This is a genomic window from Niastella vici, from assembly GCF_002077945.1.
GTDB lineage: Bacteria > Bacteroidota > Bacteroidia > Chitinophagales > Chitinophagaceae > Niastella > Niastella vici.
The window spans coordinates 1-57671 of record NZ_LVYD01000046.1 but is presented as its reverse complement, the minus strand read 5'-3'; the positions used below and the strand labels follow the sequence as shown (position 1 = coordinate 57671).

The 57671-nt window shown below is 45.3% G+C and carries 50 protein-coding genes; 19 read left to right on the top strand and 31 right to left on the bottom strand.

Annotation, left to right across the window (positions count from 1 at the left end; genetic code table 11):
• Positions 1 to 118: 118 nt before the first annotated feature.
• On the bottom strand, positions 119 to 1276 hold the full coding sequence (locus A3860_RS16750) for a homogentisate 1,2-dioxygenase (protein ID WP_081147884.1): 1158 nt from the start codon (positions 1274 to 1276) through the stop codon (positions 119 to 121).
• A gap of 300 nt (positions 1277 to 1576) precedes the next feature.
• On the opposite strand from A3860_RS16750, the gene A3860_RS16745 reads away from it, so the two are divergent.
• Positions 1577 to 2032: an SRPBCC domain-containing protein gene (locus tag A3860_RS16745; RefSeq protein WP_081147883.1), complete on the top strand. Its 456-nt coding sequence runs from the start codon at positions 1577 to 1579 to the stop codon at positions 2030 to 2032.
• Positions 2033 to 2066: 34 nt separating this feature from the next.
• Positions 2067 to 2564, top strand: coding sequence for a metallophosphoesterase family protein (locus A3860_RS16740; RefSeq protein WP_081147882.1), 498 nt, complete (start codon positions 2067 to 2069; stop codon positions 2562 to 2564).
• A gap of 149 nt (positions 2565 to 2713) precedes the next feature.
• Here the strand turns inward: A3860_RS16740 and A3860_RS16735 are convergent, their stop codons facing one another.
• The 6 genes from A3860_RS16735 to A3860_RS16710 all read right to left on the bottom strand — a co-directional run bounded on the left by A3860_RS16735 (position 2714) and on the right by A3860_RS16710 (position 13910).
• The gene (locus tag A3860_RS16735; RefSeq protein WP_081147881.1) at positions 2714 to 3835 is read right to left on the bottom strand and encodes a glycoside hydrolase family 18 protein; all 1122 of its coding nucleotides are present in this window, start codon (positions 3833 to 3835) and stop codon (positions 2714 to 2716) included.
• A 117-nt stretch (positions 3836 to 3952) separates the two neighbouring features.
• Positions 3953 to 4984 carry a PorP/SprF family type IX secretion system membrane protein gene (locus tag A3860_RS16730; RefSeq protein ID WP_081147880.1) on the bottom strand — a complete coding sequence of 344 codons (1032 nt, stop codon included), beginning with the start codon at positions 4982 to 4984 and terminating at the stop codon, positions 3953 to 3955.
• 50 nt (positions 4985 to 5034) lie between these two features.
• Positions 5035 to 9828, bottom strand: a complete 4794-nt coding sequence (locus A3860_RS41875) for a PKD domain-containing protein (RefSeq protein WP_158085278.1) — start codon at positions 9826 to 9828, stop codon at positions 5035 to 5037.
• Between the two features lie 233 nt (positions 9829 to 10061).
• The gene (locus A3860_RS16720) at positions 10062 to 10496 is read right to left on the bottom strand and encodes a hypothetical protein (protein ID WP_081147878.1); all 435 of its coding nucleotides are present in this window, start codon (positions 10494 to 10496) and stop codon (positions 10062 to 10064) included.
• Between the two features lie 2 nt (positions 10497 to 10498).
• On the bottom strand, positions 10499 to 11539 hold the full coding sequence (locus tag A3860_RS16715) for an AAA family ATPase (protein ID WP_081147877.1): 1041 nt from the start codon (positions 11537 to 11539) through the stop codon (positions 10499 to 10501).
• 145 nt (positions 11540 to 11684) lie between these two features.
• Complete coding sequence (locus tag A3860_RS16710) at positions 11685 to 13910, bottom strand: aconitate hydratase (RefSeq protein WP_262497311.1); 2226 nt, start codon at positions 13908 to 13910, stop codon at positions 11685 to 11687.
• Between the two features lie 159 nt (positions 13911 to 14069).
• Here A3860_RS16710 and A3860_RS16705 point away from each other — a divergent pair, with 159 nt between their 5' ends.
• The 3 genes from A3860_RS16705 (at position 14070) to A3860_RS16695 (ending at position 16530) form a co-directional block, all read left to right on the top strand.
• Positions 14070 to 14291: a PspC domain-containing protein gene (locus A3860_RS16705; protein ID WP_081147875.1), complete on the top strand. Its 222-nt coding sequence runs from the start codon at positions 14070 to 14072 to the stop codon at positions 14289 to 14291.
• A gap of 73 nt (positions 14292 to 14364) precedes the next feature.
• A complete protein-coding gene (locus A3860_RS16700; protein ID WP_143774140.1) occupies positions 14365 to 15393 on the top strand; it encodes a helix-turn-helix domain-containing protein in 1029 nt (342 codons plus the stop codon).
• A gap of 351 nt (positions 15394 to 15744) precedes the next feature.
• The gene (locus tag A3860_RS16695; RefSeq protein WP_081147873.1) at positions 15745 to 16530 is read left to right on the top strand and encodes a DUF4382 domain-containing protein; all 786 of its coding nucleotides are present in this window, start codon (positions 15745 to 15747) and stop codon (positions 16528 to 16530) included.
• Positions 16531 to 16780: 250 nt separating this feature from the next.
• Here A3860_RS16695 and kdsA read toward each other — a convergent pair whose 3' ends face one another.
• Positions 16781 to 17602 (bottom strand): 3-deoxy-8-phosphooctulonate synthase, encoded by an 822-nt coding sequence (gene kdsA / locus A3860_RS16690; protein WP_173820224.1) that lies wholly within the window; start codon positions 17600 to 17602, stop codon positions 16781 to 16783.
• 203 nt (positions 17603 to 17805) lie between these two features.
• Here kdsA and A3860_RS16685 point away from each other — a divergent pair, with 203 nt between their 5' ends.
• Together A3860_RS16685 and A3860_RS16680 are read left to right on the top strand one after the other, a co-directional pair.
• Positions 17806 to 18753 (top strand): NAD-dependent epimerase/dehydratase family protein, encoded by a 948-nt coding sequence (locus A3860_RS16685; protein ID WP_081147872.1) that lies wholly within the window; start codon positions 17806 to 17808, stop codon positions 18751 to 18753.
• A gap of 383 nt (positions 18754 to 19136) precedes the next feature.
• Positions 19137 to 20372: a peroxiredoxin family protein gene (locus A3860_RS16680; RefSeq protein ID WP_081147871.1), complete on the top strand. Its 1236-nt coding sequence runs from the start codon at positions 19137 to 19139 to the stop codon at positions 20370 to 20372.
• 61 nt (positions 20373 to 20433) lie between these two features.
• On the opposite strand, the gene A3860_RS16675 is transcribed toward A3860_RS16680, so the two are convergent.
• On the bottom strand, positions 20434 to 21183 hold the full coding sequence (locus A3860_RS16675) for a 3-keto-disaccharide hydrolase (RefSeq protein WP_081147870.1): 750 nt from the start codon (positions 21181 to 21183) through the stop codon (positions 20434 to 20436).
• A gap of 62 nt (positions 21184 to 21245) precedes the next feature.
• Positions 21246 to 21518 (bottom strand): acylphosphatase, encoded by a 273-nt coding sequence (locus tag A3860_RS16670; RefSeq protein ID WP_081147869.1) that lies wholly within the window; start codon positions 21516 to 21518, stop codon positions 21246 to 21248.
• A gap of 201 nt (positions 21519 to 21719) precedes the next feature.
• Here A3860_RS16670 and A3860_RS16665 point away from each other — a divergent pair, with 201 nt between their 5' ends.
• A complete protein-coding gene (locus A3860_RS16665; RefSeq protein ID WP_081147868.1) occupies positions 21720 to 22370 on the top strand; it encodes a hypothetical protein in 651 nt (216 codons plus the stop codon).
• Between the two features lie 48 nt (positions 22371 to 22418).
• Here the strand turns inward: A3860_RS16665 and A3860_RS16660 are convergent, their stop codons facing one another.
• Positions 22419 to 22895, bottom strand: coding sequence for an OsmC family protein (locus tag A3860_RS16660; protein ID WP_081147867.1), 477 nt, complete (start codon positions 22893 to 22895; stop codon positions 22419 to 22421).
• A 545-nt stretch (positions 22896 to 23440) separates the two neighbouring features.
• Between A3860_RS16660 and hisG the strand changes: the two genes are divergently transcribed.
• The 6 genes from hisG (at position 23441) to hisB (ending at position 29829) form a co-directional block, all read left to right on the top strand.
• Entirely contained in the window at positions 23441 to 24295 is an 855-nt protein-coding gene (gene hisG, locus A3860_RS16655; protein WP_081148057.1) for an ATP phosphoribosyltransferase, read from the top strand.
• A gap of 19 nt (positions 24296 to 24314) precedes the next feature.
• Positions 24315 to 25586, top strand: coding sequence for a histidinol dehydrogenase (hisD, locus tag A3860_RS16650; protein ID WP_081147866.1), 1272 nt, complete (start codon positions 24315 to 24317; stop codon positions 25584 to 25586).
• Positions 25587 to 25696: 110 nt separating this feature from the next.
• Positions 25697 to 26752 carry a histidinol-phosphate transaminase gene (gene hisC, locus A3860_RS16645; RefSeq protein ID WP_081147865.1) on the top strand — a complete coding sequence of 352 codons (1056 nt, stop codon included), beginning with the start codon at positions 25697 to 25699 and terminating at the stop codon, positions 26750 to 26752.
• Between the two features lie 64 nt (positions 26753 to 26816).
• On the top strand, positions 26817 to 28103 hold the full coding sequence (locus tag A3860_RS16640; protein WP_081147864.1) for a PQQ-dependent sugar dehydrogenase: 1287 nt from the start codon (positions 26817 to 26819) through the stop codon (positions 28101 to 28103).
• Positions 28104 to 28248: 145 nt separating this feature from the next.
• Complete coding sequence (locus A3860_RS16635; protein ID WP_081147863.1) at positions 28249 to 28665, top strand: c-type cytochrome; 417 nt, start codon at positions 28249 to 28251, stop codon at positions 28663 to 28665.
• A 24-nt stretch (positions 28666 to 28689) separates the two neighbouring features.
• Positions 28690 to 29829 (top strand): bifunctional histidinol-phosphatase/imidazoleglycerol-phosphate dehydratase HisB, encoded by a 1140-nt coding sequence (hisB, locus tag A3860_RS16630; RefSeq protein WP_081147862.1) that lies wholly within the window; start codon positions 28690 to 28692, stop codon positions 29827 to 29829.
• Positions 29830 to 29932: 103 nt separating this feature from the next.
• Here the strand turns inward: hisB and A3860_RS16625 are convergent, their stop codons facing one another.
• The 3 genes from A3860_RS16625 to A3860_RS16615 are packed head-to-tail and all read right to left on the bottom strand — an operon-like array spanning position 29933 to position 32764.
• A complete protein-coding gene (locus A3860_RS16625; protein ID WP_081147861.1) occupies positions 29933 to 30553 on the bottom strand; it encodes a hypothetical protein in 621 nt (206 codons plus the stop codon).
• Positions 30554 to 30612: 59 nt separating this feature from the next.
• Complete coding sequence (locus A3860_RS16620) at positions 30613 to 31047, bottom strand: septal ring lytic transglycosylase RlpA family protein (RefSeq protein WP_081147860.1); 435 nt, start codon at positions 31045 to 31047, stop codon at positions 30613 to 30615.
• Positions 31048 to 31060: 13 nt separating this feature from the next.
• Positions 31061 to 32764, bottom strand: a complete 1704-nt coding sequence (locus A3860_RS16615) for a L,D-transpeptidase family protein (protein WP_081147859.1) — start codon at positions 32762 to 32764, stop codon at positions 31061 to 31063.
• A 74-nt stretch (positions 32765 to 32838) separates the two neighbouring features.
• Here A3860_RS16615 and A3860_RS16610 point away from each other — a divergent pair, with 74 nt between their 5' ends.
• Positions 32839 to 33558 (top strand): M15 family metallopeptidase, encoded by a 720-nt coding sequence (locus A3860_RS16610; RefSeq protein ID WP_081147858.1) that lies wholly within the window; start codon positions 32839 to 32841, stop codon positions 33556 to 33558.
• Here A3860_RS16610 and A3860_RS16605 read toward each other — a convergent pair.
• From A3860_RS16605 to A3860_RS16540, 14 genes are all read right to left on the bottom strand, one after another.
• On the bottom strand, positions 33548 to 33847 hold the full coding sequence (locus A3860_RS16605) for a thiamine-binding protein (RefSeq protein WP_081147857.1): 300 nt from the start codon (positions 33845 to 33847) through the stop codon (positions 33548 to 33550). The genes A3860_RS16610 and A3860_RS16605 overlap by 11 nt on opposite strands.
• 15 nt (positions 33848 to 33862) lie before the next feature.
• Positions 33863 to 34882: a chorismate synthase gene (locus A3860_RS16600; RefSeq protein WP_081147856.1), complete on the bottom strand. Its 1020-nt coding sequence runs from the start codon at positions 34880 to 34882 to the stop codon at positions 33863 to 33865.
• Between the two features lie 164 nt (positions 34883 to 35046).
• Positions 35047 to 36339, bottom strand: coding sequence for a 3-phosphoshikimate 1-carboxyvinyltransferase (gene aroA / locus A3860_RS16595; protein WP_081147855.1), 1293 nt, complete (start codon positions 36337 to 36339; stop codon positions 35047 to 35049).
• Between the two features lie 10 nt (positions 36340 to 36349).
• Entirely contained in the window at positions 36350 to 37369 is a 1020-nt protein-coding gene (gene aroB / locus A3860_RS16590) for a 3-dehydroquinate synthase (RefSeq protein ID WP_081147854.1), read from the bottom strand.
• 9 nt (positions 37370 to 37378) lie between these two features.
• The gene (gene tnpA / locus A3860_RS16585; protein WP_081147853.1) at positions 37379 to 37807 is read right to left on the bottom strand and encodes an IS200/IS605 family transposase; all 429 of its coding nucleotides are present in this window, start codon (positions 37805 to 37807) and stop codon (positions 37379 to 37381) included.
• A 151-nt stretch (positions 37808 to 37958) separates the two neighbouring features.
• Positions 37959 to 39047: a chorismate mutase gene (locus A3860_RS16580; RefSeq protein WP_081147852.1), complete on the bottom strand. Its 1089-nt coding sequence runs from the start codon at positions 39045 to 39047 to the stop codon at positions 37959 to 37961.
• 77 nt (positions 39048 to 39124) lie between these two features.
• On the bottom strand, positions 39125 to 40810 hold the full coding sequence (locus tag A3860_RS16575; protein WP_081147851.1) for a DEAD/DEAH box helicase: 1686 nt from the start codon (positions 40808 to 40810) through the stop codon (positions 39125 to 39127).
• A gap of 166 nt (positions 40811 to 40976) precedes the next feature.
• Entirely contained in the window at positions 40977 to 41825 is an 849-nt protein-coding gene (locus tag A3860_RS16570) for a prephenate dehydrogenase (RefSeq protein WP_081147850.1), read from the bottom strand.
• Between the two features lie 11 nt (positions 41826 to 41836).
• Positions 41837 to 43003 carry a pyridoxal phosphate-dependent aminotransferase gene (locus A3860_RS16565; protein WP_081147849.1) on the bottom strand — a complete coding sequence of 389 codons (1167 nt, stop codon included), beginning with the start codon at positions 43001 to 43003 and terminating at the stop codon, positions 41837 to 41839.
• A 52-nt stretch (positions 43004 to 43055) separates the two neighbouring features.
• On the bottom strand, positions 43056 to 43955 hold the full coding sequence (locus A3860_RS16560; protein WP_081147848.1) for a prephenate dehydratase: 900 nt from the start codon (positions 43953 to 43955) through the stop codon (positions 43056 to 43058).
• 388 nt (positions 43956 to 44343) lie between these two features.
• A complete protein-coding gene (locus A3860_RS16555; RefSeq protein WP_081147847.1) occupies positions 44344 to 44907 on the bottom strand; it encodes a hypothetical protein in 564 nt (187 codons plus the stop codon).
• 200 nt (positions 44908 to 45107) lie between these two features.
• Positions 45108 to 46349, bottom strand: coding sequence for a T9SS type A sorting domain-containing protein (locus A3860_RS16550; protein WP_081147846.1), 1242 nt, complete (start codon positions 46347 to 46349; stop codon positions 45108 to 45110).
• 228 nt (positions 46350 to 46577) lie between these two features.
• On the bottom strand, positions 46578 to 47396 hold the full coding sequence (murQ, locus tag A3860_RS16545; RefSeq protein WP_081148056.1) for an N-acetylmuramic acid 6-phosphate etherase: 819 nt from the start codon (positions 47394 to 47396) through the stop codon (positions 46578 to 46580).
• A gap of 46 nt (positions 47397 to 47442) precedes the next feature.
• On the bottom strand, positions 47443 to 48288 hold the full coding sequence (locus A3860_RS16540) for an N-acetylglucosamine kinase (protein ID WP_081147845.1): 846 nt from the start codon (positions 48286 to 48288) through the stop codon (positions 47443 to 47445).
• Between the two features lie 569 nt (positions 48289 to 48857).
• Between A3860_RS16540 and A3860_RS16535 the strand changes: the two genes are divergently transcribed.
• Positions 48858 to 50519, top strand: a complete 1662-nt coding sequence (locus tag A3860_RS16535; protein ID WP_081147844.1) for a S41 family peptidase — start codon at positions 48858 to 48860, stop codon at positions 50517 to 50519.
• Between the two features lie 146 nt (positions 50520 to 50665).
• Here A3860_RS16535 and A3860_RS16530 read toward each other — a convergent pair whose 3' ends face one another.
• Complete coding sequence (locus A3860_RS16530) at positions 50666 to 51037, bottom strand: DUF6249 domain-containing protein (RefSeq protein ID WP_081147843.1); 372 nt, start codon at positions 51035 to 51037, stop codon at positions 50666 to 50668.
• 248 nt (positions 51038 to 51285) lie between these two features.
• Between A3860_RS16530 and A3860_RS16525 the strand changes: the two genes are divergently transcribed.
• Both A3860_RS16525 and A3860_RS16520 read left to right on the top strand, forming a co-directional pair.
• Positions 51286 to 51870, top strand: a complete 585-nt coding sequence (locus A3860_RS16525) for an RNA polymerase sigma factor (protein WP_081147842.1) — start codon at positions 51286 to 51288, stop codon at positions 51868 to 51870.
• Positions 51871 to 51904: 34 nt separating this feature from the next.
• On the top strand, positions 51905 to 52420 hold the full coding sequence (locus tag A3860_RS16520) for a hypothetical protein (protein WP_081147841.1): 516 nt from the start codon (positions 51905 to 51907) through the stop codon (positions 52418 to 52420).
• 166 nt (positions 52421 to 52586) lie between these two features.
• On the opposite strand, the gene A3860_RS16515 is transcribed toward A3860_RS16520, so the two are convergent.
• Both A3860_RS16515 and A3860_RS16510 read right to left on the bottom strand, forming a co-directional pair.
• Positions 52587 to 54863 (bottom strand): Tex family protein, encoded by a 2277-nt coding sequence (locus tag A3860_RS16515; protein WP_081147840.1) that lies wholly within the window; start codon positions 54861 to 54863, stop codon positions 52587 to 52589.
• Between the two features lie 519 nt (positions 54864 to 55382).
• The gene (locus tag A3860_RS16510) at positions 55383 to 56039 is read right to left on the bottom strand and encodes an alpha/beta fold hydrolase (RefSeq protein ID WP_081147839.1); all 657 of its coding nucleotides are present in this window, start codon (positions 56037 to 56039) and stop codon (positions 55383 to 55385) included.
• A 153-nt stretch (positions 56040 to 56192) separates the two neighbouring features.
• On the opposite strand from A3860_RS16510, the gene A3860_RS16505 reads away from it, so the two are divergent.
• Positions 56193 to 57560, top strand: a complete 1368-nt coding sequence (locus tag A3860_RS16505) for a pyridoxal-phosphate dependent enzyme (protein WP_081147838.1) — start codon at positions 56193 to 56195, stop codon at positions 57558 to 57560.
• The last annotated feature ends 111 nt before the right edge of the window (positions 57561 to 57671 follow it).

Sequence of the window (57671 nt, the reverse complement as noted above, 5' to 3'; positions counted from 1 at the left end):
CTAAATAAGATTCCACTTAAAAGCAAATTCCGCCGTCATGGAGCGTAAAAAAGCTCCCGGCACAACCAGGAGCTTTCCTTTTTCATTTTATATTTTTCATTCTTCATTTTTCGTCTTCTCACTCCGCCCAGCTCATCGTATAATCAGGATTCTCAATACCCAGCGCTTCTTTTGTAAGCTGCAACGGATGAAAAGTATCTACCATTACCGCCAGCTCCTTTGTTTCCTTCGCCCCGATACTTCTTTCCACTGCGCCGGGATGCGGGCCATGCGGTATGCCGCCGGGATGCAACGTGATCATGCCGCGGGTCACATTCTTACGGCTCATAAAATCGCCATCCACATAATACAATACTTCATCACTGTCAATATTACTGTGATTATATGGAGCCGGCACCGATTGCGGATGATAATCGAATAACCGCGGACAAAATGAACAAACCACGAAGTTATTAGCTTCAAACGTTTGGTGAACCGGCGGTGGCTGGTGCACCCGCCCCGTGATAGGCTCAAAATCATGAATGCTGAATGCAAACGGATAACAATACCCGTCCCACCCTATTACATCGAATGGATGATGGCCATAATGCAGGTTATACATCATGCCGCGCTTTTTGGTCCTGATCAAAAAATCACCTTTCTTATCAAAGGTGGGCAGGTTCTGGGGTGGTCTTATATCCCGTTCGCAAAAAGGCGAATGTTCCATCAACTGTCCGTACTTGCTCAGGTATTTTTTGGGAAAGCGGATGGGACTGAATGATTCCACGATAAAAAGGCGGTTGCTCTTGTTCCTGAACTGCACCTGGTAAATGGTGCCGCGAGGAACCACCAGGTAATCGCCATACGAAAACGGCAATTCGCCGTACATGGTGCGTAATACCCCTTCGCCTTCGTGTATGAAGATCATTTCATCGGCATCGGCATTTTTAAAATAATAATCATGCATGCCGTCCTGAGGCGCGGCCAGTACAATGTGACAATCATTGTTCACCAGTACCGGCGTACGGCTCTGCAGGTAATCGGGGGCTGGTTTTATATTAAAACCCTCAAAACTGCGGTGCTTCAGCATTTTTTCCTCGGCCACCTTTGGTGACACATCGTATGAAGGTTCTGTTTTAATGATATCGGTAGGCGGATGGCAATGGTACAATAGTGAATAATCATTGGAGAACCCTTCGGTAGAGAACAATTGTTCTGCATATAATGTACCATCCGGTTTACGGAACTGGGTATGACGCTTGTGAGGAATGTTCCCTAATTTATAGTAATATGACATAATTACAAGTTACTAATGTGAATAATGAAGCAAATATGCCCGCAGGCTATTTTGCTAAACAACAATATGTAATAAATAGCGTGGACGGGCCTTATAGAGAAAGCTCAAGCGTTTTTAGCAGGAAAACATATTTCCAGCTCCGTTTATCGATCCAATAGGTAAAATTGCGAAAGAATGGCATGGCAAAGCTCGTTGACCTAAAGTTAATGAATATTTATTATCCCTTGCTAATTGTACGATGGCCATGTATCTTGCAGCCCTTAATTTTGTAACCTGGCTAAAATCACTAAACAATTATAAATGAAGAAGAATCTAATCCTTACCAAAGAAAGACACATTGATGCTACCCCTTTGAAAGTTTGGACCATTTTAACCGACAACGAATGGATTGAACAATGGCTGGGCGTGCAAATGATCACCGACTGGCAAACCGGAAGCCCCATCGCCTTTACGTTTGTGTACAAGGATAAAGAAGTGAAAGACAAAGGTACCCTGCTACATTTTGAAGCGGAAAAAAAATTATCCTATAACTACTGGAGTGTGTTCTCGGCTACCGAAGACAGTCCGGAGAATTATTCAGCCATCACCTTCACCATCACCCCCGAAGGAAATGGCATTTTGTTACAAATGACCCAGGATAATATACCTTCCCAGGTGATGTTAGCCCATGCCGAAAAGAACTGGACAGAAACCCTGGATACGATCAAAAAACTGGCTGAAGAAGAAACGCAATGGTTATTGATGAACAGACAATAGTGAGTAGTATTTCATCAACCACTAATAATAAGTTATGACACGAATCGGGTTAATATCCGATACGCATGGTTATCTCGATGACGCAGTTTTCAAACATTTTGAAAACTGCGATGAAATATGGCATGCCGGTGATTTCGGTGATATAGCGCTCGCCAATAAACTGGCTGCCTTTAAACCATTAAAAGGCGTTTACGGCAATATTGATGCACAAGATATCCGTACGGTTTATCCCGAAAATTTACGCTTTACCTGCGAAGGTATACACGTATTCATGACCCACATTGGCGGCTACCCGCCCAAATACAACCCGGCGGTAAAAAAGGAATTGACGGCCAATCCGGCGCAATTATTTATCTGCGGGCACTCACACATCTTAAAGATCATGTTCGACGATAAACTGCAATGCCTGCATATGAATCCCGGCGCCGCCGGAATGCAGGGCTGGCACAAAGTGCGCACCCTGATCCGGTTCGTTATCGATGGTAATAATATGAAAGACTGTGAGGTGATTGAGCTGGGTAAGAGAGGTTGAAAGTCGAGACCAATATGCGCTATGTGGCAGTTATCAGGTTTCAGGTTACAAGGAACTTGTGACGCCCTGCAACCTGAAACCTGCAACCTGAAACTGTATTCCCATTATCACAACCTGTCCCGCTCTGCGGGATTATCAAATCATCACATTTACTTTCCTTTCTTCATCTTCTCCTCATAGATCACATCAAGCAACCCGCCGCTAAACGTATCTTCTCCCAGTTGCCAGAACATAATACCAGTGAGTTTTTTATCGCGGGCATACGCTGTTTTCAATCGCATGGAGTTAGTATCATCATAGGTCACAAACAGCTTTTGTTTGGCATTATACAACCAGGGCGCTTTGGCTATAGGGTCCCAGTGGTACACAAATCCGCTGTCGGGCGAAAACACTTTGGGAAATGCTTTGAAAGGAACGCCATTTCTGAATTTACAGGACTGGTACAAACCATTATTTACACTGTCAACGTTTTCAAAGATGCGTGCATAGAACGCCGCACCAATAACCAGTTTATTGCGGGGAATGCCTGCTGAGTCAAGGAAACGGACGGCATTGTCGGTCGATTCTTTTTGGAAAGGTGTAGAATATAAACCTGTATGATGACCGGTTACGGTACTGTAACCATTTATAAGATCGTAGGTCATTAAATTTACGAAGTCAACCACCGCCATTACTTTTTTCCATTCAATGGCTTCCTGCAGGTACTGGCTAAAGCCGCCGGCAGCAAAACTGATCACGTGCTGCGTGCCGATGGCCTTACGCAATTGTATTACCAGCTGGGTGAAATTGGGTTTGTCTTCCGGTACAAAGCGATGGCCGGGATAGCCTGAAATAGCGGGGTACTCCCAATCGAGGTCAATTCCATCAGCCTTGAAATAATCCAGTAAATGGTTTACCGATTGCGAAAACTCTTCGCGTCCTTTATCGGTTGAAAACACTTCGGAGCAGGTTTCACAACCGCCCCACCCACCGAGTGATAATAATACTTTTAATTGGGGATTCCGGCTCTTTAACGCAACCAGGCGTTGAATGGTGAGGGTATCGCCGGCATTGCCAACAACCAGTTGGTTGCCTTTTAAATGACAAAAGCTGAAGATGATGTGCGTCAGCTTTTCAGCCGCAAAACTATCAACCTGTGCTGCCTGGCCGGCATAATAGGCAATAACTGCCAGCGGTTGTTTTTTTACAGCGCTGCTCTTCGATTTGGATTGTGAAAAACTACAGGCACATATGCCAAGCAGAAACAGTATGTTCAATGTTACGCGGGTCATTTGATGGTGTTTTATATGTAATAGTGCTGCAATTACAGAAAATGTAATGTACAGACAAACACACATTTAATGATCACCACTCATAAAAAACCTACTTACGGGAACGAACAATGCCTGCTAAAACCGCGGACACATCACTTCATCGCGGGCTGAATTATTACGATCAAAGAACCCGATATACGATAAGGAAAGCTCAAACCCGCCCCTGCCCTGACTGGCAGTTTTCAGCTGCGACACGTTCACATCATAGCTCAGCGCCACTGACAATGATCGCATATCTACTTTTACAACAGGAATAAAAGCATCTTTCCAACGTAAGAAAGCGCCAAAATTCAGCACACAGTTGGCATCGTCAACAAAGCTGCCTGTATTATAAGAATATAACCCGCCGGCAATCGTTTCATTTACGGTACCCTGCCGGGAATGATCGGCATACATGGTAAAATAGGAAAAGTCGTCAACCTGCCATTTTACACCCGCCGAAAAAACATATTTCGGGTTCAATGCAGTAGTGGCATCGCGGTAAAAGGAAGTTTTTGGTTTATTTAAATGATGATATGCAGCGCCCAAAAACATCGTGTTCTGACCCGATTCACCAAAAGTAGTGTTATAGCTCATCCCTACAGAAGCATCCCAGGTATTAAAATTGGGGGTATTGAATGTTTCGCCCGTAGGTGCCGTTGGATTGTAATCGCCGTTGTATTGATTGTTAGTGGTCATCTTGGTTAAATCAATGCTCTTACGCACCAGGCCACCCATGAATCCCAATGATAAATACTCTACTTTTTCATCGCTTAATGATTTATGATAATTCAATGCCGGCAGTAATTGTGTGGTGGTGAGGCCAACGGTTCCAGCCTTATCATATAACATTTGCATACCGGTGGTAATAAAATCATTCGATGCACCCACCGGCATTTTATATTCTGCATTTAACGATCCTGTGCGATAGGCATTCGTAAAACTGTTCCACTGATCGCGGTACACACCCTGCACCCTGATGTCGCCGGTAAAGATACCCGCCAATGAAGGGTTGCGCAATAACGGCGCTTCAAAAAACTGGGAGAAGTGCAGGTCCTGTGCCCGCACAGGTAAAAATGATGCCACTAATAGCAGGCTGGCAAGGATTGTTTTGAATAGGGTTTTCATAGTCTGGATTATTGAAATTGGTTAGAATAACTTACGAACTTAAAAACTCTCTACCTGATCAGCGCCACGTTTCCTTTATAGGGAATAATGTTCGAATTATCACAATACAACTCTACGATATATACATACACATCGCTGTCGGCCGGCTTGCCATTGATCTTTCCATCCCAGCCTGATGCTGCATCATTGGCCATGAAATTCTGTTTTTCAAATACGGTTTGTCCCCACCGGTTGAACACCCTTAACGAATGCACCATGTTGATGCCTTTTCCGCGTACATAGAAAACATCGTTCATGCCATCGCCATTGGGTGAAAAAGTATTTGGGATGAACCAGTTGTTGCCGTTACAAACAGAAGTGATGGTAACATCATCCGAAGCAGTGCAACCACCCTGGTTACTGGCTGTAACGCGGTAGGTAACCGTACCCTGTACAGCAGCCATAGGTGTTGCACAATTCGTACAGCTTAACCCATTTGAAGGTGTCCAGGTCAGCTTGTTCACATCCTTCGAATAAGTGGCAGATAACGGAACAGCATTACCTGTATTCACGGTGGTATCGTTGCCTGCAAAAATGTATGGGATTGGATATACTTCCACTTTCACCTGGGCAGTATCGCTAAAGCAATGATCATTATCACGCCCGATAACAGTATATATTGTAGTGTTAGTTGGCGACGCTTTTGGCGTGGCCGTGTTTGTATTATTCAAACCCGAAGCAGGCAGCCATTGATACTGATCGGCGCCTGTAACGGCCAAACTGGTTTGCTCACCGGCGCAAATAGTATCCCCAGGCTGCACCTGCATGGTGAACGGTTGCCGTACCCGCACCTGTATGGTGTCGCTTTTTACGCAGCCATGGTTCGATACACCGGTTACAACATACGTAGTGCTGGCAGCCGGGTTAATGAGCGGTGTGGCACATTGCGTGCAGGAAATATCCGGTGTTGATTGCCAGGTATATTGCAGGGCGCCGGTTGGCTTCAACAACATCGGGGTGCCGCGGCATACAAACGTATCGGTACCTGCAAAGGTGTTGGGCAAAGGCCAGATGTTTACATCGTAGCGGGCCGTATCGTAACAGTAATCCTGGTAAATCGTTTGCAACTGTACCTGGTAACTATTGGCGGTAGTATACGTTTGCGTAACTGCATTCATGGCATCGGCAGTTTTTCCGTTCCCGAACACCCAGTGCTTTTGTAAATTGGCAGTATCGCCTGTAATAACAGCATTGAAGTTGAGTTTACCGGGCTCGCAGGCTTCCTTATCGCCCGTGATCGCCACTTTGGGTGTTTGGTATATTTGTACGGTGTCAATTAAATGGGCCACATCTTTACAACCATTGGCGGTGGTGACCATATGCAAAATAGTATTGGTAGAAGGCGCGCTGTTGAAATAATGTTTGGGATTGGCTTGTGTACTGAAAGTGCCATCGCCAAAATCCCAATATTGGCCGATGATATAATCGTTGGCAACCGATTTGTCGGTAAACTGAATAAAGCCGCTGTTACAGATCCTGTAAGTATCCATATTTACTTTGGCAGTTACGCCAATGACGTTGATGGTATCTTTTCCGGTAACAGGCACCTGGCAGCCATTGCTATCGACCAGGATCATTCGCGGTATAAATTTGCCGGCCAGTTCGTAGGTATACTGTGTTGAATTGGTGGTGGTGGTAACCGTGTTCCCATCATTGAAATCCCAGATGTATGATTTAATGTCGTTTCCACTGCCACTGAACTGTACGGTCAGCGGTATACAACCTGTTGTGGGAACATAATTGAATACACCCTTCGGACCTTTTACAATCACCTTCCGCTGCATAGTGGCTATGCAACCGCCGGGCGCTACAATTGTTTGTGTTACCGTGTAGCTGCCGGGAAAGTTATAGAAGTGAATGGGATCCACAAGCGTCGATGTTGAGCCATCGCCGAAATCCCAACCGAGCGTAACATAATTTTTTGCTTCGCTTGTAAACTTCACTTCCAGGGGCGGACAGCTTCCAACTGAATCAGACATGGTAAAACCGGCCACCGGTGTTACGATGTTTATATAAGCAGTACGTTTAACCGAATCGCGGCAGCCAACCGGATCATAGATCAACAGGTTCACTGTATACGAACCATCCTGCGCGTATTGATAAGTGGGCGCCATTGGGGTAGCAGTAGTACCATCGCCAAAATCCCATACATACTGCAGGTTTTCGCCGGTTGAGGTGTTCGAAAAATTAACCGGTTTGCCGGGGCAGCTGCTGGTATCGGCCGAAGTAAACGAAGCTCGTGGGTTCGAAATACTGATAGCAGCCGCCTGCGATACGTTATCGGTACAACCTTTGCTATCTGTGATCCGCATCGATACGGTATAGGTTCCACCATTATCGTACTGGTGAGTGAACGATGGGGTTGAATAGGTATCTTCTTTTCCGTCGCCATACACCATCACCCATTTTACAATGGGATGTATTCCGTCGGTAACCGACATATCGTGGAAGGTAGCCGTATTACTGATACAGATCTTTTGCTGGTCAGCTGCAAAAGAGGCATCGGGTCCGTTAACCCTGATGTATTGTTGTTTAACAGTTGAGTCAACACAACCATTTATATCAGTATAAACAAGTGATACAGTATACCAGCCCGGGTGGTTGTAGGTATGGGTAACCTTGCGGGGAATGGCGCTGGTAGAACCGTCACCAAAATACCATACTAAACTACTGATACTGGCAGTATCATAATTATTCATGGTAAAAGCGATCGCCTCGCCTTTACAAATTTCTTTTTTATCAGCGTCAAAATCAGGATGCTCGTCGGCAATAACCACATTTTGCACCATACTGTCTACACAGCCATCATGGGTAACGATCAACCGTACCCGGTAAGTTCCTTTTGCAGCATAACTGTGAGCGGGTGATTTACTATCGCTGGTGCTTCCATCGCCCAGGTCCCAATGCCAGGTTTGTGCGCCAATTGAATTATCAATGAAACTCCGGGTGTATTTATCGGCACAATCAAGTGTGGTCCTGAAACTGGCAACAGGCGGATTGATATGCACAAAATCATTTTTGACAATTGTATCAGCGCAACCCTTGTTTGTAACGATCAGGGTCACTGAATGATATCCTGAATCATTGAATTGATAGGAAGGACTCATTTGTGAAGAATAGCCACCATCGCCAAAATTCCACAGCCACTGATCACCAGCCGGTACGCTTTGGTTGGTAAACTGAATTGCCTGGCTGCGGCATACATCGCGCTGGTTTGCCGTGAAGTCAGCCTTTGGGTGCGGAGCAGTTTGAACGGCGTTGGGCATTACAATTGAATCGGTACATCCGCCGGCCGTAGTGATCACCAGCTTTACGGTATAACTTCCTTCAGTTGTATAGGTTTTTACCGGCGCCATATGGGTTGAACCGGTGCCATCGCCAAAATCCCAGTTATAAGCCACTATATTATCCTGCACATCAATATTGGCAGTGAAGGGAACGGTGAAGGGTAAACAGCCTTTTACCGGCAGGTTATTGAGCTGTACACGGGGCCGTTTTATTTGTATGAAGTCCTGTTTAACAATAGAATCAGCGCAACCATTGCTACCTGTTACGATCAGTTTTACCGTATAAATGCCAAAAGTGGTATACACATGCTTGGGATTGGCATTAGTGCTGGTGCTGCCATCGCCAAAATCCCAATGCCAGCCTGTACTTCCTGCTGTTGTATTGGTAAACTGGATCGTTGCCGGCACACTGCACGAATAAGTGCTGCTGCTGGTAAATGAAGCTACCGGTTTGGGTTGAACCGTAATGGGTTGGCTCATAGAATCGGGACAGGCGGCAAAATTATTTACCAGCTTTACGGTATAGGTTCCGGCTGCTGCATAGCTTTTCAGCGGACTGGCTTCTGTAGATTTACTGCCATCGCCAAAGTCCCAATTTACAGAACCGGGTACCGGTGTTGAGGTATTGACAGGGAAAAATGATTCGCCCGCACAAACGCTCGCGGGTATGTTGAACTGGGTCTTTGTGCTTCCCAATACAATTAAATTCGTTTTACGCAAGGTATCGCGACAGCCTGAACTGGTTACAGCAATAAGGGTAACCGTGTAGGCGCCATTTGAAACATATTTGTGCCGGGGGCTTTTACTGGCGGATGTTTGCCCATCACCAAAATCCCATACATAGGATACTGTACCTGCTTCTACAGATTTGTTGGTAAAATCAATATCGAGCGGTGCATTACAACTGTTCTGCGCAGGTGTATAATCAAAATCAACCAGCACTCCCGATGTTATTTGAACATGCTGTGATTTACTAAAGCTGTTGCTGCAACCTTTATCGCTGGTAACTTTCAGGGTAACCGAGAAATTACCGGTACCAGTATACGTATGCTTTGGGTTTTGCGTCATTGACGTATTACCATCGCCAAAATCCCAATGCCAGCTGTTAATGACGCCATCGGTAACCGTGCTATTATCGGTAAAGGTTACCGGAAAAGGAAAACAACCAACAGAATCAGAGGTAATAAAACCGGCTACCGGGTTATCGTATACGGTAATTAATTGTTGCTTTACTATAGAGTCGGCGCCGGTTGCATTTTTTACTACCAGCTTTACGGTATAGGTACCGGGCGTAAAATAAACAGAAGAAGGGTTTTGGAACAATGAAATGGTGCCATTGCCGAGGTCCCACCGCCAACTGCTTGGGTTACCGGTTGATTCGTCATGAAACTGTACTACCAGGGGAGAACATCCGGCAATAGTAGTAGCAGAAAACGCAGCTTTCACCTGTGCGTTCACCCGGGTAAATGAAAGCAGCACAGCAGCCAGGACAAACAATTGGGTTAAATGGTTTTTCATTTGGATTGATGATAGGTGAAACAAATCTCGCCCTATCATTTGTATCCATATGCGGGAAACAGGCTTGTATTTGGAAGATTAGGAGCTAACCCTTATACACAAAGATTATTTATTCTATAACATTTATGCAGTAGGCTTTTACATGGTGTTTGAAATGGCAGGCCGGAAGAGTGGAGGAATTAAAATAAGCAAGATCGAAATAAGGGTATCTGTAAGGGATATTTATAATAACTCTAAATGGTTTCTTTTAATTCAGGTTTGGATGCAATTATAAGATCGCCGCCAAATTGTTTTACTTTTTCATCAAGCTTTGCTCTTCGTGACTTTATATTTGGAGTCACCCGCGTACCTACAATCCTTGCATAAATTTTATGTTCATGAAACGACTTATAAAGAATATCAATAGAATTCAGTATCTGGCTTATTGCTTTATTTAAGTCAGTTCCTTTAAGTTCTATAAAATAGGCAGCGCATTCCTGATTTTTGTCAACAAGAAAAAGATAATCGCATTTTTGTTCATAATTATCTTTAATTAGACAAGCATCCACCTTAAAGACAGCAAACTCAAATCCCGAATCATTGATTAGACGAAAGATTTTTCCTTTTTCTGAAACTGTGCAATTCCTTTTATTACCTAAAAATTCGCGGCATTCGCTATTTAATCTCATTATTATTTCCTTTGAGCAAATTTCAAATCCATAATTTTATCATATTCCTGGTTAAGGATTTCTGATATCTTATCAATTTCCTCGGCTCTTATTTGCCTGTTTTCCTCGTCTATAATTGAACGGACTGTTCCGTTTTCTACTAGCCAGGCGCCAACATCGGAAGGGTTGAGCCATAATTTTTTTGGCACAATATCATTTACATCTTCATTTATTTGTCCTACCTGGTATGCATAAATGAGGTTATTTACAGTAGTTAGCGTATATGGGCTATGGGTAGTAATAGTTAAATGATAATTCAATGGGGTTATTATATCCAAAATAAATTTGAGAAGCTCAGTTTGTGAGGATGGGAAAAGGGATAACTCTGGCTCCTCAATAGCAATAGAAATATCTTTTGCTGTCTTTCCTCCTGCTTTTTCTGCTAAAAAACGAATGGCGAGCAATAACGGTAGCGTTGATTGTATTCCATTGGAACTTTCACTCAACCTAATTATTCTTCCATTTTTTAATTTTACTTTATCAATATTGTCATCATAGTAATAAGTAACCCCATCTAAAAAATCAACGGTTTGTTCCTTAATTAATTTACGGGCATTTTGAAATAATATTCCAAAATCAGTAATATACTTTTGAATAAAAATATTCTCTCTGATGAACAGAAAAGTGTTTTCTGAAATAAGCGGCACCAACACCCTTTCGGCTGGAATATAAACTGAATCAGGAAGGGTATAATAAGTAGCCCTATCTTCCCTTAGCATGGATAAACCCGAATTACCAATTTTGAACTTCCCATTTGGTGTTACCAGACTAATCTCTGTATCTTCTTTAAAAAAACTGGCAAGCCCATAATCATCCTCAAGTTTTTTTACAAACTCAGTTTCAACCCAATCAGCTTTCATTTTTTTATAATTTCTGAAAGCGCTGATAACCTTTGCTATAGTGCTTTTCCCGCTTCCCTGGGACCCTATAAAAACATTGATCCGTTTTAGATCAATGTCAGCCTTCTTAATTGGCCCCAAATTTCTTATGCTTAAGGTTTCCATAGTCAATCTAAAACTAAATAATTTAGTACAATTTATAATATTTCTTCTACACTTTTCTTAATTTCTTGACCAACGACAAGTCTATAAATAAAAAAGCTATCCCGATAGTTAGGGACAGCCTTTTACTATTCATATCTATAATATATTACCCTTTCGCAAACTGTGAACGGATCACATTCAACGCACCACCTGCTTTAAACCACTCGATCTGTTGTTTATTATAGGTATGGTTCAACGTTATCTGGTCTTTGCTGCCATCTTTATGGTTCAGCACCATGGTCAATGGTTTGCCTGGCGCAAAAGATCCCAGTCCAACGATATCGATGCTATCGTCTTCCTGTACTTTATCGTAATCTTCTTTGTTGGCAAAGGTCAATGCCAGCATACCCTGTTTTTTCAGGTTGGTTTCGTGAATACGGGCAAAGCTTCTTACCACAATGGCGCGAACGCCGAGGTGGCGGGGTTCCATTGCAGCGTGCTCGCGGCTTGAACCTTCACCATAGTTCTCATCACCTACAACCACAGAACCGATACCGGCTGCTTTGTAAGCGCGTTGGGTAGCAGGAACTGCTCCGTATTCGCCGGTGAGCTGGTTCTTTACTTTATCGGTTTCTTCATTAAAGAAGTTAACGGCGCCGATAAGCATGTTGTTACTGATATTATCGAGGTGGCCACGGAATTTTAACCAGGGGCCAGCCATAGAGATATGGTCAGTGGTACATTTGCCTTTTGCTTTGATCAGCAGTTTCAAACCTTTGAGGTCAGTGCCTTCCCAGGCGGCAAATGGTGCCAGCAATTGCAGACGCTGTGAGTCGCCAGCCACTTTTACCTGTACACCGCTACCATCTGCAGCAGGCGCCTGATAACCGGCATCTTCTACAGAAAAACCTTTAGGCGGTAATTCAGCACCGGTAGGCTCATCGAGCATTACTTCTTTACCGTCTTCGTTCTTCAATTTATCTTTTAACGGGTTGAAGGTTAAGTCACCCGCAATAGCGAAGGCAGTTACAATTTCAGGAGAAGCTACAAACGCGTGCGTAGAAGCCAGACCATCATTACGTTTTGCAAAGTTGCGGTTGAACGAAGTGATGATCGAGTTCTTGCGTTTGGGATCATCGATGTGACGGGCCCATTGACCAATGCAGGGTCCGCAGGCATTTGCCAGCACTACACCGCCGATCTTGTAGAAGGTATCGAGGAAACCATCTCTTTCAATGGTAAAACGAACAACTTCAGAACCGGGGGTGATGGTGAATTCTGCTTTAGCTTTCAGATTTTTATCAACGGCCTGTTTTGCCAGTGAAGCAGAACGGCTGATATCTTCATAGGAAGAGTTGGTGCAGGAACCGATCAGGGCTACTTCCAGTTTCGCAGGCCAGTCATTTGATTTTACGGCTTCAGCGAATTTAGAAATAGGCCATGCCAGGTCTGGCGTGAAAGGCCCGTTTACATATGGTTCCAGTTCATCGAGATTGATCTCGATTAACTGATCGTAGTATTTAGCGGCGTCGGCGTATACTTCTTCATCAGGACGCAGGTGTTCTTTGATCTGGGTAGCCAGGTAAGCCACTTCTTCGCGGCCGGTAGCACTCAGGTAAGTGGCCATCTTATCATCATAGGCGAACAAAGAGCAGGTAGCTCCTATTTCGGCACCCATGTTACAGATAGTAGCTTTACCGGTAGCGCTCAGGCTGTCGGCGCCTTCGCCAAAATATTCAACAATAGCGCCGGTACCACCTTTTACAGTTAAAATACCAGCCACTTTCAGGATCACGTCCTTGGCTGCCGTCCAACCACTCATTTTGCCGGTTAATTTAACACCGATGAGTTTGGGCATTTTCAGCTCCCAGGGCAGGCCGGCCATAACGTCAACGGCATCAGCGCCCCCAACTCCAATGGCGATCATCCCTAAACCACCGGCATTGGGGGTGTGAGAGTCGGTACCGATCATCATACCACCGGGGAAGGCATAGTTTTCCAAAACAACCTGGTGAATGATACCAGCGCCGGGTTTCCAGAAACCAATACCATATTTATTGGAAATAGAGGCCAGGAATTCGTATACTTCTTTATTTACTTCGTTTGCGGTTTTCAGGTCTTCCTGAGCACCGGTCTTGGCTTGAATCAGGTGATCACAATGCACGGTTGATGGAACGGCCACTTTTGCACGCCCGCAGGTCATAAACTGTAATAACGCCATTTGCGCCGTAGCGTCCTGCATGGCAACTCGGTCGGGCGTGAAATCTACGTAGTCAACCCCACGATCATATGCTTTTTCTGCCGGAACGAACAGGTGGGCATATAATATTTTTTCTGCTAATGTAAGGGGACGGCCTACCAGTTTACGCGCTTCAGCGACCTTCTCGGGCATTGCGGCGTAAACCTTTTTGATTAAGTCCAGATCAAAAACCATGATTTTTCGTTTAAGAGGTGATTAAACGTATAAAAAAGTTTGCCAAAGTTACCTAAAAAAGGGGTAGGGTGAAATTGTAGACTTGCACATTTTTGCCGAATGTTTTAATTTAGAGCCATGAACCGGTTCAGGTATTTCATAGAATGGCAGGCTTTTGGCGTATGCTCGGCTATTGGCGAGCGCCTCGGCATTGCCACATCCCGCATTCGTACCTGGTTTATTTATGTATCCTTTCTTACGATGGGTTCTCCGCTTATTATTTATTTCATTCTGGCATTTTGGATGAATATTAAACGGTACATTTTTTCACTGCGCCGTAACCCCCTGAAATATCAGTAAAAACCTTTGATTCCTGATCTGTTACCAGCGCCCGGCACCTGCTGTGCCCGGGGAGAGTATGTAATTTGAATTTGTGTGTGAACATAAAGGAGGGAATGTGTTTGAATTTGATTATACTGATACCAATTACGAACAATTGGTGCATGCCATGGCCGATGCCTTAAAGATACCGGCGCATCACGACCAATTGTTTTTTCCCGAAGCTACCGCAACTGGCAGTTTTCGTCACCTGCATGTCCCCAATGGATTGCATGCCTATATTATGGATTGCACCCTGCACCAGGACTGGCATATACAGGTTAATAATGCTGCTGAAGAATATTATACCCTGCGTTTTGATGAACTGGCCATTCCGCAATCACTCACCATTTCTGTGGCCGAGGAAAAGATCAGGGGAAAGAATACGAATAAAGCGCTGGCCTACCTCACCAGTTCGCGATATAACTGGGCGTATGAAGGCACAGCGGGCTGCAACTGGAAAGGACTGCAAATTATCTTCAGTAAGCATTGGCTGGCCCAGTATTTTGAAGTGGAACGGGTTGAAGAAGTGCTTACCGCCTATATTTCATTGAAAGCCGAGAGTATTAATATTGTTCCGCTCGATGCCCGCTATCGCCGGTGGATAAAGACCATTTGCCATGTAGAGGAAAGCAATCCACTGCGAACGACCATTTTGCAAAACCGTATGATGCTGTTGATAGAACGGTTCTTCTCGAGCCTGTTCGAAAAAATGAGCAATCCGGCATACCGGTTACCGCTAACGCATGAAGATATTGCCCGGGTTATGCATATTGAACGGCTGTTAACAAGGAATGTACTGCAAACGCCGCCTTCTATTCAACAACTGGCCAAGATCGCTGCCATAAGCGAATCGAAGCTGAAGAAGGATTTCAAGACCATGTACAGCTTTCCCATCTATGAATATTTTCAAAAAGCCCGCATGCATGCGGCGCAGGATAAATTGTTAACCGGTAAATTTTCTGTAAAGGAAGTAGCCATGGAACTGGGCTACTCGAACCTGAGCAATTTCACCATCGCATTTAAAAAAGAGTTTGGCATTTTGCCCAGTCAGCTGCTCTCACAAAAGAAGGTTTCTCATTAAAGTGTCGACCTTACAATTTTTTCCGTGTAACTGTCAAAATTGTTTATGAAATGTTAAATTCCCTCCATAAAAGAAACTAAACTCTTTCCGGTTACTGTTATGACTATATTAGATACCTCATAGTAAACTTCCGGTACAATTTTCCGTATATCTATCATTACCAATATAATTATTCACCCCGTTTTTTAATCCAATATTAGATGCAAAAAAATGTTTATAAATATTTTTTTGTATTGCAATTCCTTTGAAAAACAATTTCTTGCAGCTCCCTTTGGGAGCTTTTTTCATATTACGTTTTTATGTGTGGTATAGTTTTGGTTCCTTAGCGTTTATATTAAATTTTGACACGCTATGAAATCCAACGTTCTCAAGTCCCTAATCGTGTTTTTACTGTTTACCTCTGCCCTCATTTCCTGTTCTGAGAAAGATTCCGGTGACAAAGCAAAACTGGAAATTCGCATGACAGACGATCCTGCAGCTTTTGATGCGGTTTATATTGACCTGAAAGATGTACAGATCAATGTAACCGGTGATGACGACAAAGGCTGGCAATCGTTACCAGGTGTACATGCTGGTATTTACAACCTGCTCGACCTGGTGAATGACAAAGACACCCTGCTGGTGAATGCCGATATTCCGAGCGGCAAACTGCACCAGATCCGTTTGGTCCTGGGTACAAACAATTCCATTGTTGCCAATGGCGTAACCATTCCGCTTGAAACGCCCAGCGCGCAACAAAGCGGTTTAAAGCTGAACGTTCAGCAGAATGTAACTGGCGGTATCCTGTATACGATGGTGCTCGATTTCGATGCCGGCCGTTCAATTGTATCAACCGGCAATGGCAAATTCATTCTGAAACCGGTTATCCGCACCGTATTGAATGCGGTAGGCGGCAGTATCAAAGGGGCGGTAACGCCTAAAACAGTGCTTACCGCTGTGTATGCGATCAATGGTACCGATACCATGAGCACATTTACCGACTTAAATGGTGGCTATTTGATCAAAGGAGTTCCTGCAGCTTCTTACACAATGAAGTACTATCCCACAGACACAACGTACAAATCGCAAACTAAAACAGGCATTGTTGTAACTACCGGCAATGTTACCATTGTTGATACGGTTCGTTTAATGAAGTAATGATGGTCAATGGTGAATGGTCAATGGTCAATAATTCTTAGGCCAGCTCACTACGAATCTCAAACTTCTCTAAAACTAAATAATAAAGTGCCCTTAGTTCGAGTATAACTTCAGGAGGTTATCTCTTACTAAGGGCACTTTCTTTTATAAAAATCGTGAGGTTAAATTCAATGATTACGCTCGAAAATCAGAAACCCATTCACCATTAACCCCGCCCGGATGACCGGTCGGACGGGCATTCACCATTCACCTATACCACTGCCTTTCTGATCTTCACTAACTTTTGCAACAAACCTTCGAGCAGATCGAGCTTCAGCATATTTGCCCCATCGCTTTTTGCTACTGCAGGGTTGGGATGTGTTTCAATGAACAATCCATCGGCGCCGGTTGCAATAGCAGCACTGGCAATAGTACCGATCAGTTGGGGATTACCGCCTGTTACTCCTGTGGTTTGATTGGGTTGCTGCAAACTATGCGTGCAATCCATGATCACCGGCACCCCGTGCTCTTTCATCCAGGTTATATTGCGGTAATCAACCACCAGGTCCTGGTAGCCAAAGGTATTACCACGCTCGGTGAGCATTACATTTTCATTGCCGGCTTTTACTATTTTCTCTACAGCGAATTTCATGGAAGGGCCGCTTACAAATTGTCCCTTCTTTACATTCACAATTTTACCGGTTTCTGCAGCGGCTATCAGCAGATCGGTTTGACGGCACAAAAAGGCGGGTATCTGTAAAATATCGGCATATTGTGCTGCCATGGCCGCTTCTTCATGCGCATGAATGTCGGTAGTTACCGGCACTTTGTAGGTTTTACCGGTTTTTTGCAACAGAGCCAGCCCGTTTTCATCGCCCACGCCGGTAAAAGAAGTAGCGCTGGTGCGATTAGCCTTGCGGTACGAGGCTTTAAAAATATAAGGAATGCCCAGGTTGCGGCAAATGGTGGATACCTTCTCTCCTACTTCCAGCAACAATTCTTCACTTTCCACTACACAGGGGCCAGCAATCAAAAAGAAGTTTGTTGTATCGTATTGCTGGTTGGCAAAAAGATCAGTAAGCATTTTTTTCATGGCGCAAAGGTAAACTAATGTGATAATTTGATAATTAGCTAATTTGATAACCAGTTCTCGTGGTTTGGGCCGGCCATAAAAAGCTTAACCAACTAATAATCAATCAGTTTTAATTACCGCAATCGTGTACATACTCAAATTTGCCTATTTGATCTTTTGTTCATTCTTTTGCGGCTATTACAAAAACTAACTATCGTTAATACATGATTAGAGAAAGAATACTCGTAATTGGCGCTTCGGGCCAAATTGGTGTTGAATTAACCCTGGCCCTGCGCAAGATCTATGGCAATAATAATGTCGTTGCCTCTGACCTGCGCGAAGAGAATGACCTGCTTAAAGGCACCGGTCCGTACGTAAGCCTCGATGTAATGAACAAGGAAATGTTGCACGTACAGGTGATCAGGCAGAACATTACCCAGATCTATCTGCTGGCCGCCATTCTTTCAGCAACCGGTGAAAAAAATCCCAACCTCGCCTGGCATTTGAATATGCAGGGTTTGCTGAACGTACTCGATATTGCCCGGGAAGAAAAAATATACAAAGTATACTGGCCCAGCAGTATTGCCGTGTTTGGTCCTACATCGCCCAAACAAAACTGTCCGCAGCAAACCATTATTGAACCCATCACCGTGTATGGCATCAGCAAATATGCCGGCGAATTCTGGTGCAATTATTATCACCAGCGTTTCCATGTTGACGTACGCAGCCTCCGCTACCCGGGTTTGATCTCTTATAAATCTGCCCCCGGCGGCGGCACCACCGATTACGCCATCGAGATCTTCCATGAAGCGCTGGAAGAAAAAAAGTATCAGTGCTTTTTGAACGAAGATACCTATCTGCCCATGATGTATATGCCCGATGCTATTAAAGCAACCATCGAGCTTATGGAAGCACCGGCGGCAAATATCTCCATTCGCACTTCCTATAACATTTCGGCAATGAGTTTCTCACCCAAAGAAATTGCAGCTGCCATAAAGAATTATATCCCTGAATTCAACATCAGTTATGAGCCCGACTACCGGCAAACCATAGCTGATAGCTGGCCGCAAAGTATTGATGATTCTGTAGCCCGCAACGACTGGGGCTGGAAACATGAATACGACCTCTTGAAAATGACAAAGGATATGCTGGAAAATTTGCGCAATACCTGATTGACGCTTATGCGTTTACGCGTTACGGTTTGACGCACGCCCCCTTCCGGGTCATATTTTTTTGGTTTTACAGGAATTGTTATTATATTGTCAGAGCAATTCTCCTGACATTATAAACTGTTTCTGCGTGGCCGGTTTTATGGTCCCTGATGTAGCAAACTTTCTATAGCAATAGATCAGCAATTCTTACAACTAAGGTTGTAGCAATTCTATAGTATTATTCCTTTTTGTTAAAAAGGTGCAAAATAATTCATGGGTTTTCTTTGGGCATTTAGTGCTATGTGTTGTCACCGGGGCTGTTTCAAAAAAATGAAGCAGCCCCAATCTTTTGTAAGGCATTAATGCAGTAAACTTGCACCGGTTAAATTTGTTTATCAATTATTATGAAAAAGATTCCCTGGCTCATCGGTCTGCTGACCGGTTTGGTAACCTATACATCAGCTAATATTCCTTTACCCACCGGATGGTGGCGCGCTTCCCTGCAACGCACCGATGGCCATACGATCGATTTTAATGTGGCTATTCAGTATAAAAAAGGAAAACCTGTCTGGTACATCCGCAATGCCGCAGAGAAGATTGAAGTAACCGCCATAGAACAAAAGCAGGACTCCATTCTGGTGCAAATGCCTTTGTTTGAATCTGAATTCAGGTTACAGGCCGTAAACAATAATACCTTGCGGGGCGTATGGATCAAAGGCACTTCCAGTACTACACAGGTAATGCCCGTAGTGTTCACGTATAATCAACCGCAACGATACCCGCAGGCAAAACACACCAAACGCCTACTTACCGGTCGCTGGAGCGCTGTATTTGTTGAAAACAGCAATCCCATGCAGGCAGTGATTGAGTTCAAACAAAATGGCACTGCATTAACCGGCACTGTATTAACACCAACCGGAGATTATCGTTACCTCGAAGGTGCGGTGCACAACGACACCCTGCACTTAAGTACATTCGATGGCAGCCATGCCTATTATTTCAGGGGAACCGTTCACAATGATTCTGTTATCACCAATGGTTTATTTGCTTCCGGCGCTACTTACCACGAAAACTGGACCGCACAAAAAAATGAACAGGCCAGCGTGCCCGATACCCTGGCAGCAGTGTACCTGAAGCCGGGTGAAGAATACCTGAACTTCCGTTTTCCTGATCTGGACAGCAACCTCGTATCCATTACCGACGACCGGTTTAAAAATAAAGTGGTGATCATTCAGATCATGGGCTCCTGGTGCCCCAATTGTATGGATGAAACGGCCTTCTTAAGTGATTACTATAAAAACAACAAGCAACGCGGGGTTGAAATGATCGCATTGGCTTATGAGTACAGCACCGATTTTAAACGGTCGCAACAGGGCCTGCGCAAATTTCAGCAGCATTTCAATATTACCTATCCCATGCTTATTACCGGAGTGAAGGTTTCAGATACCCTTCGAACAGAAAAGACATTGCCCCAGATAACGCGGATAAAAATGTTCCCCACCACCCTGTTCATTGGCCGTGACGGGAAACTGAAAAAAACACATACCGGCTTTATGGGCCCTGGTACGGGCATTCACTATGAAGCCTACAAGAAAGAGTTTTACGCTATTGTAGATGAACTATTAAAGCAGGGTTCATAAGTTATTGAGTTATTAAGATGAATTCAACTTAATAACTCAATAACTAACGAACCAAATAACTTTATAACGGGCGGATCCAGATATTCCTGAAACTGGTAGGATTGCCATGGTCCTGTAACACCAGCGGTTCCTTATCGCCATGTTTTTCATAAGTGGCAATACCAATGTATTGGGTACCGCCCCATAAGGTTGAGTTATTCTGCACCAGCACACCATTATGCAATACCGTTATGCGGGCGGGTAATTTAACCGAACCATCTTCATTAAACCGGGGAGCAGTAAATATAACATCATAGGTTTGCCATTCGCCGGGACCACGGCTGACATTTACCAGCGGTGGTAATTGTTTATAGATACTACCTGCCTGTCCGTTGCTGTAGGTCCTGTTCTTGTATGAATCAAGCACCTGCAATTCGTAACGGCCCATAAAGAAAATACCGCTGTTACCACGGCCCTGTCCATCGCCTTTCACCTCAGCGGGTGTTCTCCATTCAATATGCAACTGGCAATCGCCAAAACCCTGTTTGGTATGTATTTCACCGGTACCGGGCGCAACGGTGAGTATGCCCGACTCTACCTTCCATTTGGCAGCACCATTATCTTTTGCAGCCCAGGCATCGGCATTTTCTCCACCAAATAATACAATGGCATCAGATGGCGCATCGAGGCTGGTTTTACCAGGCGTGATCACTTTTGGTTCGGGTTCCCACACTTCAGTGAGTTTGGGATCGCCTTGCCGCAAAGGTTGTTGTGCCTGCAGGGAATACACACAAAAAAGCAGGAACAGGTTAAACAAGAATCGTTGGGTCATAATAGGAAGTTTTAAAAAATGTGTGGAAAGTTAATGAAAAAGGCAACTTTCCTTTCTAATTCTTAATTTCTCAGAATAGCAAACCCCATAAATACCTGCATGTCTTCATTTTCAACTTTCACCTCTTTTACTTTCGCATGCGGTGGTCCCTGTTTGCACCATTGCACCAGTTGCTCCAGCTGATCGGCCGTACCGGTGGCCCTGATGTGCACATTGCCATCGGGCAGGTTTTTGACCATTCCCGAAATGCCCAGTTCCAACGCCTTTTCTTTGGTGCTTTGCCTGTAATAAACACCCTGCACCAAACCGCTCACTATAATTGAAATGGTTTCCATATTGAAAAAAGTTAACAGATAATGACGATTATGACTGGTTGGAAGCAATAAACAGGCCACACATTACAAGGAATTGTTGCATAAACCAGCCTGGTTATCAGTATCAAAAACGAAAAAAGTAGCACAAATGCGACAGGAACGTCACCAGCTATTAGGGACACTGATAAATTTTATTATTTTTATAAGGCATTAAGCATCCTTATGACCCTCCGTAATGCGATAATATCCATTACCCTGATCCTGGTTATTTCGTTTTTAGTAGCCTGGTTAGGACAATACATCCTGTATCACTATAATATAGCTGAGGCAGTTTGTTTCACCAACGACTGTCCCGAAACGACCCAAAACACGATCATAGGCACCTTATTCCTTATACTTCTTTTCAGCGTAGTGCACCTTGTATTCATCAATCCCGATCTGGCTAATAGTCCGGGTATGGAAGTAAGCATTTTGCTAAGCTGCCTTATGCTGAACTTTTACTATTTCAATAACAACACCAATGCCTATCTCTGCCTCATCCCTTATAATATCCTGAGCGTTTATTTTTATTACCGCGTTAAAAAGCAGCTCAAAAAACCATTTGCCCTGTTTTCATTCATAATGCAGGAGATCTTTCTGGTATTATTGCTTGTTTGCACCTATGTATACCTCGATGAGTTATTTGTAACAAAAGGGTTGCCCCGCGATACGGTCATGAACACCGGAACCGAAAAATTGATGAGCCGCATATTTGATTTCCTGGGTTGGACGGTCTTTATTTTACACGTGGTTTATCTCTTCTTTAAACTGGTGCTGAAGAAATCTATTCTGCGCGCTATTTCCTACAACTATCACAAAGGGCCGCTGCCTTAACCCCCCATCCCCCTAAAGGGGGTGTAAGAAAGATCGATGCAAGCCTCGTCACACGTGTTCAGCTATTTTATAAATAGGTTTATGATGCACCGGAAAATTGCATGAGTTGGCAATAAAACATAATTCATTGGCCTTTTCGTGTAATGCATCTGCCTGGTCAACCATTTCTTCACTGGCCACAGTGATCACCGGAAACAAAGTAACCTCCGTAAAATGGCCACCGCCATCAGCGGTTTCTTCCATATTACCGGTTGCATCATCAACATAGTCCACCACAATTACGCCCGCAGCAGAACACAGATGCAGGAACCACAACATGTGGCACGATGACAGCGAAGCCACCAGTAATTCTTCCGGATTATACCGGGTAGCATCGCCGCGAAAAGCGGGATCCGATGAACCGGGGATCACCGGTTTATTACCCGTTGCAATAGTATGATTTCTGTCGTAGGCTGTATAGGAAGCGGTTCCATTTCCCCGGTTGCCCGTCCAGGTACTGTTTACTTTGTAATGGTGCGATTTCATAACATCAAGTTACGATTATTGTCCGTTTGCAACGGCCGGCCGGGGAAAACTATTTTGGGAAGAAGTGAATGGTTTGCACCTGCTGAACCAGGCTAAAAATAGCAGCAAAATAAGAATAACAAATCGTTGGGCAGGCGATCGGTTTGGCATGTTGAAAGGTTTAATTATCCAACAAAGAACAAGGAAAAATCAGGCAATTTCCTCTTTTCTCATTATCCGTGCCGGGCCCTGAGGCCGGTCAACGGCGGGGTTTACTTCTCTGTAAGTTACACATTATTAAATGGATGCGCACAAAATAATTATGCAGGTTGTGCATAACCACACTTAACGTAAAAAAAATTTTGCTGAAAGAAGGTAAGTAGTATTTTTGCGGCTCATTATGACAATTTTCATACACATTCACCACCATCATCATACTTACCCCTGCAGGTAGGCCGATGGTGCTTTGTGTAGTGCCAGATATTTATAAGGGCTTACCGCATGGTAAGCCCTTATCATTTAAAACCAGGCCTGTTAAACAGGACATCAAAAACAATGACATTCCAATGAAACTTCGGATTGCTATTCAGAAATCGGGTCGCCTGTATGAAGATTCCGTACAACTGCTGAAAGAATGCGGTATTGACCTGCGCAATGTAAAAGACCGGCTGAAAACCGAATCGGATAATTTCCCCCTCGAGATCTTCTTTTTGCGCGACGACGATATTCCGCAATATGTTGAAGATGGCGTGGCCGACATTGGCATTGTTGGTGAAAACGTGCTGTACGAAAAAAACAAGAAAGCAGTCATCGTGGAAAAACTGGGTTTTGGCAAATGCCGTCTTTCGGTAGCCATTCCACGCAGCCAGCAATACGAAGGCGTGCAATCATTACAGGGAAAACGCATCGCCACCAGCTATCCTTATCTTGTCAACGAATTCCTCGCAAAAAATAATATCCAGGCCGAGATCCATGAGATCAGCGGATCGGTTGAAATTGCTCCCGGTATCGGCCTTGCCGATGTGGTGGCCGACCTGGTAAGCAGCGGTTCTACCCTGCTTATGAACGGCCTCAAAGAAGTGGAAACCTTATTGCAGTCGCAAGCCGTGCTCATCCGCAATAATGACCTCAACGCAGAACAACAAAAACTGGTTGACAAACTGGTGTTCCGCATTCGATCAGTAAAAAAAGCCAAACACAACAAATACATTTTGCTGAACGCCCCCAATGATAAAGTACAGGAGATCATCGCCCTGCTGCCCGGGATGAAAAGCCCTACGGTTCTGCCCCTGGCCGAACAAGGCTGGAGCAGCGTACACAGCGTACTGAGCGAAGATACTTTCTGGGATATCATTGAACAGCTCAAAGCCGCCGGCGCCCAGGGAATACTGGTAGTGCCCATCGAGAAAATGATCATCTAATTTTAAATAGTCTGAAAACATGCAAGTTTATCAGTATCCTGAACGGGGCGAATGGAAGGCGTTGCTGCAACGGCCGGTAATGAATGTGGCCGCGCTGGAAAGTTCGGTGCAGCACATTTTGCAGGAAGTAAAACAACAGGGCGACGCAGCAGTAAAAAAATTCACGCTGCAATTTGATAAAGCCACTATCAGCGACCTGCAGGTAGCGGAAGAAGAATTCATGATTGCCCAGCAATCGTTGGATGCCAAACTAAAGGCAGCGATCCTTTCTGCCAAAGTAAATATTGAAACGTTTCACAAGTCGCAGCTAACTGCGCCCGAAGTAATAGAGACCATGCCGGGCGTACAATGCTGGCGCAAGAGCGTGGCCATTGAAAAAGTGGGCCTGTATATTCCCGGTGGTACCGCACCACTTTTTTCTACCATCCTGATGTTGGGCATTCCGGCAAAGCTGGCCGGTTGTAAGGAGATCATCCTTTGCTCGCCACCCGATGCCAACGGTCAGTTGCATCCTGCCATTCTGTTTGCTGCCAGGGCTGTAGGCATTACCAAAGTATTCAAGGTGGGTGGCGTACAGGCCATTGGCGCCATGGCGTATGGAACCGAAACTATTCCTGCGGTATCAAAAATATTCGGCCCCGGTAATCAGTATGTAACCTGCGCCAAACAACTGGTGCAACAGGATGGGCTGGCCATCGACATGCCGGCCGGCCCCAGTGAAGTGGCCGTATATGCCGATGAATCGGCTACGGCTTCGTTTGTAGCAGCCGATCTGCTGAGCCAGGCCGAGCACGGCGCCGACAGCCAGGTAGTGTTGGTGAGTTGCTCACCCACCGTGGTGAACAGCATTGAACAGGAGATCAACAAACAGGTAGCCGAATTGCCCCGAAAAGATATTGCCGTAAAAGCACTGGCCAACAGCAAACTCATTCTGGTGAACAACGAAGCAGAAGCCATCGAACTGCTGAATGAATATGCGCCCGAACATTTGATCCTGAGCTGTAATAATGTGGAAGCTATCGCTGAACAGATCATCAATGCCGGCAGCGTTTTCATGGGTCATTATTCGCCCGAAAGCGTGGGCGATTATGCCAGCGGCACCAACCATACCCTGCCCACCAATGGTTATGCGAAAGCATACAGCGGGGTAAGCGTGGATAGTTTTGTAAAAAAGATCACCTTCCAGCAATTAACACAGGAAGGTTTAAAGAACATCAGCAAAACGGTGATCGCTATGGCCGAGGCAGAAGGTTTACAGGCGCATGCCAACGCGGTGAAAGTTCGCCTGTAGTTGCTGCGCCCGCCAGGGCTTACCCCTAGGCGGGTAGTTGGGCAGGCCACCCATGCAGTTCGTCTAAAAAAAATTATGGTTTATCATTTTTGATTTAAAGTTGCTGACTCATGACTTTCGATTTAAATAATTTACTAAGAGATAATATAAAAAAACTCGTTCCCTATTCTTCGGCACGGGATGAATTCAAAGGCGAGGCCAATACCTTCCTCGATGCCAATGAAAACAGTTTTGGATCGCCGCTCACCAAATGGTATAACCGGTACCCCGATCCGTTGCAGCTGAAAGTAAAAGAAAAATTAGCCGGCATTAAAGCCGTTCCGGTTGAGAACATTTTCCTGGGCAATGGCAGCGACGAGTGCATCGATGTGCTGATGCGGGCATTTTGTGAACCGGGAAAAGACAATATTTTGATCTGTCCGCCCACGTACGGCATGTATGAAGTAAGCGCACACATCAACGATGTGAACATAAAGAAAATACCGCTTACCACGGCCTTCCAGCTGAACCTGCCGGCCATTGAAGAAGCGATCGACGATAACACCAAGATCATTTTCCTGTGTTCGCCCAACAACCCCACAGGCAATTCACTCGACCGCGACGATATTGAGGTTATCCTGAATAATTACAGCGGTATTGTGGTCATTGATGAGGCGTATATCAATTTTTCCCGTTTCCGCTCTTTTACCCAGGAACTGAACGACTATCCCAACCTGGTGATACTGCAAACCCTGTCAAAAGCCTGGGGACTGGCCGCGTTGCGTGTGGGTATGGCATTTGCATCACAGGACATCATTCATGTTATGAATAAAATAAAACCGCCTTATAACATCAACCAGGCCTCACAGGAGCTAACCCTGCAGGCGCTGGAAGAAGTTGGGCAGGTAAATGACATGATCCGTGAAATTGTTGCCCAACGCGATCTGCTGGCGAAAGACCTGTTAAGCATTCCGTTTGTTAAAAAGATCTATCCTTCCGATGCTAACTTTCTGCTTGTGCAGGTAACAGAGCCTAAAGCCATTTATAAATATTTATTGGAAAAAGGCATCGTAGTGCGCGATCGCAGCAGCGTGGAACTGTGCGCCGGCTGTTTGCGGATAACAGTGGGTACGCCCGATGAGAATGTGGCAGTAGTGAACGCCCTGAAAAACTGGAAACCGGCCTGAACGTAGTTTGCTAAAACAGTAACTTTAAAACCTGCTTTAACAAAAGCGCTTTAAATACTGCATCATGAAAAATACTTTATTCCTGGCATGTTCATTAGCTATAGCCGCTACAGCATTTGGCAGCGATAGCACTAAAGTGAAAACGCATTCAACAGCTGAAGTTACAAGAGATGCGGCGGCCATCACGTTGCCCACCGGTTTTAGATCTGTTGTGGTTGCCACTGACCTGGGCCGGGCCCGCCACCTCACAGTTGCTGCCAATGGCGACATCTTTGTTAAGTTGGAAAAACTGAAAGATGGCAAAGGCATTATTCGTTTACACGATGCCAATGGCGATGGAAAGGCCGATGCAACCAGCGGCTTTGGTAACTATGTAGGCACCGGCATCTGCATTAAAAATGGTTATCTCTACGCTTCTTCCAATTCAGATGTATACCGTTATAAGATCGATGAAAAAACAGGCACTGTTGACATTGGTTCCGAACAAAAGATCGTAACCGGATTGGTTGACAATAACCAGCATAATTCAAAATCGCTGGCATTGGATAACGATGGCAATATTTATGTTAACATCGGTGCCCCTTCGAACTGCTGCCAGGTGAATGACCGCGTAAAAGGTTCACCCGGACAAGACCCCTGCCCCATTCTTGAAAAAGCAGGTGGCATCTGGCAATTCAAAGCAGATAAACTCAATCAATCCTATGCAGAAGGTGTTCGCTATGCAACGGGTTTGCGTAATGTGGTTGGGCTCGACTGGAATAATGAAGTAAATGAACTGTATGTTATGCAGCATGGCCGCGACATGTTATTCCAGTTCTATCCTGAATTGTTTACCCAAAAAGAAGGCGCTGAGAACCCGGCCGAAGAATTGTTCCGCATAAAAAAAGGTGCCGATTGCGGCTGGCCTTATTGTTATTACGATAATGGTAAACAGGAAAAGCTGTTGAACCCTGAATATGGCGGCGACCGCAAAAAGGTTGACCGCTGTGCCGATAAAACAAAATCAATTGTTCAGTTCCCCGGTCACCTGGCCCCTAATGGCCTGCTGTTCTATACCGGTAATCAATTCCCTGCCAAATACAGGAATGGCGCGTTCATCGCTTTTCATGGCTCATGGAACCGCGCCCCTGAACCACAGGCAGGTTTCTTTGTAGTATTTGTGCCGTTCAAAGATGGTATGCCTTCCGGAAAATGGGAAGTGTTTGCCGATGGGTTCTCAGGTTTCACCAGCGGCGCCTCAACCGGCCAGGCAAAATACCGCCCCTGTGGACTGGCACAGGCGCCCGATGGTTCGCTGGTAATTTCAGACGACAATAATGGAACCATCTGGAAAGTGAGCTATAGTAAGTAAGTTACCGGTTACCCGGTTCCGGTTGCCGGGATAAAAAATTAGGAGATCCCGAATATTTGCAGAAAGCTCGAAATTCAAGTCCCGGTACCTGGAAACAGGTAACTGGTAACCTTGAAACACATCAACCAACACAGATAAAATTCATATGAAAAAAGTAATTCCAGCAACAATCATCTTTATTATCGCCACCTCTTTTGCCCTGCAACAACCAGGCGGTGCAAAAGCAGCCATAGCAAGAGGTAAAACCGTGTATGAAAATGTTTGCCTGGCCTGCCACCAGCCCGATGGCAGCGGCGTGCCCAATATGAACCCGCCATTGATAAAAACAAAATGGGTGCTGGGCGATAAAAAGGCGCTGACCAAGATCGTTCTGAAAGGATTGCAAGGCGGCGAAATTGATATAAACGGCGATAAATTCCACAATCCCATGCCCCCGCAGGAATCTACATTAACTGATCAGGAAATTGCAGATGTATTGACGTATGTTCGCAATAGTTTTGGCAATAAAGCAAGCATGGTGACGGCAGCTGAAGTAAAAGCCCTGCGCGCCAAACTGAAATAATAGTGAACTCTTAAAATTACTTTTTTGAAACGCATTCTATTTATCGACCGCGACGGAACATTGATCAACGAAGCGCCACCTACGTATCAGTTGGATTCTTTTGACAAGCTCACTTTTTACCCGAACATGTTTGAATACATGGGCCGCATTGCCCGCGAGCTCGATTATGAGCTGGTGATGGTCACCAACCAGGATGGCCTGGGTACCAATTCGTTTCCGGAAGATACCTTTTGGCCCCTGCATAACCTGGTAATGAAGAGTCTGGAAGGCGAAGGCATTCATTTTAGCGCGGTGCATATTGACAGAACATTCCCCCACGACCATGCCCCCACCCGCAAACCGGGTACAGGCATGCTTACGCAATACCTGAACAACCCGGCTTATGATATCGCCAACTCCTATGTTATTGGCGACCGCATCACCGATGTTCAGCTGGCCAAGAACCTGGGCTGTAAAGCCATTTGGCTGAACCAGGACCCCAACCTGGGCGCAGGGGAAATAAAAGATAAAGTAGCTGAACTGCGTCCCGTAATTGCGTTGGAAAGCACCCACTGGAGCGTGATCTATGAATACCTGAAGCTGGGATTGCGCAAGGTGGTACATGAACGTAATACCAACGAAACGCAGATAAAGATAGAACTGAATGTAGATGGCAGCGGCAAGGGCGCTATTTATACCGGCCTTGGCTTTTTTGATCATATGCTCGATCAAATAGCGCGGCACGGTAAAATGGACCTCACCATCAGGGCCAATGGCGACCTGCATATCGATGAACACCACACCATTGAAGACACCGGTATTGCCCTGGGCGAAGCTTTTGCCAAAGCACTGGCCGACAAACGTGGTATGGAACGTTATGGATTTGCTTTGCCGATGGATGAAGCCGATGCCAAAGTTGTGATCGATTTCGGCGGCCGTAACTGGATCGTGTGGAACACTGAATTCAAAAGAGAACGTATTGGAGAAATGCCAACGGAAATGTTCTTCCACTTCTTTAAATCGTTTTCAGATGCTGCCCGCTGCAACCTGAACATCGAATGCCATGGCGATAATGAACACCATAAAATAGAAGCTATCTTTAAAGCATTTGCAAAAGCTATCCGGATGGCCGTAAAGAGAGATCCTTTATCGAACTATCTCCCTTCTACGAAGGGCGTCTTGTGATTTATGCAAATGAGGTAAGAAGTATGAGGTAGGAAGTAAGAAAAACCCGAAATGCGGGCACTTCTTACTTCCTATTTCTTACCTCCTTACTTCATATTCCTATCTAATCTTGTGGTAACACTGAACGCCCACTACCCTTCTTTCTACCACCTATATTCCCCGCTATCCCCAAACTATAAAAGAAGTGATCACTCACCGAATTGGTAACTGCTATGCGGTACTGGGCATTTACAATAAAAAAAGCTTCATCGAACAGGTTCACCTGAAAGCCCATGCCTGCCGGTATTATTGCGCCCCAATATGTTCTGAACTTTGAAAAGCCCGCACCGATCTGCAAAAACGGACTCACCCAATACCGGTTCGAAAATAATTTTCCCTTTAGCGATACATCGCCTTCCAGCAACAGATTATCTTCCCCAAGCAGGCGGCCATCGGGTGTATAATAATCCAGAAAACTTCCGGTTACCATACCGGAGATATCAAAATGCTTTGTAAGCCCGGTCATGTAGTTCAATGCCAGTCCGGGCGACATTTCCTTCAGCTTGCCAAATTGGGAGTTACGCAGTACTTCGCGCAGGGAGGTTGCGCGGATATTTGCAGCGGTTTTAAAATCATTGAAAAAGAAATAAATGCCTAAAGTAGGTCGCTGTATATGGTCGTCCTGGCAAAAAGCAGGTGCCAGAAAAGGCAGGATGCCCAGCAGAAATCCTACTATTTTTTTCATAACCGGTCTTGGCTTTCAAGCCATAACCAAAAATAACCGGTGTCAGTAAACTGAAGAAATTATTTATTGTCGGCGAGCAATGCTTCATCAGGTTTCTTTTTACCCAGGTAGGTGATCTTCACCCTCGTTAAACCGTGTCCGGTATAACCCAGGGCAACGGCAGCCGATTTGCTCATATCAATTAGCCGGGGGTTCGATGGGTGCATCCGGTCATTGATCCAGACCATAACACTCTTTTTGTTCCTTAAATTGGTAACTTTTATCCAGCAATTAAGCGGGAGGGTATTGCAGGCGGCCGTTAATCTCTTTTGGGTGAATATTTCGTCGGTGCAGGTGCGCTGGCCTTCAAATTTGTCGGCATAAAAACTGGCCACACCAAATTGAGTTACAGGTACATTACGCTTCTTGTTCAACGCTATGCTATCAATATTTATCTGCGCTTTGGACGCCAGGAAAACGCCCATCAGGACCGTTAAAACCAGTAAATTTTTCATAGTCTAGAATTTATTAAAGGGTCTTGTCGTCGAAATACCGCTGGCACAACAACCTGTCTTCCCCATACACATCATTATAAAACTTAATACTTCCGTTCCTGGTTTCACAGGAAAAATACCTGATGAAAATAGGAACCCGCGGAAATCCCGAAACAACATGTTTCTCTTTACGGGTTATCCAGCTCCGTAGGGTATCGGGCGGAAACCGCAAAGTGTCATAACGCACCAAAAAATCGGCCAATTTCATAAATTCCTTAATTCTGACACAACCATGACTCAAAGCGCGGTTCTCTTTTGAGAATAATCCCCGGGCATTGGTATCATGTAAATACACACTGTATTTGTTGGCGAAGTTGAATTTCAATACTCCCAGCGAATTATCGTCCCCCTGCCGCTGCTTGATCAGGTACGGAAAATTATCTTTGTTAAATCTTTTCCATTTCAGGCTGTCGGGGTTCAAAACACTGTCGTTATTGTCGACAACCATCAGGTTCTGCTTTCGCAAATAGTCGGGGTTTGCCAATATTTTGGGCATCATTTCCGTAAATATGATGCTGTAAGGCACCGTCCATTGCGGATATGTTATAAAATTCGACACGTTCGATGTCAACAATGGGGTCCTGGTCTTTGGCTGCCCCACAATAACGTTCGATTCCATCTTCACCAAATTTGAGTCAACGATCTGCATTTTAAATGCAGGAATGTTTACCCAGATATAAGTCGTTGGCATAGAATCGGGTAACAGCTTAAACCGGTCGAGTGTAATGGCTATCCGCTTAAATTTTTCCCAGCTTGTATTGTTCAGGCTGTTCACCGTAGGGGTATTCAGTTTCCCTGTTTCGGTAAGCCCTTTTTCGCGCTGGTATTTGCTGATCACCAGTTTCATCGATGTTGTATCGAGGTAATCAAATGGTGAATTCAGCAACCCCTCTTCAAACAGCCTTTTCTTGAGGTTGTTATTATAATCGGCTGAATTATTAGGGGGATAAGGGATATATGTATAGGGCTTAAGCGTATCTATTGACTGCAGGAACTTTTTCAACCCTGTTTTCAGCGAATCGTAGGCCCCATGTTTGGGTTCCAGCGCATGCATTAAACCGGCCACATCCCTGTTTTGCTGCAGGGTATCGAACAGATCGAGGCACGAACGCATGCTCATACTGTCTTTCCGCAGGGTAACACTGTCATAGGGCAGGCGGCCAACATGCAGGTCGTAACACATCCTGAAAAAGGCATCGGTAAGCAACAGCTCCCCGCGCGACCATAAGGCAGCATCCTTTTGCCCCAGTGTATCCTCAGTGGTTTGAGTTCGAATGTTTTGTAAAATGCGGTAATGATAATCGCCCGGGAACAGGCCGTATTCAGTGGCATGGCCAATAAATTCAACCAGCGAATCGCTCAGGGGCAGCCACTTCTCCTGGGTGCTCCAGATGGGTTCAAAATTCCTTTTTTGATACAATTCATTAACGATGGAATCCTTGCCCAGTTTAATGGAATCATTCAGCACGCCCTGGCTGGCCAGTATAAACTCAAGCGCCTTTTGCATATTGTGGGTTATGCGAACATTCAGCGCTTCGGGCTGCTCTACAATATCTTTTTCTTTAGGTTTTTCGGGTGGTTTTACAGCAGTTTTACCACGCCCATGGCAGGCCAGTAAATTAAGCGCTACAAATAAAATGAGGCACCAGCGACAGCCTTGGGAAATACCTTTTTTCATGTTTATTGATCCTGGTTATCCGGAATTAAATTATGTATCTTTTCACCACCTAATCTGCCTTAAAACCGGGTACAATGTTATACAAAATAGTGCTTCACCGTTGTATTTACGTAATGGCCTCCCTGTTTTTTTTCCACGTATTCACGGCTTGTGCGCAAACAACAAGTGTTAGTAAATACGGGGTGCCGGTCATCAGTAAAACCAATGAATATCAATCATCTGTACGCAATGATTCTGCCAAAAAAATGGTGGAATTAAAAAAAATCATCCCGGGTATCGTATATGACCTGCGGTATGCTACAATTAACAATTTTACCCACACACAGATGTATACCCCGGCCACCCGCCATACCTTTTTGCGGCTACCCGCCGGCCGGGCCCTGGCCGCCGTACAACAGGAGCTGAACAGCCGGGGGTACGGGTTAAAGATCTTTGATGCCTACCGCCCGTACAGCGTTACCGTACACTTTTGGGAACTTATTAAGGATGAACGCTATGTGGCCAACCCCGTCAGGGGATCGGGGCATAACCGGGGACTGGCAATAGACCTCACCATTATTGACCTGAAAACCCATCGCGAGCTGGATATGGGCACCGGGTTCGATAATTTCAGCGATACAGCCCATCATGATTTTACCGGTTTACCACCGGCTGTGCAGGAACACCGGAAACTGCTGAAGGAGACAATGGAAAAACACGGATTTACTAAGCTGGAGACAGAATGGTGGCATTATTTCTGGCCAAACGACCGGGCGTACGAGGTGCTTGATCTTCCTTTTGCGGCTATCCTCTGAACTTCCCCGCTTTTTCTTCACCCGTAATATCACCCGAACTACGGATCTGGATCTGCAAATTGGTGATCCATTCGGCACACCCTTTTTGATAAAGGAATTCATTCACTTCGTGAATTACCTTCATTACTTCATCGTACCTGCCTTCGAGGATAGTGGCAAATGGGGTAACCTCGTATTTAATGCCTGAGTTTGTGATAATGGCAATAGCATCATCGACCCACTGATAAGGATGCCTGTCGAGCACAATGGGAACAATTTGAATGGATGCATTTATAATATAATGATGCATTGCCTGAAAGATTCATTATTTAGAACCGGGAATTGAGGCGGGAACCAGTCTGTATAACTTTTGTTCCATTAACATCAGATCAACCAGTACCATAGCAGTCACAGCTTCCAGCACCACCGGTACGCGGAGGGCGATGCACAGGTCATGACGGCCTTTTACTGAAAATGTGTCTACCTCACCGGTTTTCCAGTTCAGCGTATTTTGTTCTTTAGGGGTAGAAGCGGTTGGTTTTATGGCAATACGGAACACCAGCTCATTGCCATTGGTTATGCCACCTACAATGCCACCTGCATGATTGGTGCGGGTTAACCCGTCGGTATCAATGATGGCATCATTATGTTCAAGGCCGAACATGCGGGCAGCGGCAAAACCGGTCCCGAATTCAATGGCACGCACCGCAGGTATGGCAAATACGGCATGACTGATCAATGATTCGGCAGAATCAAAAAATGGTTCGCCTAGTCGCGCCGGCACCTGGGCCCGGCATTCTACAATACCACCAATGGAGTCTTTGGCGTCGATGGCTTTTTGCAATCCTTTTTCCAGGTCCTTTTCGCCACCGATCTCCAGGATGTTGGCGGCAACAGAAATATGCTCATATTTCAATAACTTTTTGGCAATTACGCCAACAGCTACGAGACACACCGTTAACCGGCCGCTAAAATGACCACCGCCCCGGTAATCTTCGTAGCCGCCAAATTTGTCATGGGCTACAAAATCGGCATGGCTGGGGCGTGGGAAATCGCGCAACTTTTCATAATCGCCCGAACGCGTATTCTTGTTCTCAAATATTATAGTGATGGGCGCACCGGTTGTTTTATCATTGAAGATGCCGCTTTTGAAAATAGGCAGATCGTCTTCCTTGCGCGGAGTGGTACCCTTTTGGGTGCCGCCCTTGCGGCGTTCAATATCAACCAGAAAATCTTCCACCGTCAATGGTAAACCGGCCGGACAGCCATCAATATTCACGCCCACGCTTTCGCCATGCGATTCACCAAATATTGTTATTTTGAATAAGCGACCGAAACTGTTCATTGTAGTGTTCTTCTTTATTGTTAAAGCACCTTCGAGGACCAATTAACTTTCGAGAATTCACCTTCTGTTACAAGTTGCAGGTTGCAGGTTACAAGGCTTAGCTCGCTTCGTATTCCCTGTAACTTGTACCCTGCAACTGTACAAGTATTTACTGGTATTTCTAATTATGACTTTGCACCTTCCATTTCCTTTCTTACTACTGCACCCAATGCGGCGATATGCTCATAAAAATCGGGATACGATTTATTGATTGCCTCTGCTTCGCTGATCACGGTTTCGCCGCTTGCTTTTAAAGCCGCCACGGCGCAGGCCATAGCAATACGGTGGTCGTGGTGCGAATGAACGGCAGCGCCTTTTAAACCATTGCCCCCTTTGATCAGCATCAGGTCATCCTGCAGTTCTACCTCCACTCCCATTTTGCCAAACTCTTGCTGCAACGTAAGGGCCCGGTTGCTTTCTTTATGCGCCAACCGGCTAACACCCTGTATAACGGTGGTGCCTTTGCAATAGGCAGCCAGTGCCACCAGCGGCGGAAACAGGTCGGGACATTCTGTGGCATCGAATTGAAATGCCTTTAACGCACCGGGGCCTATCTCTATTTGTTCAGCCTGAATACTGAGCTTGGCGCCACATGCCTGTAAGGCTTGCAGCACAGCACGGTCGGCCTGGGTACTTTGTACATCCAATCCCTTTACGGTTATATCACCTGCAATGGCGCCGGTCACCAGCAGGAAAGCGGCGCCGCTCCAATCACCTTCAACGGTATAAGTAATTTGATCTGTTGATCGTTTGCCGGCATTGCCTGCAAAGTGGAATTCCTCGTAATTGCGGTTCTCCACTTCCCAGCCAAACTGTTTCATTACGGCCAGCGTAAGATCGATATACGGTTTGCTCTTCAAGTTATTCACGGTTATAGTAACGGCCTTTGCATTCGAAGCGGCATAAGCCATTAATAAACCGGTGAGGAATTGTGAGCTTAAAGAACCGTCGATGGTAATATTTTTAGGTTGCAGGGGACCTTTTACATGCAAGGGCAGTTTGCCTTCGCGGGAAACGATCTCAACACCCAGTTGTGGTAATACTGTATCAAAGAAATCCATGGGACGGCTCACCAGGCTGCCTTCCCCGTTGATGGTAATAGGTTTATTGCTCATCGATACAATCGGCGTGAACATGCGAATGCCGAGGCCGCTCTCGCCGCAACTAACGGCGCCACTTTCAGGATTCACGCCGCTGCCGGTTATTTTTAAAGACCCATCCTCCATTTTCACGATCACCGCACCCAGGTCCCTGATAACACCCAGGGCCGCTTTATCGTCGTTTGAATAACCGGGATTGCGGATGATGGTAGTTCCTTTGAACAATAAAGAAGCGGCACAACCTCTTTGCATAGAGCTTTTTGAGGCCGGCGCCTGTATAGAGCCTTTTATTTCAGATGGTTGAATTGATACAATCATTGTTTAAAAATTATAGCTCGTTAACGATCTTCTCCAGCTGCGTCATTGGTATCGGTTTCACGATCCCCTTCCCCAGTTTCTCGAGCAATACATAATTCATGTCTTTTTGCTCCCGCTTTTTATCCATCTTCAACACCTCAAATGCTTTGGGTTTGTCGAAGTTGGCCAGCGTGGGCAATCCATATTGGTCAAGCACGCTGATAACCCGCTCACTGTCTTTAAACCCAACCAGCTTTTGCGAGATCTGGCAGGCAGCCGTCATACCAATGCTGATGGCCTGGCCATGGCTGAGCTCATACATGTTTTCAATAGCATGTCCCAGGGTGTGGCCAAAGTTCAGCAGGCGCCGTTCGCCTTTCTCAAATTCATCGGCCTGCACCACGGTAGATTTTATCTCCGAATTGCGGCGGATGAGTTTGGCTAAAGCCGGTTTATTTTTCTGGTAATGAGTGAGCTTGTTCTGTTCGAGTTCTTTGAACAACTTCAGGTCTTTTATACAACTGTGTTTTATGATCTCGGCAAAGCCGTTCACCCATTCCTGCTTGGGCAGTGATTTCAGAAAACTATAGTCGTACAAAAGGAATTGCGGTTGCCTGATGGTTCCAACCAGGTTCTTGTAAATACCTACATCGATGCCGTTCTTTCCGCCGATCGATGCATCAACCATGGCCAGTATAGTGGTGGGAACAAAACCACATTTTATACCCCGCATATATACAGCGGCCACATACCCGGTGATATCGGTAACAACACCACCGCCAATGCCTACGAGCCAGGTGCTGCGGTCGGCTTTGAATTCAATCAGTTGTTCAATGATTGAATCAACAGTGGCCTGCACTTTATATTCTTCACCCGGCTTCAGGCAGATGCAGTTCCAACCTTTCAGCTTTTTTTTATGGGCCTGGAAAATATGCTCATCAGTGATCAGCACTGCGTGTTCTTTTCCGATCATTTTTTCCAACCTGGAAAAGTCAGCATCGAAATAATAATTCACCGAGGCTGATGAAAACTGGTAACTTTTTGTTTGCATACCAACTAATCAAATCTGAATTTTCTGAAACACTTCCAGCTCACTATCCAGCGTCTTCGTTTTATGATGTTCTTCCTGTTTTTCAATATACTCCAACACCTGTTTTACACTGCTGGGGCTTACGCTCAAAGCAGCGTAACCTTCCTCCCAATCAAAAGCGCTCTTGATGAAGTTGCCTTCATTGATCCAGGAGGCAGAGTCGGTACGGATGCTTTTCATGATCTGCGCCAGGTTTTGCGTAGGCATCATTTGCAACACGGCATGCATATGGTCTTCGGTGCCGTTTACCGACAACACGTTAATGCCATTTTCAGCTGCATGCTTTTTAATGTGGGCGAACAATACCGTACGAACAGGCTTTGTCAACAAAGGCTCTTTGTTCTTTACACAGGTTATTACATGAATGAACAAATACACTTTGCTGTTTGGGCTCGTCATATTTGAAAAACTTTATGGTGAATGGTCAATCCCCGATTTCATCGGGGTCGGCTGTCAATGGTCAATGAATTTCTCCAATTTTGAGTTTCCCCTTTATTTCGGGACCTCCGTATTCGCGAGCTATTCACCATTCACCGTTGACCTTTCACGCTTACGAATTCATGATCTTGTTCTGGTGGTTAATGCTCTCCATGTGTACAGCATCAAAATATTTGGTGATGAACTCTTTGCTGAGGTTCAGTTTTTCACCTTTCTGGAATGCTCTTTCCAGGATCTCATTCCAACGGTTGGTTTGCAGAATGGTGATGTTGTTGTTCTTTTTGTACTCACCTATTTTTTCTGCAACTTTCATCCGCTGACCTAAGATCTGCATCAGTTCATCATCGAGGTGATTGATCTGCTGACGCAATTTCTCCAATGCGGCATGATATTCTTCGGAGTTGATATCTTCTTTACGCCATACGATCTGGCCAATCATTTCACCCAGTCTTTCAGGAGTAACCTGTTGTTTGGCATCGCTCCATGCTTTATCAGGATCGATATGGCTTTCAATGATCAAACCATCCATATCGAGGTCAATGGCTTTTTGGGCAACATCGAGCAGGATATCGCGGCGGCCGCTGATATGTGAAGGATCGTTGATCATCAATAATTCCGGATTGCGGCGTTTCATTTCAATAGCCAGGTGCCACATGGGCGCATTCCGGTATTCGGTATTACCATAAGAGCTGAATCCGCGATGGATCAAACCAATTTGTTTGATACCGGCTTTGGCCACGCGCTCAACAGCACCGGTCCACAGTTCCAGATCAGGGTTAATAGGATTCTTGATCAACACGGGAACATCAACACCACGTAAAGCATCAGCTACTTCCTGTACGCTGAACGGGTTCACAGTGGTACGGGCGCCAATCCATAATACGTCTACATCAAAGGTCAGTGCATCTTCTACCTGCTTTGCAGTAGCTACTTCTACTGTTACAGGTAAGCCGGTGATCTTTTTGGCCTGCTGCATCCAGGGTAATCCTTTGGTTCCAATACCTTCAAAACTACCGGGACGGGTACGTGGTTTCCAAATGCCGGCACGCAGCATATCTACTCTTCCTGTTTTTGCCAAACGGGTGGCTGTTTCCAGTACCTGCTCTTCTGTTTCGGCACTGCAGGGTCCACTGATTATGATCGGACGCTTCTTCCACACCTGGTTCACGGTCTCTCTCATGGTTGTTGATGTTTGTTGCATAATGTATTTTTAATTTGCTGATTTACTAATTTGCTAATGAACGGCCAGCACATCAGCAAATTAGCTCATCAGCTAATTTACCGTCTACTGTCTGCTTCGTTCATTCTTATTCTTCTGCCCTTGTAATTCCTGCCATCAATAGCCCGTATCATCTGTTGCGCTACACGTTTATCTATCTCGATCCAGCTATTCATTTCTTTCATATCGATGCGGCCGAGTACATCTTTCTGCAATTCGCTCATATCGAGAATGAACTGCAGGAAACTGGCTTTGTAAAAACCATCTTTTGTACCCAGGTTCACAAATAACTTGGTGTAATCACCGCTGCCGGCACCAAATTTCCGGCCTCTTGTATCGGTGTAGGGTTGTTTTCTTTCGCCATTTCTTTCGCCCACTCTTCCTACCATTAATCTTTCTCCGCGTTCGCGACGTTGTTCCCGTACGTTCAGGTCTTCGGCGTTCTCGTAATATTTCAAAAAGCGGTCAAACTCCATAGCTGCCACGCGCTTCAGGATCTCTTCCTTGCTCATGTCGGCAAACTTCTCTTCGAGCATGGGCACATAGGCTTCATAATCTCCGTGGTTAACCTCTAACGACAACAGCTTATCCATAAAATGGTAGAACTGTTTGCGGCAAACATCCTTGCCGGTAGGGATCTCGAGCTTGTGGAAAGGCGCCTGTACAATGGTTTGTATCTGCCGCATTTTTCCCAGCTCCCGCACATGCACGATCGACATACATACCCCGGTTTTTCCGGCACGGCCGGTACGGCCGCTTCTGTGGGTGTATACCTCCACGTCATCGGGCAACTCGTAGTTGATGACATGGGTGATACCCTGTACATCGATACCGCGGGCGGCCACATCCGTTGCTATTAAGAGCTGCAGGGTCTTCTCACGAAAATCGCCCATCACTTTGTCGCGTTGCTGCTGCGTTAGATCGCCATGCAATGCATCAATATCGTATCCCTCGCGGGTTAACTTTTCGGCAATATCCTGGGCATCGGCCTTGGTACGTGTAAAAATGATGCCGTAAATGCCCGGGTTGAAATCGATCAGGCGTTTCAGTGCTTCATACCGGTGCTGGGCACTGGTAAGGTAGTACTGGTGATCGATGTTCTTGTTGGCAGAATTCACTTTACCAACCGTTACTTCCACCGGATCTTTCATATAGCGTTTGCTTACGCGGCGAATTTCAGGTGGCATGGTTGCACTGAACAACCAGGTGCTTTCGCGTTTGGGGGTATTCTGCAAAATGAATTCAATATCGTCCTGGAAACCCATGTTCAGCATTTCATCTGCTTCATCCAGAATTACATACTTTATCTGTTCCAGGTCAATCGCCTTGCGTTCTATCAGATCGATCAACCGGCCTGGTGTAGCTACTACGACCTGTACGCCTCTTCTCAATTCACGGATCTGCTGGCCTATTGGCGCACCGCCATATACCGCCGCCACAAACATACCGGGTATAAATTTTTTGAATGCTTCTACTTCGTTCACGATCTGCATGCACAATTCCCTTGTTGGACAAACCACTAATGCCTGGGGATGCTTCGCCTGTTCATTCACCAAATGCAATAAGGGCAACCCAAACGCAGCCGTTTTTCCGGTTCCCGTTTGTGCCAGTCCCACCAGGTCCTTTGTACCACTCAACAGCACAGGAATGGCTTTTTCCTGAATTGGGGTGGGGTTAACAAATCCTAAAGCATTGGTAGCCTGTATCAGCCGTTCATCTAAACCCAATGCATCAAATGTTATCATAGTCAGAAAATTTGGCGCAAAGGTACTGTTATTATGGCCGTTGACCTAAATTAATCCTGTTCAAAGAGCAATTTGATTATATCTGGAAAACCTGGCCTTTTATCGACCTGTTTTTATGCCTCGTCTGGCCTGGGTTTCCTCGATCGGGGATTTACGATCCGCCCCCTTATTTTAAGATCCGTTTGATCTTGTTCGCCTGTTCTATAAGCTCCTGCAGGTAGGTGTAATTTTCCTTCTCCAGGCAGGCTTTAAACTTCTTAAGCTGACTGATGTGCTCATTCAGTACATCGAGCACATTGTCGCGGTTCTGTTTAAAAATAGGCACCCACATGGCCGGGTTACTTTTTGCCAGCCGCACCGTACTTTCAAAACCACCACCAGCCAGGTCAAAAATGGTATCATCTTCCTTCTCCTTTTCTAACACGGTATTGGCCAGCGCAAAGGAAGTGATGTGCGATATATGGCTGATGTAGGCCGTATGCATATCATGGCTGTCGGCATCCATATACACCAGGTGCATGCCCAATTGACGATAGATCTCTTCTACGGTTGCAACCGCAGCGGCATCACTTTTCTCTTTTTCACAGATCACACAGGAACGGCCGGCGAAGGCATTGCGCACGGCTGCTTCGGGACCGCTGTACTCTGTACCCCACATAGGGTGAGTGGCCACAAAGCGCCGGCGCATGGGATGATCGTTCAAAGCAGCGCACAGGGCATGTTTGGTACTGCCCGCATCGGCCACTATCTGTTTATCGGTTACCAGGTCCATCACCTGCTGCATTACACCAATAGTTGAATCAACCGGAATGGCTACGTAAATGAGGTCGGCCTGTTTTACCGCTTCTTCCAGGGGCAGCGCTTCATCTATAAGCCCAAGCTCTATGGCCTTCTGCGCGCTTGCTTCGGTTCGGCTTACCCCAATTACTTTTTTAACCAGTGCCCGTTCTTTTAAAGCCAGGCTAAAGGAACCACTGATTAATCCTACTCCGACAATGGTAACGGTATTGAACATGTTCTGATCTTTTATGCTGGTATAAATGCTTTTATGCGTTTAATGCTTTCTACAAATTTCTCTTCGGGGCTGCACAGGCTTACCCGTATATAGCCATCACCGGCTTTGCCAAAAATGCCGCCGGGCGTTATAAATACCCCGGTATTGTACAGCACTTCATCGCTGAGCTCATAACCGGTTTTGTAAGTAGCGGGAATTTTAGCCCAAACGAACATCCCGGCCTGGCTTTTGTCGTACACACATTGCAACAGATCGAGCAGTTCAAATACTTTCTCGCGGCGTTTTTTGTAAACGGAATTCACTTCATCGTACCAGCTTTTGGGCAATTGTAATGCTTTGGCCGCAGCTAATTGTGCCGGCAGGAACATGCCGCTGTCCATATTGCTTTTAAACCGCAAAACTTCATCGATGCGTTCTTTGGCGCCACACAAAACCCCTACCCGCCAGCCGGCCATATTATGCGATTTACTGAGCGAGTTCAATTCAATAGCCACCTCTTTTGCACCGGGCACCGCAAGTAAACTGGCCGGCTTGTTATTGAGGATAAAACTATAAGGGTTATCGTGACAAATAAGGATGTTATGTTTTTTGCCAAATGCCACTATTTTTTCAAACAGGGTGGCAGAAGGCAATTGCCCCGTAGGCATTTGCGGATAGTTGATCCACATAAGTTTGAAAATACCACCGGCTGCCACCAGTTTATCCAACGCATCGAAATCAGGCTCCCAGCTGTTGGCTTCTGTAAGATCGTAGTCAACACATTCGCCACCGGCCAGTTTTACGGCGCTTCTGTAAGTAGGATACCCGGGGTTAGGCACCAGTACCTTATCACCGGCATTGAGGTAGGTCATGCAAATGTGCATGATGCCTTCCTTGCTTCCCAGCAGGGGTAATATTTCTGTATCGGGGTTCAGTTCAACATTATACCATTGGTTGTACCAGTCGCTGATAGCTTTACGTAAAACCGGCGAGCCTTTATAGCTTTGATAAGCATGTACATTGGGCCTGGCGCTTTCTTCCTGCAGGGTCCTGATCACATCGGCGTGCGGTGGCAGGTCGGGACTGCCGATACCGAGGTTGATAACGTTCTTTCCCTGTTTGTTCAACTCATCGATCTCGCGCAGCTTTTGCGAAAAATAGTATTCGCCAATCCCGTCTAATCTCTTTGAAGTTTGCATGGTATAATGTTTCTTGTATCGTATGATTTGGATCGTTAGTAACTAAGCTTGTTTATTCAATGCTTTTACCGTTCTTATATACTCCGTATATCTTTAACTCCTCGGTAATGGGTTGCATTTGTTCAATTACCTGGTTGAGCTGGTTCAACGTTTCAAATTCCATATCGGCATGAAAGCTGTATTTCCAGTCGCTGCCGGGAATGGGAAAGCTTTGCAGCTTGCTCAGGTTAATACCGCCATCGGCAATACGGGTCAACACCCTGGCCAGGCTGCCGCGCGAGTGGTCGGTAATAAAACTCACCGATGCTTTATCGGCATCAGCCACCGGTTGCGCCACTTCTTCGGGTTGCAAAACCAGGAAGCGGGTATAATTATTTTTCATTGTGTGAATGTTGGGAGCTATTACCTCGAGTTCGAAGAGGTCGGCGGCGAGTTTGCTGGCAATGGCGGCAATGTGTTTGCTGCGGTGTTGGTGAACATGTTTGGCGCTTAAGGCCGTGTCTTCCGTTTCAACCAGCTTCCAGTTGTATTTATCGAGGTATTCAATGCATTGCAAAATGGCCATGGGGTGTGAATGCACTTCGCGAATGTCTTCCAGTTGAACGCCGGGATTAACCAACAGGTGTTGTTTAATAGGCAGGTAAACTTCACCAATGATCTTGAGGCTACTCTTTTGCAACAGGTTGTAGTTGGGTAAAATGCTGCCGGCGATGGAGTTTTCGATGGCCATAACGCCACCGTTGCTTTCTTTTTCGTTGGTGGCAATTTTTATCACATCGCGGAAGGTGGCGCAGGCTATTACTTCTACATTTTTTCCGAAGAACTGGCGGGCTGCTACCTGGTGAAAACTGCCTTCATACCCCTGAATAGAAACCTTGATACCAGTACCCTGCAAGCCATTTGAACCTGGCGTTGCATCGGTGATCTCCCGTTGTTGTTTTCGGTCGCTCATAGATTCTTTTTTTATGCTTCCCTGTCACGATAGCTATCGGGATGGGGATACTGATGGCACATAAAAAAAGTCCCGGCTTTTTTGCCGGGACTTCTTATGTTGATCTTTTTGTTTATTCTTATTTTGTTGTCAACAAAAGCATTCCCGGCCTACTGGTAAAGTAGAAGTAAAAATAAAAGTAAAAGAAACCGTATGCTTTTGCGATAATCATTAGGTCAAAAATAATAACTAATTACTTATGTACAAATTTTTTTCGATCAATTCTCCTGTCCCCAAGTAGGGTATTTACACCTGAAACCCGCTATGGGCGTATATTTCAGCATTTTAAAAAAACGTTTTCCAACAAATAACTAGCTAACGATCGTTAAGATCAGTGTGCTGAAAACAATTATTCGAGCCGCTTGCGCATTTGTTCGTCGATCTTTTTGAACAGGTGAAAAGGCTTATAGGTACGCCAGTTGTCGAGGTCCATCAGTTCAATATAGCGGTTCAGACGGGCGCGTTTGAAATCGTATTGCGTTTGTTCGGGCATGTTCAGGATAATGATCCAGCCTTCTTCATCGGTCACCTCTTCAAACCACTCCTGGTAATAGTCTTTATCGCCGCTGTGAAAGTTCAATACGTTTTCGGCTATGAAGATGAATTTGGTAATGCCTTCATAAAAGAAAGGATCGATGACCTCCCGCTTTAATTCCATGATATCATTCTCGATCGCATCATTCCATTCGCCGATCAGCTCAATGATCGCGTACTTCTCTTCATAATCGGCCATCAATGTTTTCAGGTACATGGTGCGCGAACCGAAATCGTCCCACTGCGGATGGATATAGTAATTGTAAACGGTTTGTGAAAACGTAAACTCAGAATATACCCTTCCGAAAAACGGTGATTTTTCGTCCTGCTCACTGGTGTAAATGTGACGCCAATTATAAAATGGTTCTATTTCATGCATAACTTAAATCAATTGGCAGCCCTATTATTCGCTACCTCGTATTAATTTCTGATTTCGAGATTTAGCGATTTTGAGATTTCTTCCTTTTCTGCATTTAAATAAATCTATAAATCCCGAAATTCAGAAATCCCGAAATAATAAAAAAGGCTGTAAGCAATTTACAGCCTTGACAATGCGGTTTCCAAATATTTTTTATTGTATTATTGAACGATCAGCTTATCGGTAAATACCGCTTTTTTACTATTACTTAACACTTTTACCATGTAAGGCCCCTTTGCCAGCCCATTGTTCACAGGTACCGGCACTACCTGCCCGCCACTATTTATAACCGCTATTTTTTCAGCAATTATTTTACCGTTAAGGTCAACCAGTTGTATAGTGTACCGGCCGGATTCCTTACTATTAAAGCTTACATATACCAGGTTGGTTGCAACCGGATTGGGGTATAAGGCTATTTTCTCGTTGCGTATGATGGCCCTGTTTATTAATGGAGTGCCGGTTTTTTCGTTGGGGAAGGCCAGGTTGCCATTGGCCAGGTCCGATGCATTGAATACGGTTCCCTGAATATCAATACGAGTGGCCTGCCATGAATGCATATCTACTCTGTAATAACCTTCAGCGGTATTGGCGCTGCTTACGATGAGGCTACCATCGTTATCAACCACTGCCCCATTGGTGGTAAAGGTGGCAGGCATACCCTGTATCTCTGCAATAAAGGTAGCTACCTTGCTTTGGATACTTACCTTAAATACCTGGCGATAGGCGGTAATAACATACAGGTTGCCGGCTGCATCTGCGATCATATCGCCACCCCAGGCAGTGGGTTTTGCCTGAATGGATCTTTCGCCATTGGCTGCATCATCGTGCAATGCGCCCAGATCGGTGATAACCGGTTTACGGCCGGTGGTGAACCGTATCAAATGGCTGGCATCATTGCTTAAGGCATACCCATCGCCATCGGCAGCAATGACCATGCGCGTAATATGATTGGCTTCATTGTTCAGGTCGGTTACCGGACTGAGCTGTTCATTATCGAAATAATAGATCCGGGGTTCTTTTTCATCAAGATCAATATAACGCAGCTGGTTCATAAACAGGGGCGCATAATACAGGCGGTTATGCCGCTGGTCATATGCACAGGCTGCAGATAAGGAGGCAACCGGCATGCTGGCATTTGTAGTTATTCCGTTTTGTGTAACAGGTTTTATTTCTTTACCGGTTCGTGCACTGTATACCGTGAAGTTGGTTTGCTTTGAATCAAAGATAGAGCGGGTTACAGAACCGGTAGTAAAGTCTATTTGTTTTACGTCGGTCCAGTTAAAATTCCCTTTCTCAGAACTTGTTATTGCGTAGGCTGTTGATAGTCTTTGTTGGGCCGGAAGCTGCATGGCAACTACCAGCAAACAGGAAGTCATGGATGTAATTGTAAAGTTGTACCTCATAAGTAAAAGTTTAATGATATGTACTTAAAAGTTACAGCTTTTTGCGGAGGTTTCAAGCGGGAACTGACGGAGGTAATGAGAAAGTTTCATGTTGCAGAGCCTGCCCCGCTTTGCGGGGTTTCAGGTTACAGGGAATAAAAAAAACCTGCAACCTGTAACCTGCAACAGATGGTAACAAGATCAATTGGTCGTTTAAGAAATAAACGGCACTAAATATTTACGTAGGAATTATTTCAATGAATCAACCGCCTTTTTTACACTGCCATATTTCAGCAACAGTTCGCGGGCTTTGTCGTAACTGCTGATGCCCGTTTTTTCCATCACCATTTTAGTGCCGCGGTCAACCAGTTTGCTGTTGGTGAGCTGCATGTTCACCATTTTGTTGTCCTCTACCCTGCCTATTTGTATCATTACGGCGGTAGAGATCATATTCAGCACCAGTTTTTGTGCGGTGCCGCTTTTCATGCGCGTACTGCCGGTAACAAACTCGGGGCCTACGACCACTTCTACAGGCAGCTCGGCCGCAATGGCCAGGGGCGAACCGGCGTTGCAGGTTATACAGCCGGTGATAATGCCTTTTTTACGGGCTTCGGTAAGAGCACCTATCACGTAAGGGGTTGTACCACTGGCGGCAATGCCAATCACTACGTCCTTCTCGTCAATGGCATGTTTCATAAGGTCGGCCCAGCCCTGGTCCCAGCTGTCTTCAGCCTGTTCAACCGGGCGTTGAATGGCCACCTCGCCACCGGCAATAATGCCGATCACCAGTCCCTGGGGCAGCCCATAAGTGGGTGGAATTTCGCTGGCATCCAGAATACCCAGGCGGCCACTGGTTCCAGCCCCAATATAAAAAAGGCGGCCACCAGCCAGCATTTTATCGGAAATAGCAGCTACCAGCTTTTCGATCTGGGGAATGGCCTTCTCCACTGCAGCAGGCACCTTCTTATCCTCATTATTCATATTGACAAGCAACTCATGAATACTCATTTGATCAAGATGCCGGTAATCGCTCGACTGCTCTGTTATCCTGGTAAAATCTGCTGCCATATTTCTGTTGTTCAATGTTTTATTCGGGTTAGGCACAAGGTCTTTTTTATTGTACATGGTATTGGATCAGCCCTTCCATGGGGTTCTTTAAAATGTTTCCCAACTCAAACTCATAGGAATTACATAATTCCTTAATAACATCTCTGAACGCAAAAGATACGCCGCCCACAAAGTGAATTGGCAGCGTCCAGCTTTCGGTGAATTTGCATAAATGGGTAAAGAAAAAGTCATTCAGGCCGTCTTCAATGATATTCTCTATCATATAATGGCCCCTGTTCTCCGATAAAAACAGACAAAATGAAGCTAAATACCGGTTTGCCAGGGGTTTGCGGTAAACATTCTCCAGAATATCCACTGCGGTGGTATTATACCTGCTATCAAACAGTGATCGCAGCTCTTCGTCAAAGGTGTTGTATAGAAAATATTGTAGTACTTTTTTTCCAAGGTAGGCGCCGCTGCCCTCATCGCCCAGAATGTAGCCAATACCGGGCGCCTGTTTTGCAATTCCCTTGCCATCGTAATAAACTACAAAGGAGCCGGTACCCAGGTTGCAGGCCAGTCCCGGGTTATGGCCATTCAACGCCCTCGCTGCCGACAGCATATCATCGCTCACTTCCAGTTCAGCATCTTTAAAAACCGAGCGCAGCGATTGCTTTACCATATTTACGTTGGCGGGATTTCGCATACCAGTACCATAGTAATGGATCTCCGTTATCTCCGTATGCCCGGGTAGCTGTGGCAGTAATTCCTGCTGCAATAAGGCGATCGTTTTCTCTTCATTAAAGAAATAAGGACTAATGCCTTGTGTAAAAACCGTATTGGTGCGCTCTTTCGATTCTGCCAAACACCATTCACATTTTGTTGCTCCACTATCTGCCAGCAGTATAGCCATATTTATAACCGTTTAATCGTATAGTTCCAAAACCCTGTAACAGGCTCATTTATACACATAGCCATCCTGCGAAGGTAAGACGCATAGCTGAAACAACCATGCTGCAAACGAGGCTTATACCTTGCATAAACACGCAAACCTCCGGCACTTATGCAGCTTTTACCTGCCTCTTATTTGTTAGAAGTGCCGGAATAATGCGGCCTGTAACCATTCAAAACAAAAAACCGTTACTTGCAAATTAATTATGAACTTCGCCGAAAATTTATCGATTTCCATCCCTTACGGTGCTGTTTCTTTGCTACTCCGGCAAATTCACTCACCGGCCCGGGTTGAAGTGGTGATCAGGAACAGCCGGTCAATAATATTGTCGCCCTAACACATATTTGTTTTGCATGCGATTGTAAATACAACCGGCCCACAATATTGTTGCTTTAACATAATTATAAGATACAAACGCAATTGTAAAAAGAACCGTATATGGCGAAGCTTGTTTCTTACCGATAGCTACCGGAAGAAATTACTAACGGCCCCGCCATCTGGCCTTATTAAAACAAACTATACAATTTCAGATGAAAAGACTTCAAGTATGGATGCCGCTGTTGTTTTCTTTAGTATTGATCGTGGGCATGGCCATTGGTTCGGCCCTAAGACAGAATGTACCTGGCTCACGCGGCATTTTTAATAGTGGCAAACGCTCTGTGCTTCAGGAAGTGGTTGACCTGGTTAATTTGAAATATGTTGATAAGGTAAATACCGATACCCTTACCGACGATGCCATACAGGCCATGCTTACGCACCTCGATCCGCATTCGGTATTCATTCCCGCCTCTAACGTGGAAGAAATAAACGAAGACCTGCAGGGCAATTTTGAAGGCATAGGGGTCGAATTCTTTATCATCGACGATACGGTTCATGTTACCAATGTACTTAGCGATGGACCCAGCGATAAGGCCGGCATAAAGGTGGGCGATAAATTCCTGAAAGTAGGCGACTCAATAGTGGCAGGCCACGGTATTACCGGTGATAAAATAAAGAACTTTTTACGCGGCGTGGGCGGCAGCAAGATAGCAGTGACCATGTTGCGCAATGGAAAAACCATTCAGGCGGCCATAACCCGCGGCACCATTCCCCTGTATTCGGTTGATGCGGCTTATATGATCGACACCACTACCGGCTACATACACCTGAATAAATTCTCCGGCACCACTTACGAAGAGTTTATGAAGGCCATGGAAACCCTGGAGAAGAAAGGCATGAAAAAGCTCATTTTCGACCTGCGGGGTAACGGCGGCGGCATACTTACCGAAGCCACAGATATTGTTGATGAATTCCTCGATGATGAACGCCTGATCGTTTATACGCAGGGGGTTAAACAGGAGAAGATAGAATACCATTGCAAACGCCCGGGCCTGTTCGAAAAAGGAAAGCTGGTGCTGCTGGTCGATGAAAGCTCAGCCAGTGCCAGTGAGGTAGTGGCCGGCGCCCTGCAGGACTGGGACCGGGCTACCATTATCGGCCGCCGTACTTTTGGTAAAGGCCTGGTGCAGGAACAATACGACCTCAGCGATGGCTCGGCATTGCGCCTCACCGTTGCCCGTTATTATACGCCTATTGGCCGCAATATTCAAAAACCATATAACAAAGGACGCGCTGCCTATAATGAAGAGCTGGCCGAACGTTTTGAGAATGGGGAACTGGTGAACGGCGATACCAGTACCAAACATACCGGCCCCGCATTCAAGACCAAGAGCGGCAGAATAGTTTATGGCGGCGGCGGCATTACCCCCGATATATTTATTCCCTTCGATACAGCCACGTTCACCAGCAATGTGTATGTATTGTTCGACAATCAGCTGTTCAGCAAATTCATTTATACCTACTACCAGCAAAACAAAGCCTGGTTCGACCAGTTCAAAGACCCGGCCGATTTTGCCCGTCGCTTTACCGACACCCGCGCAGCCTGGAACAGCCTGGTAAGCTATGCGGGGAAGAATTCGGTAAATATTGGGAATGTTCCGGAACGCGATAAACTGGAGATCGAAAAACGGATCAAGACCTGGATGGCGCGTCAGATATGGCGAATGGAGGGTTACTATGAAGTAAGTAATACTGATGATACAGCGATCACGAAGGCGATGGCAGAAATGCAGAAACCCAACCTGATTGCGGAAGAGCGAAAATCTCTGCCGGGGCTTACCCCCCTGCCCCCTAAAGGGGGAGGGCGGAAGTAAGAAGTAATACCCCCTACCCCCCTAAAGGGGGAATTGAAATCTTATAAACATAAATGGTGAGTCCCGCATTCAATAGCGAGCTCACCATTTTTATTTCTTACATCTTATTTCTTACTTCATGTTTTATGTCTGTTAAGAGCGGGAGGTTACCTCTCCCCCTTCAGGGGGGAAGGGGGGTCAAGCAATTCCTTCTTCTCAATTCTGTAAGAAGCTATTAACCCCATACCACCGCCAATTGCGATAAACGCAAACCACAATGCCGGATTTTCATAATCATGCAGCATGTACTGGGTTATAAAATAAGATAATGCCAAACCAACCCCTGCGCCAAACAGCAGCAACCCCCATTTTAAATTGGTATAAGGGGCCGGGCGGTTGATCTTGTCTTTAGGGTTCAATCCTTTTTCAATCATGGCCAGGTTTTCGCGGCCAATTAAATACCTGATGCCGAAGATCATAATAAACAATCCTAAAGAGGATAACATTAACCAGATTATTGCAAGTACTCCTTTATCCATAATGTATATTTTTTAAGTTCTACACAACTATGACTACAGCAGTAAATGCCAGGTTACAGGCAAACTGCTCAATTTATTTCATAAATGAACAGAAGAAGTATCAAAACCGTACACTACCGTTCTATTTATTCTAAATAAATAACTGATAATCAAAAGCACTGAAATCCGGCACAGGGCATGCCCTTCAACCCCAAAAATCAGGCACTTGCTGTAACCAGCTTTCTTTTTATGTAGTCATACCATAAATAATGCAAACCGGACCGGGAGATAATGAGATCATACATAAGGTACTGCAGGGCGAACAGGCCCAGTATGCCCTATTGGTAAACCGATACCAGAATTTCGTTTTTACCATAGCTTTACGTTATACACCCAACCGGGAAGATGCCGAAGAAATAGCCCAGGATGTGTTTGTAAAAGCCTACCGCAGCCTGGCCGATTTCAGGGGCGAATCAAAATTCAGCACCTGGCTGTATACCATTGTAACCACTACCTGTATCACGTTCTTACGCAAAAAGAAAATACCCATTCATTCGCTCGACAATGAACAGGTATTTGAAATTGCAGACAATCAGAATTCGGCTTTCAGGGCCAACCAGGTAGAGCAGAAATCGAAGGTGCAGGTGCTTAATGATGCGTTGCGGTTATTGAGTGTTGATGATGCCCGCATCATCACCCTGTTTTACCAGGCCGAACAAAGCCTCGAAGAAATTGGCCGCATCATTGGAGTTGATCCCAATACCGCCAAAGTAAAACTGCACCGTGCCCGCCAGCGGTTGAAAGAAAAAATGGAAAAGCATTTTTCCGAAGAGGTAAAGGATATGGTAGGTTAATTGAAAAGTCAATAACTTTAAACAGTATATTATAATGAGCAATCAACAAAATATGGAAGAACGTTTGTGGAGTTATCTCGACGGCGTTTGCAGTGGAGAAGAACGCCTGTTTATTGATCAATTGATTGCCACCAACCTCGAGTGGAAAACCAAATACCAGGAACTGCTTGAATTGCAGGACCTGCTGAGCCATCGCCTTGAACTGGATGAACCTTCCATGCGCTTTACCCAGAACATAATGGAAGCTATCAGTAAACACCAGATTGCACCCGCGGCAAAATCATATTTCAATAAACGCATCATCTGGGGCATTGCCGGTTTCTTTATATGTACCATCATCGGCTTTTTGATCGCCGGCCTGGCACAAATAAACTGGTCGGCAGCAAGCGCTGATAGTTCAACCGGTATAAACCTCAACAAAATAGATTTCAGTAAATTCTATAACAGCACCTATACTACCGTGTTTATGATGGTGAATGTTATACTGGGGTTGGTATTGTTAGATATGTTCCTGAGAAGACCAAAGACCGAAGTAAGAGGTAAGAAGTAGGAAGATCCCTATTCCTCAAGCCTCATAATTAAAATCGAAATGAAAAAGGTGAGCTGGCTGGTAATAGCGAACTCACCTTTTTATTATTTTCTTACATCCAACTTCCTACTTCTGACTCATGTTAAATTTCAAACTGTTTTAAGCAGACTGACTGTAAACAATCAGATCAATCATTAAACTTCTTCTTCAACTCTGCCAGCTTCGCCTGGAATGGATTCAGCGGCTCCTGTTTCTTTGGCTGTGCTTTTCCGCCGGCAGCTGGTTTGCGATCGCTACTGCCACCGCCACTGCGCTTTTCACCACCACCCTTTTGCTGATCTTTCATGGTGAGTGAGATCCTTTTACGCGAAACATCCACATCAGTAACAGTTACCATTACTTTCTGATTCAGTTTTACCACTTCGTTAGGATCAGAAACATAGGTGTTGCTCAATTGCGAAATATGCACCAGCCCATCCTGTTTTACGCCAATGTCAACAAACACCCCAAAGTTGGTGATGTTGGTAATGATACCCGGAACGGTCATACCGGGCTTTACATCTTCAATGGCCTTAATGGTATCATCGAAACGGAATTCCTCGATCTGTGCCCGGGGGTCGCGGCCAGGTTTTTCCAGTTCCTTTAAGATATCGTCGATGGTATATTCACCGATGCTTTCAGTGATGTATTGTTTCTTGTTGATCTTTTTACGCAGCTCCCCTTTTTTGATGAGGTCTTCCAGCGAAGCCTGCAGGTCTTTGGCCATGGTTTCCACCACGTGATAGCTCTCGGGGTGTACTGATGAATTATCGAGCGGGTTTTCGGCGCCGGGAATACGTAAGAAACCGGCGCACTGCTCAAATGATTTGGGGCCCATCATGGGTACCTTCTTCAACTCTTCACGGGTTTTGAAGGGGCCGTTCTTTGCACGGTATTCAACAATATTTTTCGCCAGGGTATTGCTTAAACCCGATACATATACCAACAGGTGTTTTGAAGCGGTGTTCACATCAACGCCCACAAAGTTCACGGCGCTTTCCACTACCCTGTCCAATGCTTCTTTGAGACGGGTTTGGTTAACATCGTGCTGGTATTGCCCTACCCCAATTGATTTGGGATCGATCTTTACCAGTTCGCTCAGCGGATCGAGCAAACGGCGGCCAATGCTCACAGCGCCACGCACCGTTACATCCTGATCGGGGAATTCTTCACGGGCCACTTCCGAGGCAGAGTAAATAGAGGCGCCGCTTTCATTCACCTGGAATACGCTTACCATTTTACCAAAGTCAATGCTGCGTACCAGTTGCTCTGTTTCACGGCCGGCGGTACCATTACCTATTCCGATGGCTTCAATTTCATATTTATCAACCAGGTGTTTCAGTTCAGCCACACTACCCTGCCAATCATTTTGTGGCGGGTGTGGATAGATGGCGGTATTGTACATCAGGTTGCCCTGTGCATCGAGACATACCAGTTTGCAACCGGTACGGAAACCGGGATCAAGCGCCAGCACTCTTTTTGAACCCAGCGGTGATGCCAGCAACAGCTGACGCAGGTTTTCGGTAAATACCTGAATAGCTTCTTCATCGGCCTTGTTCTTGCTGGCCAGGCGGAATTCATTTTCAATAGAAGGTTTTAACAACCGGTCGAACGAATCGTCGATCGCTTTCTTTACCTCAGCGGCAAATGGAGTGTTACTCTTTACAAACGTTCTGTTCAGGCCTTCAACAGCTACTTCTTTTTCGATATTAATGTCCATTACCAGGTAGCCTTCTTTTTCGGCACGGCGTATGGCCAGGATGCGATGCGAAGGACTATCGGCCAGCGATTCATTGAACTCAAAGTAATCGCGGTATTTCTGTGCTTCCTCTTCTTCTTTTTTACTGCTTAATACTTTCGACGTCAGCTTGGCGGTTTCAGTAAACTGCTGACGCACTTTATTACGCGCCTGCTCATTTTCACTCACCCATTCTGCAATGATATCGCGGGCGCCCTGCATCGCTTCCTTGATATCTTTCACCTGCTCGTTGATGAATTTGGCAGCTTCTTCATCAGGCACTTCTCCGCCCTGCTCAAATACCAGTTTCGCCAATGGCTCCAGTCCTTTTTCAATGGCCTGGGTAGCTCTTGTTTTGCGTTTTGGTTTGTAGGGCAGGTAAATATCTTCCAACTCGGTAGCATCGTAACAATTTTCAATACGATCTTTTAACTCGGGCGTTAATTTGCCCAGGCCTTCGATCGTTTTCACAACCGTTTCTTTGCGTTTATCCAGTTCAGAAAAATAAGCGATCTGTTCAACTACCTGGCCAATGCCTACCTCATCCATGTTGTTCGTCGCTTCCTTACGGTAACGAGCCATAAAAGGGATGGTTGCGCCTTCACTTTGCAAGTCATGAATATTCGTGATCTGCTTAATGCTGAATGATAATTTTTCAGCGATCTTCTGAATGTACTTTACTTCCATCTATTGAGAATTTGCAGTTTTTTTAATCTGTCGATCGTTCAAAAGGTACCAGATTCTTCGTCCTCCCGATAGCTATCGGAACAGATAAAGGGGTCGCAAATGTAAGGCATGAAAACAAACAAAAAACTTGTTTTTACCAACAACATTTATTTCTAAAAAACGTACCAGTTTTTTATTAGGTATGCTCAAAATTATGATTTAAAGAGGTTGGTCCCGGCTTTGTTTATAAGTAAAAAAAAACTATTTTTAATTATCTATTTCCCACCTGGCAATTCTTCTGCTTAACTACTTACCTTATAGCGACATTATAGCGAACTTACAGCGACCTTATAGCGATCGTTGTTTGGGTTTCCTTTTAGTTCCCTCCGGGTTTCCTCTGGGGTTGCTTTTGGGCGAACTTTGTTTGCCTGTTATTAGCCTGTTAATGTGGTTTGCCGCAGCTGTGCCGGGTTCAAAATCAGGGGCGAATTAAACCCGGTTCAAACCTGGCACAATACAAAACAAAAAAAGGTGTGCCAATTATGAAGCAGTAGCAGTTGTAAGCGCCTGTTCAAGAATTTCATTCACTATATGCGGGCAGGTCATTATCATCATATGCCCTTCCTTGCGGATGATATGTGTAGGATGTGTAAATTTCACAGGTAATATTTCATCTCTTGTACCATGTATATGCCAAATGGGTTGCGGAATGATTTCATTTTGCCAGTTCAGGATGGCATCGATGCTCCAGCGAATTAAACCTACATCGCTTTCATTGATGATCTCCCACAATAATTTTTTATCGGCATTCTTTTCCCGGGTAAAAAACCGTTTAGTAGCTGCAGACGATTTTAATAGTGAAACAGGCACTAATTTGTGCAGTCCAATTTTACCGGCCATGCGAAAATAACCCGGTAACTGACTGGCTACCGGCACACTCGAAATTATAATAGTTACAACAGGATTATATTGTTTGGCAATTTCTGTGGCCAGCATGCCGCCAAATGACAGGCCAACCAGCGCAAATGGCACCGACCTATCAATTTTTTCAGCCAGCCGTAAGGCATAGGAAGCCAGCGTGTCATCCTTTTGTGGAGTGATCCAATCCAGATGAACAACGTCACAACCTGCTGGTAATTCAATATATTTAAATACGCGTTTATCGGCGGCCAGCCCACTGATAAAATACACTTTCATAACAGAAATTCCCCCACACAAATTTAACCAACATTCAATGGGCCTGCCGTTAAAATATTTTAAAGAATGTTGCAGGCAACAGCACACTCCCCAATCGCCCTAACCGGGCTACCCAAAGGAAAACCGTACCTTTGCCCGCATAAACTACATGAAATGGATATTAAAAATAATATTCTCGAAACGATTGGAAATACGCCACTTATCAAGCTCAACAAGATCGCCAGACAAATTCCAGCCACCGTTGTTGCCAAAGTCGATTATTTTAATCCCGGTAACTCTATCAAAGACCGCATGGCGGTTAAAATGATTGAAGTAGCAGAAAAAGAAGGCAAATTAAAACCGGGGGGAACCATTATTGAATGTACCAGCGGTAATACCGGTATGGGGCTGGCGCTGGCTGCCTGTGTAAAAGGGTATAAATGTATTTTCACTACAACCGATAAACAATCAAAGGAAAAAGTTGATATCCTGAAAGCCGTAGGCGCCGAAGTGATTGTTTGTCCAACCAACGTAGAACCGGATGACCCGCGCAGTTATTATTCCGTAGCCCGCCGCCTGGCCAAAGAGATCCCCAATTCATTCCATTGCAATCAATACGATAACCTGGCCAACCGGTTGGCCCATTATGAAACTACAGGCCCCGAAATATGGAAACAAACCGATGGCAGGATCACCCACCTGGTTTGCACGGCCGGTACAGGTGGTACGGTAACGGGTACGGCCATGTTCCTGAAAGAAAAGAATCCCAATATAAAAGTGTGGGCCATTGATGTGTACGGTTCCCTGCTCACCAAATTTTTTCGCACAGGCGAGGTAGATATGAATCAGGTACACCCGTATATTTCGGAGGGTTTCGGGGAAGATTTTGTACCCGAAAATTACGACATGAGCGTCATTGACCATTTTGAACAGGTTACCGATAAAGACGGGGCCATTATGGCCCGCCGCCTGGCAAAAGATGAAGGTATTTTCTGCGGTTACAGCGCCGGCAGTTGCCTGCAGGGACTTATGCAAATTGCTGCTGTTCAACCCCTGAAAAAAGACGACCTGGTGGTTTGTATTTTTCATGATCATGGCAGCCGGTACGTGGCCAAGATCTATAACGATCAGTGGATGATGGAAAGAGGCTTTATGGATGTAAAGACCTGCAAGGATATCATTAACAACCGCGGCGCCAAACAAAAAATGGTTACCATAGAACCAACGCATACCGTGGCTGAAGCGGTTGAATTAATGCGCAAATACAATATTGAGCATATACCCGTTATCAATGGCAGCGGACCGGTAGGCGCCATCAGCGAGAGTGGGTTGTTCCAGAAAATATTCAGCAACCCCGATATAAAAAATGCCACTGTAGCTACCGTAATGGAACCCGCATTCCCGATCGTTGATCTGAATACGCCCATTGAAAAGTTGCGCACGCTCATCAATAAAGACAATGGCGCGGTACTGAGCAAGGATGAGCTGGGGAATTATCATATTGTTACAAAATATGATGTAATACAGGCGTTGGGGAATTAAGGGTTACCAGTTTCCGGTTACCTGTTACCGGTTCACACCTCGCGACATTCTGGTTACAAGTTTCAGGTTACAAGGGAATAAGGGGGATCAGGTTGAAATTTTGGGGGATTT

What these genes read in the sequence shown, in the direction of transcription:
- A3860_RS16550 (WP_081147846.1), bottom strand. Translation starts at nt 46,349, where the DNA reads ATGAGGTACAACTTTACAATTACATCCATGACTTCCTGTTTGCTGGTA.
- A3860_RS16640 (WP_081147864.1), top strand. Translation starts at nt 26,817, where the DNA reads ATGAAAAATACTTTATTCCTGGCATGTTCATTAGCTATAGCCGCTACA.
- A3860_RS16740 (WP_081147882.1), top strand. Translation starts at nt 2,067, where the DNA reads ATGACACGAATCGGGTTAATATCCGATACGCATGGTTATCTCGATGAC.
- A3860_RS16605 (WP_081147857.1), bottom strand. Translation starts at nt 33,847, where the DNA reads ATGCATCATTATATTATAAATGCATCCATTCAAATTGTTCCCATTGTG.
- A3860_RS16520 (WP_081147841.1), top strand. Translation starts at nt 51,905, where the DNA reads ATGAGCAATCAACAAAATATGGAAGAACGTTTGTGGAGTTATCTCGAC.
- A3860_RS16710 (WP_262497311.1), bottom strand. Translation starts at nt 13,910, where the DNA reads ATGCCCGAGAAGGTCGCTGAAGCGCGTAAACTGGTAGGCCGTCCCCTT.
- hisG (WP_081148057.1), top strand. Translation starts at nt 23,441, where the DNA reads ATGAAACTTCGGATTGCTATTCAGAAATCGGGTCGCCTGTATGAAGAT.
- A3860_RS16670 (WP_081147869.1), bottom strand. Translation starts at nt 21,518, where the DNA reads ATGGAAACCATTTCAATTATAGTGAGCGGTTTGGTGCAGGGTGTTTAT.
- A3860_RS41875 (WP_158085278.1), bottom strand. Translation starts at nt 9,828, where the DNA reads ATGAAAAACCATTTAACCCAATTGTTTGTCCTGGCTGCTGTGCTGCTT.
- A3860_RS16745 (WP_081147883.1), top strand. Translation starts at nt 1,577, where the DNA reads ATGAAGAAGAATCTAATCCTTACCAAAGAAAGACACATTGATGCTACC.
- A3860_RS16555 (WP_081147847.1), bottom strand. Translation starts at nt 44,907, where the DNA reads ATGCATGAAATAGAACCATTTTATAATTGGCGTCACATTTACACCAGT.
- A3860_RS16510 (WP_081147839.1), bottom strand. Translation starts at nt 56,039, where the DNA reads ATGAAAGTGTATTTTATCAGTGGGCTGGCCGCCGATAAACGCGTATTT.
- hisC (WP_081147865.1), top strand. Translation starts at nt 25,697, where the DNA reads ATGACTTTCGATTTAAATAATTTACTAAGAGATAATATAAAAAAACTC.
- A3860_RS16750 (WP_081147884.1), bottom strand. Translation starts at nt 1,276, where the DNA reads ATGTCATATTACTATAAATTAGGGAACATTCCTCACAAGCGTCATACC.
- A3860_RS16530 (WP_081147843.1), bottom strand. Translation starts at nt 51,037, where the DNA reads ATGGATAAAGGAGTACTTGCAATAATCTGGTTAATGTTATCCTCTTTA.
- A3860_RS16515 (WP_081147840.1), bottom strand. Translation starts at nt 54,863, where the DNA reads ATGGAAGTAAAGTACATTCAGAAGATCGCTGAAAAATTATCATTCAGC.
- A3860_RS16575 (WP_081147851.1), bottom strand. Translation starts at nt 40,810, where the DNA reads ATGATAACATTTGATGCATTGGGTTTAGATGAACGGCTGATACAGGCT.
- A3860_RS16565 (WP_081147849.1), bottom strand. Translation starts at nt 43,003, where the DNA reads ATGCAAACTTCAAAGAGATTAGACGGGATTGGCGAATACTATTTTTCG.
- A3860_RS16705 (WP_081147875.1), top strand. Translation starts at nt 14,070, where the DNA reads ATGAACCGGTTCAGGTATTTCATAGAATGGCAGGCTTTTGGCGTATGC.
- A3860_RS16735 (WP_081147881.1), bottom strand. Translation starts at nt 3,835, where the DNA reads ATGACCCGCGTAACATTGAACATACTGTTTCTGCTTGGCATATGTGCC.
- A3860_RS16730 (WP_081147880.1), bottom strand. Translation starts at nt 4,984, where the DNA reads ATGAAAACCCTATTCAAAACAATCCTTGCCAGCCTGCTATTAGTGGCA.
- A3860_RS16610 (WP_081147858.1), top strand. Translation starts at nt 32,839, where the DNA reads ATGTTATACAAAATAGTGCTTCACCGTTGTATTTACGTAATGGCCTCC.
- A3860_RS16505 (WP_081147838.1), top strand. Translation starts at nt 56,193, where the DNA reads ATGGATATTAAAAATAATATTCTCGAAACGATTGGAAATACGCCACTT.
- A3860_RS16675 (WP_081147870.1), bottom strand. Translation starts at nt 21,183, where the DNA reads ATGACCCAACGATTCTTGTTTAACCTGTTCCTGCTTTTTTGTGTGTAT.
- A3860_RS16635 (WP_081147863.1), top strand. Translation starts at nt 28,249, where the DNA reads ATGAAAAAAGTAATTCCAGCAACAATCATCTTTATTATCGCCACCTCT.
- A3860_RS16600 (WP_081147856.1), bottom strand. Translation starts at nt 34,882, where the DNA reads ATGAACAGTTTCGGTCGCTTATTCAAAATAACAATATTTGGTGAATCG.
- A3860_RS16680 (WP_081147871.1), top strand. Translation starts at nt 19,137, where the DNA reads ATGAAAAAGATTCCCTGGCTCATCGGTCTGCTGACCGGTTTGGTAACC.
- A3860_RS16620 (WP_081147860.1), bottom strand. Translation starts at nt 31,047, where the DNA reads ATGAAAAATTTACTGGTTTTAACGGTCCTGATGGGCGTTTTCCTGGCG.
- A3860_RS16580 (WP_081147852.1), bottom strand. Translation starts at nt 39,047, where the DNA reads ATGCAACAAACATCAACAACCATGAGAGAGACCGTGAACCAGGTGTGG.
- A3860_RS16540 (WP_081147845.1), bottom strand. Translation starts at nt 48,288, where the DNA reads ATGGCTATACTGCTGGCAGATAGTGGAGCAACAAAATGTGAATGGTGT.
- A3860_RS16560 (WP_081147848.1), bottom strand. Translation starts at nt 43,955, where the DNA reads ATGAGCGACCGAAAACAACAACGGGAGATCACCGATGCAACGCCAGGT.
- kdsA (WP_173820224.1), bottom strand. Translation starts at nt 17,602, where the DNA reads ATGAAAAAAATGCTTACTGATCTTTTTGCCAACCAGCAATACGATACA.
- A3860_RS16660 (WP_081147867.1), bottom strand. Translation starts at nt 22,895, where the DNA reads ATGAAATCGCACCATTACAAAGTAAACAGTACCTGGACGGGCAACCGG.
- aroA (WP_081147855.1), bottom strand. Translation starts at nt 36,339, where the DNA reads ATGATTGTATCAATTCAACCATCTGAAATAAAAGGCTCTATACAGGCG.
- A3860_RS16615 (WP_081147859.1), bottom strand. Translation starts at nt 32,764, where the DNA reads ATGAAAAAAGGTATTTCCCAAGGCTGTCGCTGGTGCCTCATTTTATTT.
- A3860_RS16715 (WP_081147877.1), bottom strand. Translation starts at nt 11,539, where the DNA reads ATGGAAACCTTAAGCATAAGAAATTTGGGGCCAATTAAGAAGGCTGAC.
- hisD (WP_081147866.1), top strand. Translation starts at nt 24,315, where the DNA reads ATGCAAGTTTATCAGTATCCTGAACGGGGCGAATGGAAGGCGTTGCTG.
- tnpA (WP_081147853.1), bottom strand. Translation starts at nt 37,807, where the DNA reads ATGACGAGCCCAAACAGCAAAGTGTATTTGTTCATTCATGTAATAACC.
- A3860_RS16685 (WP_081147872.1), top strand. Translation starts at nt 17,806, where the DNA reads ATGATTAGAGAAAGAATACTCGTAATTGGCGCTTCGGGCCAAATTGGT.
- A3860_RS16695 (WP_081147873.1), top strand. Translation starts at nt 15,745, where the DNA reads ATGAAATCCAACGTTCTCAAGTCCCTAATCGTGTTTTTACTGTTTACC.
- A3860_RS16720 (WP_081147878.1), bottom strand. Translation starts at nt 10,496, where the DNA reads ATGAGATTAAATAGCGAATGCCGCGAATTTTTAGGTAATAAAAGGAAT.
- A3860_RS16525 (WP_081147842.1), top strand. Translation starts at nt 51,286, where the DNA reads ATGCAAACCGGACCGGGAGATAATGAGATCATACATAAGGTACTGCAG.
- A3860_RS16625 (WP_081147861.1), bottom strand. Translation starts at nt 30,553, where the DNA reads ATGAAAAAAATAGTAGGATTTCTGCTGGGCATCCTGCCTTTTCTGGCA.
- murQ (WP_081148056.1), bottom strand. Translation starts at nt 47,396, where the DNA reads ATGGCAGCAGATTTTACCAGGATAACAGAGCAGTCGAGCGATTACCGG.
- aroB (WP_081147854.1), bottom strand. Translation starts at nt 37,369, where the DNA reads ATGCAAACAAAAAGTTACCAGTTTTCATCAGCCTCGGTGAATTATTAT.
- A3860_RS16665 (WP_081147868.1), top strand. Translation starts at nt 21,720, where the DNA reads ATGACCCTCCGTAATGCGATAATATCCATTACCCTGATCCTGGTTATT.
- A3860_RS16570 (WP_081147850.1), bottom strand. Translation starts at nt 41,825, where the DNA reads ATGTTCAATACCGTTACCATTGTCGGAGTAGGATTAATCAGTGGTTCC.
- A3860_RS16535 (WP_081147844.1), top strand. Translation starts at nt 48,858, where the DNA reads ATGAAAAGACTTCAAGTATGGATGCCGCTGTTGTTTTCTTTAGTATTG.